The organism is Pseudoalteromonas maricaloris, assembly GCF_024746855.1.
GTDB classification, from domain to species: domain Bacteria; phylum Pseudomonadota; class Gammaproteobacteria; order Enterobacterales; family Alteromonadaceae; genus Pseudoalteromonas; species Pseudoalteromonas maricaloris.
The window spans coordinates 3,211,174-3,268,844 of sequence record NZ_CP024625.1 but is presented as its reverse complement, the minus strand read 5'-3'; the positions used below and the strand labels follow the sequence as shown (position 1 = coordinate 3,268,844).

Genomic DNA, 57,671 nt, shown 5'->3' with positions numbered 1-57,671 from the left:
AACACCGATGCGGAAGGTCGCTTGGCGATGGGGGATTTACTCAGTGAAGCGAAAGACTTAGCACTGGGTGAGAAAAACCCTGAGATCTTTACGGTTGCAACACTGACAGGTCATGCAGCGCGCGCTATGGGTCCTTACAGTGCCTATGTTGAGAATGGTCCTGCACGAGCAGCACAAGTATCTCGCAAGATTGCAGATATGGGCGACCTATGGGCTGATTGCGCAGAAGTATCGCGTAGCCGACGTGAAGACTATGACTTTGTAAAACCACGCACCCTTGCGGATGATGTGCTATCGAGCAACAACGCACCATCGGCGGTTACCGCTCGTGGTCACCAATTCCCAATGGCATTTTTGGCAATTGTTGGTGGTTTAGACAAGCATGGTTGTAATGCAGAATTGCCAATTCCGTATGTACATATGGATATTGCAGGTAGCGGCGTTGAAGGTGGCGACTGGCAGCATGGCAAACCAACTGCTGCAACCGTTGCAAGCTTGTTTGCTAGGTACTGCATCTAAGCAGATAATCGTTTAAAGGGAAGCAAATTTGCTTCCTTTTTTATGTCAATAACCTAGCTCACATATCGCTATTGCTTTTCTTGACGTTGTCTTGTCGTTAAATTATCAGCCACAAATGCGCCTCGTTGTCCTCTCACTTTCTCAGGACCTACGGTACTATCTTTTAAAGTTTGTAGCTCAGTACTGGCATTTAGTGCGGCACCAAAAATAATGATGTATGCGCTTAAGTATAACCACATCATCATAATGACGACGCCTCCCAATGAGCCATAAGTTTCATTGTAAGAGGCGAACTGCGCGACATAATATGAAAATCCCAATGACGCCAAAATCCATAAACCGGTTGCGGTAAACGAGCCGAGTGTTATCCAGCGCCATTTTGCGGCTCTGCGATGTGGTGCATAACGATAAACAAACGCCAAAGAAAAGTGAAATAGCGCTGCTAAAATAGACCAAGTGATTAGTTGGATAATCGAATCGAGTGCTGTGGTAAATCCTACGAGGTTAAGCACAATCGGTAAAATTCCGATAATAGACAGTGCCACAATCGCGACGAAAATCGCCCCCACAGAAAACAAAAAGCGCACCACTAGGGCTTGCAAAAACTGCCTTTTATTGTGCTCATGATACGTAATGTTGCAGGCTGTAATCAACGCTTGGCAGCCTTTACTGCTACTCCAGATTGTTAAAAAGAGGGTAAAAATAGCACCTAGGCTTAGGCTTGTCTGCGATTTTTGAGTGAGCGCCTTGAGTTGCTGCAACATAATTTCTTGGCTGGATGGTGGTAAGAGCTCAATTAGCGGCAGTAGCTGATCAACCATTTCAGTAGGAGAAGAAAAATAGGCGTAGATAGAAACGACGGCTGCTAATGCGGGAAATATTGCTAGCAGAGCATAAAATGCCACTCCAGCGGCAACCAGGGATAAATTATCTTGGGATAAGCTGTGGTATAGCCGTTTACTAACATCCCACCAACCGAGTGCTGGAATATCGCTTGGCCTGTCTGCATTAAAGCCATGTTTATGAGCTGCCATTGGTCTTTCCTAAATCAATTCTGGGCCTGTTGATCTAAAGTGATATACAGCAAAAGGTCTGCCAATCTCGTCTGGCGTTATATTTGCTACTAGTCAACTCGTGACCTTGTCAATAAAAACCCAAAGAGTGCAATATGGAAATCAATAATCTTATTAAAAATCAAATGACTAATATGATTCAGGCGGCAGCTTCTCGCGAAGTGACTGAGGCCGTGAGCACATCAGATACACTAAGTTTAAGCGCACAGGTTGTGCACTTTTTACAAACCGCATGGCAATTATTACCTGCTCTGGCGTTGGGGATTGTGGTTATTGTACTTTGTTATTATTTAGCACGGCCAATCTCTTATCTTTTGATTAAACCCATAGGTTATGTCAGTAAAAGTCGATTATTGCATCTCGTCACTCGCCGTTTTATCAGTGTGTTAGTCATATTTTTTGGCATTTATATCTTTTTGCGCTTGGCAGGGTTAAGTGAGTTTGCCGTCGCAGTAATGAGTGGCACTGGACTTGTCGGTCTTATTCTTGGATTTGCGTTTCGTGATATCGCCGAGAACTTTATTTCGAGTATGTTACTTAGTGTCCAACGCCCGTTTAGAATTGATGACGTTATTGAAGTGGATAACCGTTTGGGGATCGTTAAAAAGGTCACCGCCCGCGCAACAACCTTAGTTGATTATGATGGCAATCACATTCAAATACCCAATGCTACCGTCTACAAGAATGTAATTAAAAACTTTACTGCCAATCCCAAAACGCGTGGACACTTTAAGATTGGTATTGGTTATGACAACGATATTCGCCTGACGCAGCAAATTGCAATTGACTTACTTAAAGAACAAAGCGCGGTTTTAAACGACCCGCCACCTCAGGTTCTACTTGAAGCATTAGGCTCTGCGACTATCAATCTTACCATTTATTTTTGGGTCAATAGCGAACAACATAGCCCGATAAAAGTAGCGTCTCAGCTCATGCGAGAAACCGTTAATTGCTTTACTGAACACGGTATTAGTATGCCTGACGATGCCAGAGAGCGGATAATCATAGCTGCAAATAGTGAAACTCAAGAAACAATCGAAGAAGCGACTAGTAATTTGAGTAGTAGCAGTGGAGCATTCGTGAAACAAAAGAATAAACCCACAATAACTGCAGTAGATTCGGATATTGACGATGTGAGTAGCGATGCGGATGAGATCAGAGAGCAAGCAGAGCGCGCTCGAAGTCCAGAAGAAGGGGACAATATTATTTAGCGGTAAATTAGGTTAAGTGTTGAAATGTGTCATGGCTGATTTAGTTTATTTTGGACAATCGATTCACATACCCTAATCTAAGCGCTATCGAGCTTTACGTACTCGATAGCAAAATACTAGTTTCACTATTTAAAATGCCATCAATCTCTCGAACTTGCCTCAGTACACCATCGAATTCACTGAGGTTAGCGGCTTGCACTTCAGCGATTAAATCCCATGCCCCGTTCGTGGTATGAATTTTACTGAGTTCGGGGATCCCACGCAGTGTATTGATCACTTGAGTAGTGGATTTACCGATCACTTCTATCATCATGATAGCGCGCACTAGCTCTGACTCGATATGTTCATGAACTCGCACAGTAAAGCCTTGAATTGCACCACTGGAAATAAGTCTATCTAAGCGGTTTTGTACGGTGCCACGAGACACATCGAGCGTCGTGGCTAAGGTTGAAATGGCTGCTCGGCCATCTTTGCGCAATTCAGCAATCAAGGCTTTATCAAGCGCATCATATAGATAAGGAGTCATAGTACGGCTTTGTGGTTTTTTGTTGTATTAGTCTATTTGTATAATTCAACTTAGCAAAGTGATAGAAAATTACACGAATTGTATAAGATTTTGGCATTTAAATTGTCTTATGGTGTGGTTACACTGATATTGAGTATGACAACGCCCAAATGATGAGTGCAGTATGACAACGATATTCCAAGCACCTCGAGCGGTGGTGATGATCCGCCCACACCATTTCACTTCGAATCCACAAACCATGCAAGATAACGCGTTTCAGCAAGCTTGCAGTGAAAACAATCCTAACAACAGAGCCTATGTTGAGGTCAGTAACGCCGTGCAAGCATTAGAGTTGGCTGGCGTGAAAGTGCACTTATTTGAAGATACCTCCACAGACACGCCAGACTCGGTCTTTCCAAATAACTGGTTTTCGACGCATAGCGATGGTCAGTTAACGATTTATCCTATGTACGCCTTGAATCGACGATTGGAGATCCGTCGCGATATTATCGATTTTCTGAGTGCTCACTATAAAGTGACAAACATCAATGATTATAGTCACCTAACTGCTGAAGAAATATTCCTTGAAGGCACCGGCTCTATGGTTATCGATCATAAAGCAAAAGTGGCCTATGCAGTAGAATCCAAGCGCACTAACGCCGTGTTAGTTAATCAAGTTTGCGAGCAGTTGGGACTACAGGCAGAGATATTTAATGCCTATGATAAGAATGAAGTGCCTGTTTATCACACCAATGTCTTAATGTGTGTCGCCACCGATTTCGCCATGATATGCCTAGATATGGTGCCAGAATATCAGCGGGCACAGCTTATTAATCGTTTTACGCAAAGCGGCCACACCCTGATTGCGCTATCTTATCTGCAGATCCAACATTTTTGCGGCAACGCGATTGAGCTACAAGGCAGTATGGGACGCATACTCGCGCTTTCCACAACGGCTTATCAGGCGTTGTTGCCTGAGCAAATTGCTGTCATTGAAAAGTCAGCTAAGCTAGTTGCTATCGATATACCGACAATTGAAGCCGCAGGTGGCTCGGTGCGTTGTATGATTGCTGGAGTCCATTTAAATAACCGTTAAATAATACTAGGGCCTGTTTATCCTTCAAGAAGGTCAACAGGCCCTAGATAAACGGCAAATAATAATAAAACAGGAACCGCCTATGTTTGAAAGTGCAGTTAAGAGTATTAATGGGCTTTTATGGGGAGAAGGCCAGATACTTATATATATCCTGCTATTTGCAGGGTTTTGGTTCACCATTCTTTTGCGAGGGATACAAGTTGTAAAGTTTCGTCACATGTTTAGCCTGTTACGGGGCAGCAGTCAGGGTGATGGCAATACGATCAGCTCTTTTCAAGCGTTATGTACTGGGCTATCAGCTCGAGTTGGAACCGGTAACCTAGCAGGTGTTGCAGTTGCTATCTCTCTTGGTGGCAGTGGTGCGATATTTTGGATGTGGATGATAGCCATTTTGGGGATGGCAACAGGCTTTGCCGAAAGTGTACTTGGGCAAGTCTATAAAGTGCGTGATAGCCAAGGTGAGTTTAGAGGTGGTCCTGCTTATTATATTCACATGGGGTTGGGAAGTCGGGCGTTTGCAGTATGCTTCGCCTTTTGCTTGTTTTTGGGATATGGATTTACTTTTAGCGCGATGCAAACCAATACCATCACCGATGCGCTCAACAATGCGTTTGATATTCCAACCTTATATTCAGGTATTGTGATCACAGTCCTCGCTGGCTCTATTATTCTTGGTGGCTTCAAAGCGATTGCACGATTTGCTGAAAAGGTAGTGCCAGTAATGGGATTAGTCTTTGTCCTTGCGGCCATTACTATTACCGTGATGAATTACTCGCAAGTCCCTGCCATGATCAAAGATATTTTGCTTTCAGCTTTTGGCTTGCAAGAAGCGGGCGCAGGCGCACTTGGCGCAGCTATCAAAAATGGTATTCAGCGCGGGCTCTATTCTAACGAGGCCGGAGCGGGTAGTGTGCCGCACGCATCGGCCAGTGCGTCGCCAATTCCTAATCACCCCGTGACCCAAGGTTATATCCAAATGCTAGGCGTATTCTTTGATACCATAGTGTTGTGTAGTTGTACGGCCGTGATCATTTTATTGGCAGATATAGATATTGGCAGAGAGATGGAAGGCATACGGCTAACGCAATCTGCGATGACCGCGCATTTAGCAACTGGGGGCGTGTACTTTGTCGCGGCGGCGATCACTTTGTTTGCTTTCACCTCTGTTGTGGCTAATTACGCCTATGCTGAAAGTAACTTACACTTATTCCATCTGGATAATAAAGTTGGCCGTTCAATTTATACTGCATGCTACTTATCTATGATGTTGTGGGGCGCTTCGGCAACGCTAAAACAGGTATGGGATCTTGCAGACATCGCATTGGGTTTAATGACGGTGGTGAATGTTATTGCCATCGTGCGTCTTACTCCCACTATCCTGGCGGTTACGGCTGATTATCATCAGCAAAGAGCAAAAGGGAAAGAACCTGTATTCGAGGTCGATAAGGTCAAAGTGCAAGGAGTTACTGAGTCTGGCATTTGGGGTAACATTAATGCGAAGAATTCAGCCTAATACGTTTTAGGTGGAATAAATAGAGGCCGAATTTTTCCGGCCTTTATTTATTCATTAACTTTTTAAGTTAAAAAGTATCGCCAAACTTTCAATCATACACCTTGTTTAAATTTTTTATATTCTGTGTATACTTCCGCCCGCTTTTTACTTCAATATTTCAAACTAAATATTGCTTCCTCTTTAATCTTTAAACACTGATGTGATAATGAAAAAACAATTATTTGGACTGGCAGTACTATCGTTGCCTATGTACGCGAAGGCTGATATTGCCATATTTTCAGAAGTACTTCTTGGTAAAGCCAATAATGAATTTTATGCCGAACAAGATTCTGATTTAGGATATAAGCGTGTGTCATCCGCTAATTCTGATTCATGGGGGCTGAGGCTCGGTGTCGGGCTTACAGACCATTTAGCACTTGAAATCGCGCAGCACTCTCATGGAGAGTCGCTAGCTGAATATTCCGTTTACGTTTCTAATACACTCCCCGGAAGCTACCAACACCCATATGACTACTCATATAAAGTCAGGCTTCCTATTGATATTGACTCTCTGAGGTTGGGGATTAAGGGAGAGATTGAGGTGTCTAACAATATTAATGCAAATATAAGAGTTGGAATGGCACATTGGCAATACAAAGATGTGATCCCTGCGCAATTGGTTCCGACAGACAACATTAGCTCAGGTGATAGCGGTAATGATATTTATACCTCGGTAGGTGTTGAGTATCGGCTAACAGATAATCTTTATGTTGGTTTGGAATACTCTCTTTTGAATATTAAAGAATCAAAAGAATATGACTACACAGGCATAGTTCAATATGAACATAATTTACACGATGTATCCGTATTACTTGGTTGGGCTTTTTAATACGCTGGTATTCGGAGTAGAGAAAGGTTATTTTCAAGACTTTATTTAGAATGGGGCGAATTGAGCAAGTCACCCCATCAATTTTGACAATAGAGTTTAGATGAACCGTCAGTGACGAAGTTATCTAATCTCAATAGGTAGATAACTAATTACCAGCCGTCGTAACGCTTTCTACGAGATAAAAATAGCGTCAGGATCACACCGATAATAATGCCACTGATCCCGATGATGCCACCGTAAGTGAGCAACTGGTGTTGCTCTTTTTGGACTTTTTGTTGCTGTGCTAAACGTTCATCTTGTAGCTGCTTTTCAAGCCCTGAAATAGTGTCTTGAAGTGAAGCATTTTCAGCTAGTAAATTGGTATTGTTTTGCTGCAGCATGGGAAGTTGCTGCTGAGCATCGTTCAGCGCTTCTTGGGTTTCTACCAAGGTTTGGTTAACCGTTTCTAATTGTTGCTTTAAACCTGGCTCCGTGGTGACAAATTTACTTTCTACCCAACCTTCTCTTGCCTTGTCGTCTTTAATTTGGACAAACTCGTCATTAGCGCCACTCAAAATAGTGATTGGCGTACCAGCATCAACAGAACCTAAAATTCGATAATTTTTACTTGGACCTGTGTGCATGAAAATAAAAAGATTGTCACTAATATAGCCGTTTGGTGTTGCCGCGTTTACTGTGCTATTTTCGTCTGGCTCTTCGGCAAAGCTTACAAAGCTGGTGAAGAGCAGGCTCGCAATGATAAATTGCTTAAAGTTGAACATGCGTGGGCCTTTTATTCTTTGGGTCGTAAAGTTTACAAAATAGTAGGGATTTCGCGGCCTAATAGCAAGGCTTTGTTTATTTTGAATGGCGCGAAATAATTGATTACATAATGAAAATTGCAGCATTTAACGCAATGATTCGGTGTTATTGAACCGTAGATGTTCAGCGAAATTAGCCTGACTATCTATTGATTTAGCGCATATTTGGTGCACTTCTCATCGGATAAAAAGATTGCAAACTTAGCCTCCTTTGTATATTTTGATCCTCCCTTAGACAAATAGGTAAAACACTGCCCTAATGGACACTGAAATAGAACTGAAATTTTTGGTTTCAGATAATGAAGTTCCGCTGATCCCTGCACTCATCACACAGTTTGCAAAAACGGTCACTAACAAGCCTGCTAAAAACTTAACTAACGCCTACTTTGACACGCCAAATCGTGAATTGCGTGCGCTAGATATCGGCCTAAGAACGCGTTGTTGCAATGATGAATGCGAGCAAACGATTAAGCTTGCGGGAGAAGTTGTCGGAGGGTTACATCAACGACCTGAGTATAATTTACCTATTCAGTCAGGACGTCCTGACTTGTTAGCGTTTGACGCGAATATTTGGCCTCACGGCATGCAACTTGAGTCTATCGCAGAAAACATATTCCCGATCTTCAGTACGAACTTTATTCGTCGTACTTGGTTAATCGAAACGGATTCAGGAACCAAAATCGAAGTCGTGTTGGATAAAGGGGAAATAGCAGCCCAAGGGAAGATGGAGCCAATCAATGAGCTTGAAATAGAGCTGATTGAGGGAAACAAAGAAGATCTTTTCTTATTAGCCGATCACCTAATTAAACAAGCTGGTATGCGCTTGGGACTATACTCAAAGGCCGCCAGAGGATATCGAATTGCCGATGATAAACCTCTAAAACCAAATAAGTTTATAGGGTTTGTACCGCTCAAATCTCAGGTAACGCAAGAACAAGCGCTAATTGCGACAGTCAGTTATGGTATTCAGTTCGTCCAAAAACATGAGCAGTGCTATTTTAATAAACCAAGTCTCAAGACATTAAAACGAGTTATTGACGGAGTTTCGCTTATCCGTCACGCGTTTTGGTTGTTCGATGACATCGTTGATAAAAGCTCGACTGAAAGTATTCGCAATGAGTTAAAATGGTTGTTGTCAGAACTTGCTTGGGTCGAAAATGCAATTCATTTGAAAACCTATACCTCAAAGCGCCATGCTTATCATAAGAAACTTAATCAGTTTCCTGAATTGGCGCAGGTCATTACTGATCTGCAAGATGTTCAGCCAACACCGACGGACATTGAAGATTTATTTCATTGTACCCGCTATAACCGTTTGATCCTCTCACTTACTCGCTGGCTGGTTGATAGAGCGTGGCGTAAAAACTGGGATCAAAAAGCGCTGAGTGCAGCAGAGCTACCGGTCACAGAAATCGCAAGCCAATTATTTGATAAAGACTGGCAAGAGTTGAAAAACTTGCTTCCACAGGATAAATCGCTTTCTGAAAAAGATTATTTACACGTCAGAATAAAGCTAGAAAATACGCTACTAAGCGGTAACTGTCTGGGCAAGCTTTACGATAAAGAAGCGCGCAAAGCGTTTAGAACGCCTTGGATTGATATCGTTTATGGTATTTATGAGCTAGAAACACTGGCGTATTTATATCAGCTTTGCCAAAGCCAAAACGCAGACGAACTGCAAGAAGTGCAGGTATGGCTTAAGCAAAAATCAGACTTTTTGATAAGTGCTATGGAGCAAAGTCGACAATCTTCCATGCATAGCGAACCATATTGGTTCTAACCAGATTAAGCGGGGTTTTATCCCGCTTTTTTGTACCACTTCATTACAATCAATACTGCAAATATCAGGCGATGAACTAAACTTGGGTGTATCAATTCTGAGGTAGCCCAATGATCGATATAGACGATAAAGTGCTGAATGATTTGCGCGGCGGATTTAACTTACCTGCTAAGCCTGAAATATTACAAGCCTTACAAAATGAACTATCACAACCGGAGCCTGAATTATTTACCGTGGCGGATATTATTGCGGCAGATGTTGGTGCATCAGCTGCGGTATTAAAGGTAATTAATTCACCGGCTTATGGTCTTGCCCGTACAATCACAGATATAAAACAAGCTGTGATGTTTTTGGGCGTTACCTGTATTACGCAGCTAGTGACTGGGTATTTGCTTAAAAATGCGTTTGAGCAGTCAAAGTGCTGTATTTCACTGCAGCAGTTTTGGGATAATGCTGCGGATATCTCAAAAGCAGCAATGGTGGTTGGACATCATTTAAAAGCATCATTACCCCTAGAGAATTTGCAGCTGCTCGGACTCTTTCACGATGCCGGGATCCCAGCAATGGCCGTAAAATATCCAGACTACGCTGAAGTAATAAAACAGTCTATAGAGCGGCCTGAGCAAACATTGATTTACTACGAGCAGCAAAAGTATCCAGTGCCTCACACTGTGATAGGTTACTTTCTTGCGACGTCTTGGCACTTACCCAAAGAAATATGCCAGATGATTTTGCGCCACCATGACGTTAGCTATCTTGAAGAGCAAAAAAATGCACAACATGTGCAAACCTTTGCGGCACTTAAACTGGCTGAAAACCTCTGTTTCGAAGCAAAACATTTTAGAAGCGCAGCGGATTGGTATTTATTTAAAGACAAGGTGATGATTGAGCTTAATCTTCATGATGATGAGTATCAAAACTTAAAAGATGATGTCGACGAGGTATTTATCGGGTAGGGGTTATCTATGGGCATTAAAAAAGGCGCACTTGGCGCCTTTTTTACTTTTTGCAGCAGGGGTTATAGGCCTGCAGCTGCACGTAGTGCGTCAGCTTTATCTGTTGCTTCCCAAGGGAACTCTTCACGACCAAAGTGGCCGTAAGCAGCAGTAGGCTGATAAATTGGACGCTCAAGGTCTAGCATAGTGATTAGACCGTAAGGACGTAAGTCGAAGTGCGCGCGGATAAGTTCGATTAAACGCGACTCATCAAGCTTGGCTGTACCGAAAGTTTCTACACTGATAGAAGTAGGTTCAGCAACACCGATTGCGTAAGACACTTGGATCTCACACTTGTCAGCAAGGCCAGCGGCAACAATGTTCTTTGCAACGTAACGCGCTGCGTAAGCTGCAGAACGGTCAACTTTTGATGGATCTTTACCAGAGAATGCACCACCACCGTGACGAGCCATACCGCCGTATGTATCTACGATGATTTTACGACCAGTTAGACCACAGTCACCCATAGGACCACCGATAACGAAACGGCCAGTTGGGTTGATGAAGAACTTAGTTGCTTCAGTGATAAGCTCTGCAGGTAATGTAGGCTTGATGATAGTTTCCATCACAGCTTCTACAAGGTCAGCTTGTGATACAGAATCACAGTGCTGTGTAGATAATACGACTGCGTCGATACCTACTGCTTTACCGTTTTCGTACGCGAATGTTACCTGAGACTTAGCGTCTGGACGTAACCAAGGTAGCGTGCCGTCTTTACGAACTTGCGCTTGGCGCTGAACTAAACGGTGTGAGTATGTGATAGGCGCAGGCATAAGTACGTCAGTTTCGTTACACGCGTAACCAAACATTAGGCCTTGGTCACCAGCACCCTGCTCTTCTGGACGAGTACGGTCAACACCTTGGTTAATATCAGGTGATTGCTTACCAATGGTGTTAAGGATTGCACATGAATCAGCGTCAAAGCCCATGTCAGAGTGTGTGTAACCAATTTCACGCACGGTCTTACGAGTTAATTCCTCGATATCAACCCAAGCGCTAGTTGTGATTTCACCACCAACCATAACCATACCGGTTTTAACGTAAGTTTCACACGCAACACGTGCTTTTGGATCTTGCTCAAGGATGGCATCTAGAACCGCATCAGAGATCTGATCAGCAATTTTATCTGGATGGCCTTCAGAAACAGATTCAGAAGTAAATAAATGTTTAGCCATTGTATTTATGCTCACAAATATTGCGCTTCACAAACATCAGGGACAGCGCGAAAAATTAAGGAGCGTATTCTAACCAAAAAACCTAGGCATTGACTAGTTATTTTACGCCTAGACGTCCAAAATTGTGCAAACTTTTTTAATGGTCGGAAAAAGTCCGTCTGTACCCGTTTTTTTATGGCCTTTGCCGTTGCAGTTAGCCATATAAATAAGTAAGAATGGGCTCAAACCCCCGCGAAACACATTTAAAGGTAGGAGAATTCATGCCATCTCGCAAAGAACTTGCTAATGCAATTCGCGTTCTTTCCATGGACGCTGTACAAAAGGCCAAGTCTGGCCACCCAGGAGCCCCTATGGGCATGGCGGACATCGCAGAAGTACTTTGGCGCGATTTTTTAAAGCACAACCCAAGTAATCCTGAGTGGTTCGACAGAGATCGCTTCGTATTATCAAACGGTCACGGCTCGATGTTAATTTATTCATTGTTGCATTTGTCGGGTTATGACTTATCAATTGACGACATCAAAAATTTCCGTCAGCTACACTCCAAAACACCAGGCCACCCAGAATATGGTTATGCGCCAGGTATTGAAACGACTACAGGCCCATTAGGTCAGGGTATTACCAATGCGGTAGGTATGGCGATTGCTGAAAAAGCATTGGCTGCACAGTTTAACCGTGAAGATTACGACATCGTTAATCACTATACCTATGCATTTTTAGGTGATGGCTGTTTGATGGAAGGTATCTCACACGAAGCTTGTTCACTTGCGGGTACCCTTGGTCTTGGCAAACTGATTGCATTTTGGGATGACAACGGTATTTCAATCGACGGTGAAGTTGAAGGTTGGTTTAGCGACGATACACCAAAACGCTTTGAGTCTTATGGCTGGCATGTTATTGCCGGTGTTGATGGCCACGATAGCGATGCGATTAAAGCGGCAATCGAAGCGGCGCAAGCAGAGTCTGACAAGCCAACCCTTATTTGTTGTAAAACGGTTATCGGTTATGGTTCACCAAATAAATCTGGTAGCCATGATTGTCACGGTGCACCGCTAGGTGATGATGAAATCAAAGCGGCACGTGAATTCCTTGGTTGGGAGCACGGTGCATTTGAAATACCAGAAGATGTGTACGCGAAATGGGACGCAACAGCACGTGGTCAAAATCAACAAAGTGACTGGTTGATTAAGTTTACTGAATACCAAATGCATTATCCTGAGCTTGCTGCTGAATTTGAGCGTCGCATGAAAGGCGAGCTTCCAGCAGACTGGTCTGAGAAAACAGAAACCTATATCGCAGAGCTTCAAGCGAATCCTGCAAACCCAGCAACTCGTAAAGCATCACAAAATGCATTGAATGCCTATGGCCCAATTCTACCTGAGTTTATGGGTGGCTCTGCTGACCTTGCGGGTTCTAACTTAACACTTTGGGATCAATCTAAAGGCTTAACGGCAGAAGATGCTGCGGGTAACTACATTTTCTACGGTGTGCGTGAATTTGGTATGTCTGCCATCATGAATGGTATTGCACTGCACAGAGGCTTTATCCCTTACGGTGCGACATTCCTGATGTTTATGGAATACGCGCGTAATGCCGTACGTATGGCTGCATTGATGAAGCAAAGAAGTATCTTTGTGTATACTCATGATTCAATCGGTCTTGGTGAAGATGGTCCAACACACCAACCTGTAGAACAAATGGCGAACTTACGCACTACGCCAAACCTTGCGAGCTGGCGTCCATGTGACCAAGTTGAGTCAGCAGTTGCTTGGCAGCAAGCGGTTGAACGCGCTGATGGTCCATCTGCACTTGTATTTACCCGTCAAGGTCTTGCACAGCAGCCACGTACAGCTGAGCAAGTTGCAGCGATTAAGCAAGGTGGTTATGTACTATCTTGTGATGGTGAACCTGAAATCATCCTTATTGCAACCGGTTCTGAAGTGCAACTTGCGGTTGAGTCTGCGGATAAGCTTCGTGCAGAAGGTAAAAAGGTGCGTGTTGTGTCTATGCCTTCAACGGACATTTTTGATGCGCAATCTGCAGCATACAAAGAAAGCGTACTACCAAGCTCAGTAACGCGTCGCGTCGCTATCGAAGCGGGTATTGAGGACTTCTGGTACAAATATGTAGGCCTAAATGGTGCTATCGTTGGTATGACAACGTTTGGTGAGTCAGCACCTGCTGATGAGCTATTCAAGCTATTCGGCTTTACGGTAGAAAATATCGTTGAGAAGGCAAACGCATTGTTTGCATAATCAAAGAAAAGAAACAAAAAACCCATGCCATGCATGGGTTTTTTTATGCTTAGGGGTTTTGCTAAACCCCTTAAAGTTTTGAGACTGTTTCCAGCTCAAAGCTCAGGTTAGATAGCTAAACCTTAAACTGTTCTACCGATAAGCGTAACTCTTCGGCGAGTTTAGCAACCTCAGAACTAGAGATTGAGGTTTGGCTCGCGCCTTCAGCCGTTTGCTCTGCGATTGTTACAATCGATTCCAAACGTTCACTAATTTCCTGTGCTACTTGCTGTTGCTCGTTCGCCGCGTTTGCAATCTCTTCACTCACATCATGAGCCTGAGAAACGGCTGCAGTGATGGAGTTTAGTGCTTCATTAGCAAGGTCGCTCTGAGTTACGCACGACTCCGCCTGCTGTTTGCCTTTCGACATCGCGCCTACCGCTTCTTCGGCACCAGCTTGTAAGGATTCAATCATTGCTTGAATTTCTTGAGTTGACTCTTGAGTCTTACTTGCAAGTGAGCGCACTTCGTCTGCCACTACCGCGAAGCCACGACCCTGTTCACCAGCACGCGCGGCTTCGATTGCAGCGTTTAGCGCAAGGAGGTTAGTTTGCTCGGCAATGCCACGGATAACATCCAAAATACTGCCTATCGAAGCGCTGTCTTGGTGTAGTTTGTTAATCACGCGAGAGGCTTCATCCACTTCTCTTGCGAGTTGCTCAATAGTGTGTTTGTTCTCATGTGAGATACCTTTCACACGCTCCGCTTCTTTATCTGCATTTTTAATTTCTTGTAATGCTTGATGCGCGCTGTTACTAACACCGTGAGACGTGCTACTCATCTCAGTTGTAGCGGTAGCTGCTTGCTCTACTTGTGCCTGCTGATTCTTAATTGCTTGGCTTGATTCTGTAGTGATAGTCGATGTTTCTTCGGAGGCTGCAGCAAGCTGCGTCGAACGAGAAATAATACCAGTGATAAGTTCACGTAAGCTAGATATTAGGGTGTTACAGCTTCTAGATAATTCACCAAACTCATCTTTTGCCGTGTCATCTAAGCGCTGTGTCATATCACCACTGGCGACAATGTTTAAAACTCGGTTTACTTCCGATAATGGTTTTGTGATTCGGCTAACGGTAATGTAAGCCACGCCGACGGCCATTAGCGTTGCTACGATCATCCCAATCCAAGTCCATAGGTTTGCTGTGCCTACATCGGCACGTACGCCTTGTTGTAAGTTAAAGGCGACTTGGCTTGCTTCAGAGAGTAAGTCATCTAGCTGAGATAGAGCGGCTTTTGTGGTTTTCTCGGCGTCGGATAATTCCTTACGCGTTTCGGCTAATGCGTTGATCAAGCGTTTTTGATTTTCCGCGATACTGTTGCTGCCAGTAACTGCATTTTTCAAATTAGTGTAATAACCTTCGAGATCAGCAAACAAACTGCTATCAAGCGCGCTAACGGGGCCACGCATTAAATCAATATTACGACCTAACTCTTCAACGAGATAGCTTTGATCTCTACTTACAATTTCCAGTGTATTGATGTCTTCAACAGTAACAATATCGTTGGCGCTAGTCACAACAGAAGAAAAGTTATTTTCTAAGTTATTTGCAGCTTGAAAAGCGCGTTTGTCAGCATCTTCTAAGCCATCCAAATCGATGATATCAACCGTCACCATAGTCGCATCTTCTGCGGCAACATCGATAGTTGATAATTGCTCTTTTAATTTGTCTCGTAACGAAAGCTCAGTTGTTTTCTCGTTTACCAAGCTGCTCATGGCTTTTACGAACGCATCATAACTTTTGCCAACATCACGACTGCTTGAGGCCAATTTATTATTAGCGGCAACGACCTGCTGCAGCTCTGAATAGGTTTTGTCAAAGATCTTCTGACGCTCTGCAAATTGCTGTTTTAGCGCCGCCAGTTCAGTCTCAGAACGTGCATAAAAACTTCCCTGAGCCATTTTGCTCATTAAAGTGAACTCTACTTGCAGCGCAGAGCTTTTAGAGAGTGCTGGTAAAGACAGGTTATTAACCTGTTGAGTTGAGTTGTCAATGTTCGCAATTCTAAATAAAGAATTGCCCCCGATAAGAAGAAGCAACAAGGTGATGGTAATAAAGCCACCCCAAATACGTTGGCTAACAGTCAAATTCATAGCTGTCCTACAAAATTTACAAAGCAATACGGATACTTATCGGATTTATTGCGGATAAGTTAAGTATTTTATAGCAGATGTGACAAAAAATTTCAGTAAAAAAGGTCGGATTACAAAAAATAGCAGCTCAACGGATAAAAAGTATAAGCTTCTTTTCTTCGAGTGTAGTTTAATAAAAGTTAAAGTAAGTGCTTACCCTAACGTTGATTTAGGGCTGTTATAGAGGTTAGCTATGCTGGTACTTTTCGCCACTGTCGATATTTATCATTGTCATAGGGCCTCCCCACACGCAGCCAGTGTCTAAGGCAATAATATTTTTCTTGTTGGTTTCGCCTTCCAAAGCAGCCCAGTGGCCGAAAAGTAGGGTAGTGTCGGCTGATGTTTGGCTGAGCTCAAACCACGGAGTGAGACCTGCCGCATCTTTTAGGCCAGACTTGTTCTTAAGATCCAGTTCGCCATTTTGTTTTAGAAAGCGCATTCGAGTGAAGACGTTAACAATGGCTTTAAACTTATCTTGTTCACTGAGCTTGTTGAGCTCAAGTCCTGGGTGAGCACCGTACATATTGGCGTAAAACTCAGGGGCTTTTGTTGATTGATAAATGGTTTCGGCAAAGCGTGCATATGCTAGCGCTTGCGTAATATTCCAGCTTGGATGAATACCTGCATGAGAAATAAAAGTTTGCTGTGTTTCAAGCCAAATAGCCAGCGGCTGTGAACGTAATAAGTCAGCATATTTTTGGCATTTAGGGCTGGCAAAAACCGCGTCTAATTTATCTTTTGGGTTCGGAGCGACACCCAAAGCAAGACATGCTAAAAAGTGGAGATCGTGATTGCCGAGTGTAATGCTAATAGAGCCTGAGTGTTGATAGAGGAACTCTAGGCAAGTAAGTGAATCAGGTCCTCTGGCGATGATGTCACCGACAAAGTATAGATGGTCTTGGCTTGGGTTAAAGTCGACTTGATCGAGTAGCCCGATGAGTGGAGTGAAGCAGCCTTGCAAGTCTCCAATTGCGTATTTTGCCATTTATTACCTGTGGTTTTTTATAACTCAATGTTTTTATTCTGATGTCTAGCATGTATGAGGAACGCGGGGGAAGCCCGCTTCCGCAAAATAAAAATGGTATTAATGCAAAATATTTGGACAGGAGAGCCTAAATACATTGATTGGCGCTTTAAACTCGGTGCCAAACTCATTACGCATTAAATAATACCCTTCCATCGTACCAACGGGAGTATCGAGCACCGCGCCGCTGGTGTACTGATAGCTCTCGCCAGGACGAATAGTGGGCTGCTCACCAACGACACCTTCACCTTCAACTTCGGTCTCTTTGCCATTAGCGTCGGTAATGAGCCAGTAGCGGCTATGTAGCTTGGCATTACATAAGCTATGGTTTTTGATGGTAATTGTATAGGCAAACACATATTTATCCTTTTCAGGCTGTGATTGCGCTTCAACGTAAAAGGTCTCCACCGATACTTTGATCGGTGAGCCAATATTAGTTTGAGTTGTCATATATCCAATTTGCAATTTCAATAAACTGGTTAAGCGACAGGTTTTCAGCGCGAAGCGTAGGGTCGATACCTAAGTTTCGCAGCTGCTCTTCGGTTAACAGGTTCGATAAGCTATTTCTTAGTGTCTTACGACGTTGGTTGAACGCTTCTAAACAAACAGTATTCAAAAGCTTAGTGCTCCTAGCTGTACGTTGCGACGGATCTTTTGGGATCAATCGAACAACGGCCGAGTCAACTTTAGGTGCTGGTTTAAAGCAATGTGGTGGCACTTCGATCACAGGAATAGCGTGACAATAGTACTGCGTCATTACGCTTAAGCGACCAAAGGCCTTGCTGCCAGGGCCTGCAACCATACGGTTAACCACTTCTTTTTGCAGCATAAAGTGCATATGCTCGACCTGATCGGCAAATTCAAATAAGTGAAATAGCAAAGGGGTTGATACGTTGTAAGGTAAATTACCAAAGATCTTCAGTTTTTCCCCTTCTTTGATTAAAGAAGAGAAATCAAACTTCATCGCGTCGCCTTGGTGAACCGTTAATTTAGGTCCCAAGAATGGGTGATGGATCAAGCGCTCGGCAAGATCTTTATCGAGTTCTACAACGGTTAGGTGACCACTTAAATCACAAACAGGCTCAGTGATAGCACCTAAACCAGGACCAATTTCAACCAGATTGTCTTCAGGTTTTGGGTCGATAGCGGTTACTATCTTGTCGATAATATTGTTGTCATTTAAGAAGTTTTGACCAAAGCGTTTACGCGCTCTGTGTCCGAGATGTACTTTATCTGTCATGCATTCTGTGCTTTTTTGGTTGCGAGCTTAATTGCTTCGCGGATCGCTAATTCAAAACTACCCACTTCAACATCACCAGAGCCAGCTAAATCAAGCGCTGTACCGTGATCAACCGATGTGCGAACAAAGGGTAATCCTAGGGTAATGTTTACTGAGTTTCCAAAACCTTTATATTTTAACACAGGTAAGCCTTGATCGTGATACATTGCGAGCACAGCATCAGCATTATCTAAATATTTAGCTTGGAAAAGGGTGTCAGCTGGCAGCGGTCCAACCAAGTTCATGCCTTGTTTATTCAGCATTTCCAGTGTTGGTTCAATGGTTTCTATTTCTTCACGACCAAGGTGGCCACTTTCCCCTGCATGCGGATTTAATCCACAAACTAATACTCTGGGTTGGTCAATACCAAACTTGGTTTGTAGGTCGTGATGTAAAATATGAATGACTTTGCTGAGACGCTCAGGCGTAATCGCCTTTGATACATACGCCAGTGGGATATGCGTAGTAACTAGCGCTACACGCAGCCCTTCGGTTGCGAGTAGCATAACGACATCAGCGGTATCAGACTGCTGTGCAAAGTACTCGGTATGGCCGCTAAACGAGATCCCAGCTTGGTTAATAATGCCTTTATGAACAGGACCCGTGACTACCGCTGCAAATGTCCCATCCATATTCTTTTCAGAGGCAATGCGCAAGGTTTCGAGCACATAATGGCCATTGGCTTCATCTAATTGGCCTGCAACCACTTCAGCGCCTTTGTCTACTTGAAGGTAGTAAATAGCACCAGCAGGTGCTGCTTCAGGCGCAGCATCGCTGTCAAACGGCAATAACTTGATTTGCTCACCAAGTTCTTTGGCGCGTTTTTCTAGAATACTTTTATCAGCCACCGCAACTAACTGAGCAGGCCATGCATGCTGAGCCAGTTTGATAACAAGATCTGGGCCAATACCTGCAGGCTCACCCGGTGTAATTGCGATTCTGAGTGTCATAGCCGTTATTCCGCTTCGATAATTTCAATATGCGCTTGGTCACGCATTTCTTTAATCCATTTAAAGCTTTCTTCTTTAAATTTACGGTTAAACAGCAGACGGTGTGCGCGATTTAACTTGGCTTGTTCTGTTTTATCGGCCACGCGTTTATCTAGCAGTTGTACAATGTGCCAGCCAAATGTACTTCTAAATGGCTCACTGATCTGATCTTTTTCGAGCGACAACAGAGTGTCTCTAAACGCTGGTACGTATGTAGTTGGATCTGTCCAATCGTACTCACCGCCTTTAAGTGCAGAGCCCGGATCTTCAGAATATTCTTTAGCCAGCGCAGCAAAGTCAGCGGTACCTGCGCGCAAGTCTTTTACAAAACCTGTTAGCATTGAGCGTGCTTTTTCTTCACTTAGGATAATAGACGGTTTGATTAAGATATGACGTGAACGCACCTCAACAGTTTCAACGACTTCACGACCACGAATATCTTGTACTTTTAGAATGTGGAAACCCGCGCCTGAGCGCAGTGGACCAACTATGTCGTCTTTTTTCGCACCTTTAATGGCCTCAGCGAACAAGGTTGGCATTTCGTTAATGCCCATCCAGCCTAATTGACCACCATCTAGCGCTTTTGAGCCGCTCGAAGAGGCAATTGCTATGCGCTTGAACTCTTTACTTTCGTTCAAAAACTTAATCACGTTATCAGCGCGCTCACGAGCGTCTTCAATTTCTTCTGGAGTTGCTTTGTTTGGGATCTTAATCAAGATATGGCCGATATCATACTCTTCCGAGTTACCCGTTTGCTCACTCAAGATTTTTTGCAGGTTGGTCACCTCTTGAGGGCTAATATAAATACGGCGGTCAACACTGGCACGGCGCACTTGGCTTGTGGTTATTTCTTTACGGATCTCTTCTCGATATGCCTGAAAGCTTTCGCCACTCGCTTCAACTGAGCGACGTAGGTCTGCGATCGTACCGCCTTGATCTTGGGCAATATTTGCAATGGTCTGGTCTAATTGAGCATCGGAAATTTGCATACCCATGCGATCACCCAGTTGCAACATTAAAGATTGCTCAATGAGTTTATCGATGGCTTGTAAGCGTAATGTTTTATCGCTAGGAAGCTCTGTACCTTGCTGCTCAGCCTGTTCTTTAACACGATTTATTATTTGATCGACTTCGCTTTGTAAAATTACACCATCATTAACCGTGGCAACAACAGTATCTAGCTTTACACGCTCAGCATGTGCTTGAGTAAACAGGCCTGCACTTAATGAGGCCACTAATAACAACTTTTTTAAATTCATACGGCTTTCTAAATTCTATTTATTCAAAAAATACGGTCTACGGTAACCAAAAATACCCTGTTGAAGGAGTTTACTCGCATCACCACTGCTTTGGCTTCCAAGCCCTGTAAGGACAAATTTCAGGCTGAAGCCAGAATCAAACACTGCTTCATCATTTGTAAGTGTTTGGTTTAAGTTTGTTTCAATTTGACGATTCGCAGTCACCTGAATAGCCCAACAACAAGACTGGTATTGAACACCAACAAAGGATTCAACACTTCTATTTGCCGTCATATCTCGGTGATAGCTTGCTACAAATTGCCAGTTATCGTCAATTGGTAAACTTGTAAATAGACCGACTTGGTCAATTTCATAGTCTGAGACATCATTAACATAACGATGGTTCAATTGCACTAACTGCTTGTCGTCTCCTTTATAGTCCAAAGTAAAGTGAGACTGCACTAACTCTTTGCTATCCACATCATATTGCACCCCACCTGAGAGGTACCAGCGCTTATGCCAATGTAACATGGATTCAGCGGCAAATAGTGCATTATAGTTGGTATCATCAGTAAATAGCTGTTCAGAAGGCTTTACAGATGACTCAAGATAAATGATCTGACCTGCACTGAAGTTAAAGCGTTCGACATTACTGCTATCGAATACACGCGTGGTTGCACCCACGGTGAATTGATTGGCTTCTGCAATACGGTCATAACCTGAGTAACGGCGTGCTCTAAATAGACCAATAAAGTCATCTTGTAACTTAGCCGTGTCGTACCAGCCAATTTGGCTTTGCTCTCTGTGTGGTGTGTAAAGGTACTGAATTTGTGGCTCAAGTGTTTGTGTACCTTGTTCAAAAAAGAACTCGGTACTGCGTTCAAAATTCAGTTGTCCATGTACCCGTAAACTTGGCAATGTACGCGTGACAGACTCCTCATACTCTGTATCAGGCACATCTATATTCTGTTCATAACGCGTGTGAAGTAGGCGTGCCTCGGAGGTAAATGACCAAGCGTAGTCGCTGCGCGAAAAAGACACGCGAGGTTCTAGATGTAATCGCGATGCCTCTGAGATTGGCAAAGCATCATTTTGAAAATAGGCAAACTCACCTTCAAAGTCCCAATCAAGGCCGACAAGTTCATAACTGTCACGTGTACGGAAGCTAATTTGCGGTAGTGCAGTGTAGGATTCTCTGTGATCGCCCAACACTTCAAAATCTTGCAACTTTAAGTCGACTAACCAGTCTTCACCAAGGTAACTTAGGCTGCCGGTGCGATATAGCTGAGTGTCAGTTTCATTGGCGTATTCGGATGTTAAGTCGGTGAGATAGTTATCGTCACTGACATTTGTGACATCAACAAACGCACGCCATTTATCACTTAAATAACTTTTTTGTTGCCAATGTACTAAATAGCGATCGTCTAGCTGCGGCTCTGAATCATCTTTACTGAGATATTCCACCCCAATTTTACCTTGATGTTGTTCAGTTAGATATCTGAACTCGGTAATCAGCTGAAATCCTTTATTGGCCATGTATCTTGGCGTCAAGGTCGCGTCGTAGTTGGGGGCTAGATTGAGATAATAAGGGGTGATCAGTTCCAAGCCAAACTTATTTGAGCTGGAAATTGTCGGCGTCAGCAGGCCAGATTTTCGTCTATCGTCAATTGGAAACGTAAAATAGGGTAAATAGATAATGGGCGTGTCCATAATTTTGAACACCGTATTATAGGTCTCACCCCAACCGTCTTCTCGAGAAAGTACAATGCTGCTTGCCTCGATACTCCAAAATGGGTCATCAGCAGGACACGTGGTAAAGCTGGAGTTGTCGAGTGAAATTTTGCTGCCAGAGGCATGCAATTTCTCTGCACCACCGCGGCCCTGCTGGTCTGTTAATTCATATTCAGCACCAAGCAAGCTCACGGTGTTAGCATTTAAATCCGCGAATAGCCCATTGCTGTGAACTTTGGTAAATTGGTCACGATAGAGTAGTGGTCCAGAAGCGCTGAGCAGGCCTTCTTTTTTATCGATTAGCGCACGTCTAGCTTCTAAGCTCATGGTTTCAGTGTTAATCACCACATTACCCGAAAACTCAGCGCTATCAGTACCTTGTAGTTCTAAGTCATCGGCAACGATATCAATGGCATGTTTGGGCAGCGAGGCTAACGGCTTCCAGTTTTCTGGCTGCATATAGTCTTTACATTGTGCGGCGACAATGTTCGTATTAGCAAAAGCTGTAGAGTGAATCGCGGATAATACAGCCAAGCCCCAAATTTTGCGCATTTAATAACCTATTAGCTGAGCATTTAATAATAAGCTCATCATGATAAATGAAAACTGTCGGAAATACAGTAGCATTTAAATATTTACAAGTAGAAGGTGTAATAGTTAATCCATGAATAGTCAAAACCAGCGCGTCGAGTTTATACAGCAAGCAATACATAGCGACGATTTTACGTGTGAGGCTATCACCTCGGATGCCAGTTTCCGCCGTTATTATCGCGTCAAGCGACAAACGATGTCGTGGATCTTAATGGAAACACCAGTCGATAAACTCGATAATGCCCCTTTTATCGGTTTAAATACGGTGTTTGCAGAGCAAGGCCTTAATGTGCCACAAATCCTTGCGAGTAATGAAGAACAAGGGCTGTTACTGTTACAAGATTTAGGCTCTAAGCATTTGGCCGATAGGTTAGCATTGCCTTCTCGGCTAGAGGATTATCGTGCGTTGATAGCGCTTATTCCAGAAATAGCCAAAACACCAAAGAGTAAATGGATGAAGCCCTATGATGCTGAGTTCGTTGATATGGAACTTAATATCTTTTACGAGTGGCTTGTAACAAAATGGCTTGGTTTAACACCCACCGAATATCAACAAGTGCAGTGGCATAATGTGAAGTTGAAGCTCGTCGATGCGATGACTCGCCAGCCGCAGGTTACGATGCATCGAGACTTTCATAGTCGCAACCTGATATGTCATCAGTCTCAGTGGTATCTCATTGATTATCAGGATGCGGTACAAGGACCTGTCACTTATGATGCGGTTTCTTTGTTGCGAGATTGTTATACTCGCCTTGATGCACATGAGTTCACCGAGCTTCAGCAACATAGCTTTGATTGCTTAAAAGCGGCAAATTTATTAGGCGATATGGATTTTAGCACCTACCAACATTACTTTGACTTAACGGGGATGCAAAGGCACCTTAAAGCTGCCGGGATTTTTACTCGCCTATTGCAGCGAGACGGCAAAGGCGGGTACTTAGAAAATATTTTGCCAACCTTACGCTACCTTGTTGAAGTGGCGAATAAGTATAAAGAATTTCAGTGGCTTGCAAGCTGGCTGGAGAATGACATAATGCCTCAAGCGCAGGCCAAATTAGGCACTAAATAGAAGTAACAATGAAAGCGATAATTTTATCTGCTGGTCGTGGTAAACGCATGATGCCACTGACCGCGAACCAACCAAAACCTATGCTTAACGTCGCAGGAAAACCACTACTTGAGCATCATATCGAGCGTTTAAAAGCGGCTGGGATCTGCGATATTGTGATAAATCTTGCATGGCAAGGTCAGGTGATAAAAGACTATTTCGGCAATGGCATTCACTTCGGTGTCAATATTGAGTACAGCGATGAGCCTGAAGGTGGATTAGAAACAGCAGGTGGAATCATTCAAGCATTGCCGATGTTATGTGAACAGGATGATAGCTTTATTGTACTCAATGGCGATATTTTTACTGACTATGATGTCAGCAGTCTAATGCAGTTACAGCTCGGTAGCACAGCAGAGGGTCATTGCGAGGCGCACATTGTGTTGGTAGAAAATCCCGAACATAATCCTGAAGGTGATTTTTGCCTTGCCCATCAGCCGCTCAATCAGCAAAAGTATACCTTGTCTGGCATTGGCAAATATCACCAAAGTTTTTTTGCCGAGCTTGGGGCTGGCTTTATAAAACTAGGGCCGTTGCTGCGCAGTGGGCTTGAGCAGCATAAAGTTTCTACTGAACTATATTTGGGCGCGTGGGACGACATTGGCACGCCAGAGCGACTAAAAATGATCAACGAAAAGTTAGGGTATAGCGATGTGGGGTAAATTATTAGGCACAATTTTCGGCTTTTTATTTGGTCGTTGGTTAGGCGCTATTTTAGGTTTTTATCTCGGCCATTTATTTGATAAAAGTTTGCGTCAGGATTTTGATAAAGTCGGTGGCTTTCAAGGTTTCATGAAAGGTGAAGATCTGCATGAGCGCCAAGCCTTGTTCTTTTCCAGCTGTTTTTCTGTGATGGGACATATCGCCAAGTCTAATGGTCGAGTCAGCGAAATCCACATTCAAGCTGCGTCTGCGTTTATGAGCGAAATGGGCTTGCAGGGTGAAGAGCGAAAAGAAGCGCAACATGCGTTTACTGCGGGAAAAAGCAGCGACTTTTCGATAAAAGAAGCGGTTACCGATTTTAAAGAAGCTTTTGCTAGACGCTATGACTTGAGGCAGCTGTTTTTAGAAATTCAAATTCAAATGGCGTTTTGTGATGGTCATGTGTCCGATGCGGAGAAGGCCTTACTTAAACAGGTGAGCAAGTATTTAGGTTTCGCAGAAACCCACTTTTTGTTCCTGCTAAAGCGTTACCAAGCAGAATTTGAGTTTCGTCGCTCTCAGGCGTCGGGGAGATCGCAACATCAACACCAGCAACAAGGTGGCCGTCAATCAACACCACAAGATAACGGTTTAAACCGTGCTAAAGCATTGGCTGTACTGGGATTGAGTGAAGGGGCGAATGAGCGTGAAATCAAAAAAGCTTACCGCAAACTGATGTCGCAGCATCACCCTGACAAATTGGTGTCTCAGGGATTACCTAAGCATATGATGGAAGTGGCAAAGCGCAAAAGCCAAGATATTCAGTCTGCCTATGAATATTTAAAAAAGAGCTAACTTGAAACACTATAAGACGCGTAAAAAACCGAGTAATTCCTTTCTGAGCCTTTGATGTTGGAGTGGATCGGTTTTTTCTCCAAAAAGCTCCCGTTGGCGATAATCAAATTTACTGTTTTTTCTCGCCCAGCGGGCTCTGTCCGACGTATTGTCGACCACAATAGGGTTGTCAAAACTGTAGTAAACATCCAGTAAAGCAGGGCTTATCAGAGAAAGGTTGGATGCTAAGTGCTTTTGCCGCGTTGCATTAGGTAGTTGTGGGCTAACAACGGCAAAGGCATCGATACGTAGATTGGGCAGGGTGGCTAAGTGCTCACCGAATAAGCCTGCGCTATTACCAAATGCGACAACCACCAACTTTTCTGTTTGAGTCATGGACAGGGTGTTATAAAGCACCTCAAAGCGGCTGATCAAGGCCATTTTATATTCGTCGAGATTAGATTCTGAAATGGGTGCAAGCGTTTGCTGAGCCGGTTTTTCAGCATCGGGGAGCGCGATGTCTTGCTCTAGCAGACTCGGTGCATAAGAAAGGTCCGGCGGAGTAAGGGTATACGTGTCGTAGCCATCATCGCTTAAGCGTTTTGCAAGAAAGCTTATGCCGCTGTTATTGAGGGGCGGAGTTTGCATGTCTGGTAATAAGATCACGATGCCTTCACGAGCAGCTGCCATATATTCTTGATGAAATACATAAAAGCTTTCGTTTTCGCTTTCCAGCTTTATCAGTTGCGATGGCTCGTAGAAGCGATTAGCGTCTTGCTGATAAAGAGAACCAAGTGGTGCTGCATCAATATGTTCTGCAGCAAAAGTCGTCGCGGGTAAAGCGGTAACAAGTAATAAAAGCGTTCTGATGATCATGGTACAAGCGCGTAAAATATCATAATTGGTTATCGACCAGTTAAGCGAAAGCTTTAGCTGTCGCTATTTTTTAGCGTTTTAAGTTAAACTGCTCGGCAGTGGAAATGAAAGGAGAAATTTGTGCAGTATAAAGATAGCAAACGAGACTATCTCTTTATGTTTTTAAAAGGGGCCGGAATGGGGGCTGCGGATGTTGTCCCTGGCGTTTCCGGCGGTACTATCGCTTTTATTACCGGTATCTATGCACGTTTTTTAAATGCCATCAAAAGTGTGAACTTACAGGCTTTGAGCACTTTGCGTCGTGACGGCCTAAAAGCAACTTGGCAGTACATTGATGGTAGCTTTTTACTGGCGGTATTTTCTGGTTTGCTCATCAGTGCAGCGTCTTTGGCGAAGGTGATCACTTATTTATTGGAAGCACACCAAACACTGGTATGGTCATTTTTCTTTGGTCTTATCGTCGCTTCTTTTATCTATGTTGCAAAACAGGTCTCTCAGTGGAACGGCCAAAATATTATTGCCTGCGCAGTTGGAGCTATCGTAGCCTTTGCTATTACTTCTCTTTCACCAGCTGAAGCGCAAGCATCTCATTGGATGTTTTTTATCTCCGGTGCTATCGCCATTTGCGCGATGATCTTACCTGGGATCTCAGGGAGCTTTATCCTACTGTTATTGGGTATGTATGGCCATGTGCTCAGTGCGGTGAACCAGCTTGAACTTGGCTTAGTGAGTTTATTCTTACTAGGTTGTGTTGTGGGGTTAATGTCGTTTTCGCGCCTACTCAGCTGGCTATTGGCGCACTATCAACAAGTAACGTTTTCGCTACTAGCTGGTTTTTTACTTGGCTCGCTTAATTTATTGTGGCCTTGGAAACAAGTGCTTACGACTTACGTGAATTCCAGTGGTATCGAAAAGCCATTGAGTCAGGCCAATATTTTGCCAGCGCAATATAGTACGCTATACGGTCAAGATCCAAATACGCTGGCATGTATTGCGCTTGCCATCGCAGGCCTTGCGCTGATCTTAACCATTGAAAAGATAAGCGAAAAATATTAATAAAATAGACACCTAGAACAATAGACACGCGTTGAGCTTACGTGTCTATTGTTCTAAACCACCCCGTTACAGAAAGTCGCGGCGCTTTTGCGAATGGTGCGACGTAAGTCACAGAATGAATTTTACTTACATCAAAAACCACCAATGAATTAAACTTAGGTGCATAACTTTTAGTGGGTGTGCCATCACGTTCAAAAAACTGCAGTAGCCCGCCCCAGTCAGGGTGCCAACTTTTGCTTAGGCTGAGTACATAGGCATAAACCCGGCCCTCAGCTTCAACAATGTCATTATGTCGAGTTAAATACTGACCACCAATAAATCGTGTTGCTTGGGCAGAGGTACGGATTATGTTCTGTCCAGAGATAGCGGAAAAGCAGGACTGTACAGCGCTACTATTGAGGTTATTGTAGAGTTTTTTCAGAGCCTCAGGGCTCGTCGATTCTATGGAGTGGCGGCCATACATAAAACCAACCCCACGTGATGCATAGCTATGTATATCTTCGAGCAAGGCTTGCTGCTCTTGCGGTGTTAAGGCAAGAATATCACTGTCTTTGACTGATTTTGCTGCCCCGTTATGAAACAGTGCGAGCTGGTAGTCTAGGTTACAGAGACACTCATGTAGTTGTTGAGCGTTTGTATCGTCTAGAATATTTTCAATCCGTGCAAAGCCATCGTTGCTCAATTTTTGCTGTAATTCAATTTGTTGTTGCTGCGAAAGTTGAAGCATATATACCTACTGCTGATGTATGGGCCTGTTTGTAATACTGTAAACAGGATGCCTTAGACTTCAGTCCAATGCTGATTACTTTTTATCTATGCTAAAGTGAGTTTGGCTGAAATGCCATCCCTCTGCACTCATCGATAGGCAAAAAAATGAAAATCAATGGACTACTGCTATTCTGTTGCGCATGGGTCATATCCGTGATCCCATCACCAGCCTTGGCGGCTCAAGGCACCTTAGATCTTACCAGCTCGACACTCGGCTTGGTTTGTATTGTTGTCTTCGTTTTAGCATACGCACTTGTAATGCTCGAAGAAAAACTCCATATGCGAAAATCAAAGCCAGTGCTTGTGGCGGCAGGCATCATTTGGCTCATGATTGGCGCGTATTACGTCAATCAGGGGCAACCCGATGTTACCGAGCACGCATTTCGGCATAATTTGTTAGAATTTGCGGAGTTGATGTTGTTCTTGCTCGTTGCGATGACTTATATCAACGCACTAGAGGAGCGCCGCCTTTTTGATGCGCTACGAGCGTGGATGATCCAAAAGGATTTTAGCTATAAGAATCTATTTTGGATCACTGGGTTCTTATCCTTTTTTATCTCTCCAATCGCAGACAACCTAACAACAGCCTTACTAATGTGTGCCGTGGTGATGAAGGTGGCTGATGGTGACAAAGAGTTTATCAATCTAAGCTGTATCAATATCGTGATAGCAGCCAATGCTGGCGGTGCATTCAGTCCCTTTGGTGACATTACCACTTTGATGGTATGGCAAGCCGGTATGGTACATTTCAGTGAATTTTTAGCGCTATTTGTTCCTTCACTGGTCAATTACATCGTACCAGCACTCGTAATGAGTTATTTTGTGGCGGATAGAAAGCCCAGTGCAGTTTACGAAAGAGTAGAGCTTAAACGCGGCGCTTTAAGAATTTTAACTTTGTTCCTACTGACTGTCGCAACCGCTGTGCTCTCACATAGTTTGCTGCATTTACCACCGGTCCTTGGCATGATGATGGGCCTCGGTTACCTACAGTTTTTTGGTTACTTTCTAAGAATGACATTACCGGGGTCATTAGCACGCAAGCGAGCGATGGCGGAAAGAGAAGGGGATCAAGAGCGTCTTGAGAAGTTAGGAAGTGTTGTGCCATTTGATGTCTTTAGCAAAGTTTCACGCGCTGAGTGGGATACCTTATTATTCTTCTACGGTATTGTTATGTGTGTTGGTGGCCTTGGGTTTCTCGGTTATTTAAGTTTAATGTCAGAGATATTATATGGTGAATGGTCTGCAACGTATGCCAACGTATTCTTAGGGATTATTTCCGCGGTCATCGATAATATTCCTGTGATGTTTGCGGTGCTGTCGATGCAACCTGAAATGTCACATGGCCATTGGTTGTTGATCACGCTTACGGCTGGAGTAGGGGGGAGTTTACTTTCTATTGGCTCGGCGGCAGGTGTTGCGCTCATGGGGCAAGCTAGAGGTTATTATACTTTTATGGGGCACTTAAAATGGGCACCCGTGATTTTGCTTGGTTATATCGCAAGTATTTTATGTCACCTGTGGCTTAACGAATCTGCTTTTAGCGTGTTTGGCTAGCGCTTACCCAAAGTGTAGTGAGAGTGAATAATCAATATGCGCTTCACTCTCACTGTCTTTATTGCTCGGCGAGGTAGTACTGATATCGTTGCACCCATTCCTGTGATACTGGTTTATCCATATTCAGCACTTTCTCGACTTCAGTAATTACAATAGCACCATGTATTTTTCCTACCATAACAGGCGTCGCAACTTCAGTGTTTGCTTTGATGCTGCCATTAACCACTTCCACGGCCGCTACCCCTAATTCCGTGGCGAGCATTCTATCTTCAACAGATGGTGCCCCACCTCGTTGAATATGCCCTAACACGCAAAGTGCGCAATTGATATCGGCATTGCTATTTAACTCTGTTTTAAGCGCTTGAGCGCCGCCTGGCCATAAATTCTCGGCCAGTATTATCAAAAAGCTACCGTGTTGATGTTGCTGCTCGATGGCATTTTTGACATGAGCTAAGACCTGAGAGGTATGCTCTGCCGTGCAGTTTTCAAATGAAATGATAGCCTCAGCACCTGTCGCAATACCTACATGGTAAGCAATATGTCCGTTATGACGACCCATCACCTCGGTGATAAAAACTCGCTCAAAGGCATTTGCGGTATCGCGGATTTTATCTATTGCGGAGGTGGCAGTATTGATGGCTGTGGAAAAACCAATGGTGTTGTCACACCCTGAAAGGTCGTTATCTATAGTACCGGGAATACCAATTAGCTGACCTTGCCAGTGAGCTGCCAGCGCCTGCATTCCCCTAAACGAGCCGTCACCACCAATCACAATAAGTACGTCAATATGGAGCTTTCTCAGAGCATTTGCTGCTTGCAGCACGCCAGCGGGTTCTAGCATCGCAGGGCAGCGGGCACTTTTTAGAATTGTGCCACCAAGTTGGGTGATATCGGTGACGGAAACCGCACTTAGCTCGGTGTACTCTTGATTAATTAGGCCATTGTAACCATGAAAAAAGCCAAAGCACTGAAATCCAGATCTCAAGGCACTTAACGTGATAGCCCTAATCGCTGAGTTCATACCGGGCGCATCGCCGCCACTTGTCAGTACTGCTATCCTTTTCGTCATGTCGCCACTCTATTATCGCTTGGTTATTCTTTTTGTATACTACCAGAGTGATTTGAAGACAAGTTGATCGACATTAAAGATAGAGATTAAATGCGAGGATATAGAAAGGTAAAACGGCATTTAGGTCTACCTAAATGCCGTTTTAATTAACGTTGCGTGACTTTGCTAGCAAGTTCTTCACGTTGTGCGGTCGGTAGGTTATCTACGACGATTTGATAAGAATCATCGATCATTTTCTTTATTTCGTCTTCTGGAATAGTGCCATCTAAGATGACTGTGTTCCAAAGACGCTTATTCATGTGATAACCAGGCACAACAGACAAATACTTGTCTCTAAGCAATAATGCTTCGTCAGGGTCGCATTTTACATTTAACCACCAAACAGGTTCACCATTTTCATCTACTTGCCCCTCTTTCCCCTCAGTTAGAGTTGCAAACATTTTATGCTGAACTTTGTACACATCTACGTCTTGCGCAAAAGGCTTAGTGATAAAGGTTGCAGGCTTGGCCTGCAAATATTCATGTACGCTTTTCTGATCCATAGCCCGTGTCCTTGAAGTAACAGTTAATACTACATGAGAGTAAGTTTAGCAGCTCTTGTGATAATACTGTAATCGTCTATCAGTAAAAACTATCAGAAAGTCTATACTATGGCGTTATAACGCAGACAATTATTGAATAACTGACCGTTTTATATCGGTTTAACTCACAGTTGACGATTAAAATAAGTACAGTGTGTAAAAGCACTAAAATTTCAGTCGTCTACAATATTAGAAAAGCTAACTTTTAATTTCCAGTTAAGGACTAAGTTGGCTTCACAAATTATGCTAAAAATACACTCATAACCTAAGTGGACTAAGCTAGGAAATCATTGCCAGTTGACCGTAAAAAATTTCCCACTTGTCTCTGTTTCCCAAATTAGGAAAAGTTACGGCATAACATCCCTTGTGCAATGCTATACCTCTAAACAGTCCGCTATTAAATTAAATAATACAAAAATATGCAACAATAATTTCTTCATTGATTAAATATTAAACGTTGTGTAGACTCATCGGCCGCATTAGTAAATAGCATCGAAATGTGATGTTTCTTTCCTAATAAAGAATGTTTTAGTTTTCTTATTGAATTAAAAACCCGAGGAGTATCAGTGGCTTTTGGAATAGTTTCAGCTTTATGTGCGATGGTAATGTATCTTCAAACTCTATGGACTGGAATGCCAAGAAAACGCTGGTTAAGTTTGGCCGTAGTAACAGGCCCCGCGGCGTTAATTCTGTTTCGAGTGCACTATCGTAGAGCGTGGATGCGTCGCTGCGCAAATTTAGTTAGTTGGAAAGCGTAAAGTGGTTAGGTCAAATGAAACTAGGCTATTGCACGAGCTGTAGGTTTGGCTTTTCACTCGGGGTGTGTTGCTTTAAAAATTGTTCAAATTCACTGCTTGAAAGCGGTTTTGAATAGTAATAGCCCTGAACTGTTTGGCAGTTTAGCTGCTCTAAAATATTGAGTTGTTCTTCATTTTCAACCCCTTCCGCAACAACGTGAAGATCTAAGTTATGTGCGATAGTGACAATAGAGTCAACCATGTTTCTACCGCGCTCGTTACCCATATCATCGATAAATGCTTTATCGACCTTGAGTGTATTTAGCGGAAATTGCTTGAGATAAGCCAGTGACGAATAGCCAGTACCAAAGTCATCCATGGCTAAGTGTATTCCTCTAGCACTAAGTGAGCGCATTATCGAAATTGCTTCTTTTGGATCGTCCATCACCGTTCCTTCTGTGATTTCTAACTCAAGAAAATAAGAAGGAAGTTGATTTTTTTGCAAGATAATGTCGATACGAGTGGTTAGATCCGGCAAGCTAAACTGTTTTGCTGATAAATTAACCGCAACTCTGCCATTGAACAGTCCTTTATCAATCCAGCGCTTTACATCACGGCATGCTTTGTCTAAAACGACTTCACCAATTTCGATGATCTGTCCGGTTTCTTCTGCGATAGGGATGAATACACCAGGACTTATCACCCCCTTTTTTGGGGTAATGAAACGGACTAGCGCTTCCATGCCAACCAGTTCACCGGTTTTAATATTCATTTTTGGCTGATAGTAGACAACAAAGTGATCTTCTTTGAGGCCATAGCGCATTAAGTTTTCAATTTGCAGACGCTTAACCGCTTGCTCGTTCATGGAATCATTAAAGAATAAATAATGGTTACCCTTTTGCTTGGCATGATACATAGCCGTATCTGCATTTTTCAGCAGACTTTCAGGAGACTTACCATCTTCAGGGCACAGTACAATTCCAACAGAAGAGGTGATCACTAACTCGTGATTAGCAATTTTAAAAGGAGTCGCAATCGCCGCTAGAAATTGTTTTGCTGTACGTGTAATAGTGTGAATATCATTGGTGCCTGAAATCACCAGCGCAAATTCGTCACCACCTAGTCGGTAGAAGGTATCTTGTTGGCGAGCTAGTTTATTTAGCCGCATTGCCAGTTTCGCAAGTAGCGTATCACCTAACTGGTGGCCTAGCGAATCGTTGATCTTTTTAAAGTTATCTAAGTCAAAGACAAGTAGCGCATGGTGTGTCCCTTGTAATGACAACTTTTGTAAGTTGGTAAAGAACAAGTTGCGATTGGGAAGACCTGTTGTACGATCGCGATTAGATAAATTGTGGAGTTGAGACTCTGCCTTTTTACGCTCAGTTAAATCAGAATAAACAACCACATAGTTACTGATCTGACCGTGGTTATTTTTAATTTCATCAATCGTAATTTCGATTGGTAAGAGTACGTCTGCCGCATTACGAAGTTTGAGTTCTTCTTGCCAATGCTCTGTTTGTTTAAGCTGAGCCTTTACCTGAGCAACAAACTTATTGTCATAACCTGGTAAGCTAAAATGTTTATTTAGATAATGTTCTCGTTGGCCACCAAATAATTTAAGGTAACTCGGATTGAGATCGACCAAATTATAGTGTCGGTCATAAATTGCGATCGCGTCAGTAAGAGATTCAACACATTTTGCAAACAGATTTAGCCTTTCCTCGGTACTCTTGAAGTGACTAATGTCGCGAACCGTACCTGTCATTCTTAGGGGGTTAAGGTTGGCATCTTTCTCGATAATTTTGCCTCGGTCTAACACCCAGTGATACTGGCCTAGTTCATCTTTAATACGATAGCTTGCTTCAAAGAATGGTGTCTTTTCTGCGAAGTGCTGTTTCATCAGCTTTTCAACGATTAATAGGTCTTGTGGATGGATCCTATGCTGGTTGGGGATGACGCTGCCAGGCTTCGCAGAGTTCATGCCGTATTTATCGTTGATCCGAACAATCTCACCTGATTGAATATTCCAGTCCCATAGTGTATCGCCACTGCCTTCAATGGTACTTTTAAATCGTTGTTCTGAATGCTTAAGTTGAAGAGTGGACTTTTTGAGTTGGTGATTTGACCAAACTAAGTAGGGAATGCTGAGCAGAGCAATCACGCATGGTACGAGCCAAGCTAACTGGGCACCTGTTAATACACTTGCGTCACTGGCGTAAATTACATGCGGAGTCAGTGATAAAAGTAGTGCATTGATTGTTATTGTTTTTATTTTTAGGCTCATATAATGCGTAATTCATAACTGCAATCTCTAATCTAAATCAAGCCATTGTAGTAGTCAAAAGGAAAACGTTGATTAAGGGGAAATTCAGGTTAATTGCGGTTTTTCACAACAGCGAAACAAAGTTTCAGATGAAATTCATTGTTCTAACGAGTATGGCTGCGTATTTTTTGAACTTTGATTAGCTCTCAAATTAATGGACTAGGTGAGAAAAGTCTTATTAGTCATTCAAAGGTTTGATAAGCACTCCTTGCTTACACTAAAACACTAATTACACTTTAAAATCAGTCGTGGAGCATTTGGCTCTAACATCTTATCTATATAAGTAAGGATGTCTTCTAATTCCAAGTTGGCCAAAGCTTGGATTAATCTTTGTTGCATATCAAACTGGTGGAAGTCATTGGTAATTGAAATCCACAAACGCTGCGCCCTTAGCCTTAGATTTTTGTCTTGCTCCGATATATGTAGTAACAAGCTTTCTTTCGAACGTTGCCAACTCACTTCATCGAGCTGATGCAATTGTTTGGCAAACTGCTTAAGAAATTGATTGTGCCGTGCAAGTAGGTGTTCACTATCAAAGTTGGGAGATTGAATATAAAAAGCGATACCTGCACGTGTATTGAATGGTGCATACCCTGCGCCAACTAAATAACCAAGTTGTTCCTTTGTTCTTAATTGCTCAAAATAATCTTGATTAATGAGATTATTAATCGCCATCATGGTGACTTTTTCTTTAACGGAATCGGTACGTGATTGAAAATATTCAATGAAGGCATAATCACTGCCTTCGCGTTCGATATGTTGTTCCGTTAGTTTCGTCAACTCGTTTAAGGGACGTTTCAAATCTTCTAAAATTTCGCTACTTGAAAATAGCCCGTGCACTGATGTTTTTAATTTTTCAGCATGTTTTAGTTGCCAGTTGCCATGCATGAAAGCTTTGACATGAATGGCTGAAAAAAACTGCTTTCGAAATAGTTGAAATTCGTTAAAACTGGCACTTTTAAGTGCGCCGGCTAAGTCTTCAGGACTTGGGTTCCAGGGCATCAAATGGGCACCAAGTCGGCTAAACAGTTCGCTAACAGGCTTATTCTTATTGTGATTCTTCCAATGGCGGATAAGTTGCTTTTTATATTCCGCAAAGCGAGCTGCATGGATTGGTTGATTCAGTAGCGCCTCGACTAGCTCTAAAACCAAGGTGATTTGATTACCAGTAAGCCCTGCGGTGTGAAGTGTTAAGCCACCTTGATGGGAATTAATATGATAACTAAGGCCGGCTAATTCTGCGCTATAAAAACGCTCAGCGACCGCATCCATAAAGAGATCGGCAAACAGGCGAGAGAGTGCCATATGCTTGTGACAGGTGACGGACGGGGCGGAATCTATTTCGAGATAAAAATGCCCTTTGGTGACTCTAAAAGTCAAATCCTGCTTAAACCAAAATTCAAATCCAGGCTGATCAGCTAGACGGATCGGCGTATCCTGTTCACTCTCTACATCATGAAGTGGATTCTTCGCGCTAAGATATGGATTAATTAGTGGCAACGACATTTGTGGCAAAGGCATATGCACATTATAGAGCGACTCAATCCAATCTTTGGCTATTGGCGAGACACTGTATGGCGTGTTGTACCACTTGGCCTTTTTATTAACCTCCACATGAGGGTGGATAAGCACAAGGCGCATATTGGTAGGACACAAATGCATCAGTAGTTTTTCGTGCTGCTCTTGAGAAAAGCCATCCATGCGATAATCACCATAGAGAAAATCTTCTTCCTCATAGTGGTGCATATTCACGCTGATTGAATTTACCCAGTCTAACATGCGGCCGACTTCTTGGTTATCGAACGCGATATCTAGTAAAGTGCTTTTATCTTGATAAAGGCGTGGTAGTGCAGCAGTATTTTGCTTAATTAGTGCTATGTACTCGAACAGCATTTCCACGATGTCTTCATAGTATTCAATCCCTTCATCGGTAAGTGCAAAGCTGATATTAAAATCTCTGAAATTACTACCCGTGATCCCACCGCCAGCCGACAGGGCATTGATCCAACCTTGTGACTTGAGGATAGAATACAGAGAGCCTTTACCTTCATACCCTAACAAATGGGCTAAAAAGCTCACACTTTTATGGCGGTATAAATCTGTAGGGTTGGGCATAGCAAAACTGACAATAAGTTTTTGCATATGTTTTCTAGGCTTTATTTGCAGTTCTAGCTGTAGGTCTTGCTCTCGGTACATAGGCGCTTGGATCGCTGGCTTTTGCGCTTTGCTGCCAACAATTTTTGTAAAAGGTGAGCAAAAGGTCGCAAGTGTAGCCAGCGGTTGTGGTGCAGCTATCACCAAAGTCATCCATTGGGCCTGATAGTATTGATTGAAAAACGCTCGTAATTCACTGGCAATATTACCATTACGATCTGCGAGAGTGTCTCGGGTACCAACAGAGAACTTGGCAAAAGGATGCTGAGGATTGATAGTTTCTTTATGAACTTGATAGATGCGACGGCCATCATCTTTGATTTTCATCTTAAACTCGGCATCGATGGCTTCACGCTCTTTTTCAGTATCGCTCTCGCTCAGCAGTGGAGACACAAAAAATTGGCTAAAGCGTTCTAACGCTTCGTCTAGTTGTTCGGCGTCGCAATCAAAGTAATAGCTCGAGTGCTCGGTACCGGTCCACGCATTGCTCTGGCCACCATACTGACTAATAAATTGCGAAAAGCCACCCGAATCAGGGTGCTCTGCAGTACCAAGGAATAGCATATGCTCCAGAAAGTGCGCCATCCCTTGACGCGTTTCGGGGTCGTCAAAGTGGCCGACATTAACTGTTAATGATACGGCGCACTTAGCAGTTGAATCGTCATTGATCAACAAGACTCTAAGACCATTGTCCAGTGTTAGTAATTGGTACTGCCGACTATCATTATTACTCAGTTTCAATATGCTGCTGCCGATAAATTAGTTAAAAGATAACTGAAGGTAATTAGAATTTCATTTCATGTTAATCCTTCATTTGTTTTAATATAGCGAACAAACCAGTGAGATAGCTACCGGTTTAGAAGAAAATAATACCAAGCTGCATATGTGAGTAGTCAGCAAGTATAAGATCCCGAGTGTGAGTGGCGCAGAAGGGAAAGGCCATTAGCGACAGTAGGTTAAACGTGGATCTCATCACGCATAAGTCTGCATATATGTAGGGTGATATAAACAGAAGGTGCTGAACAGTATGAAGACTATCTTGATAATGCGTCATGGTGAAGCTGAACCCATGCAAGCCGACGATGCAAGCAGAAATTTAACCGAACAAGGATTACAACAAGCCAAGGATGTAGGTGAATGGTTGAAACAATATTTTGAGATAGACGCAGCACTTGTGAGTCCCTTCATCAGAGCACAACAAACCGCGGAGCAAGTGCTTGCACTTCAAACTCCTAAATTTGTTGAAACCTGTTCAGACATAGTACCGAGTGGATCAGCACACACAGCTATTGATTATTTAGAAACACTTATCTCTATGTATCCAACACACCAAACCTGGATTTTAGTCGCACATATGCCAATAGTTAGTTACTTGGTAGACCGTTTGTGCCCGGATACAATGCCTATCTTCTCGACTGCCGCGGTAGCTATAATTGAATACAATGAACAGACTGGCCGCGCCGAATTCACATCGATGCAGTTACCTTAAGCCTTTTATTCATAATTGGCATAGAAAGGCTAAAACTTCCCTTTAATCGGTCTAATGTCCTCTTTTTAATTTTGTTTGAACTTTATCATTACACCAGTGTCATATCATTGGCATTGCAATCATGGTTTCCGATATGGCCAATACGTTTGTTTGGGCGCAAATTTGTATTGTTTAGGTAACCTGCACAGTTTCGACCACTGTGTTATGGTTCTGTTATCGGTAAATATGGTTTTATGGAACTTATATACCATTAAGTTTAAAGGACAATTGTCCGCTTTTTTGTGTTTTTTGTTGCTAAATGTTGTGAACTGTCAGCTAACGTCGCTGAAAGTTGCAAAAAAATTGATTTTTTAGTTCGGTTTATAAAGCAAAGTAGAAATTACCTGCTATAATTATCGCCGTCTCGTTCAGCCTTACAAAGTTGTATCGCACTCTCGACTGTAAGGTCCGCGTTATTATATTCAAATCGCGAAAAATTGAACGTTCACGCCAAGTGAAACGGCGCCCAAATTTTAAACCGTTGAACAAAGAGTGCACTAAAAGGTCGAAAACCAACATGAAAGCAATGAAAAGATCTACGTTAGCTACCCTTATTAATGCTACGTTGTTCTCTGCTGTGGCAGGTACTTCATTTTCTGCACTTGCTGAAGAAGAGCAAGCCAAAAAAAATCAACTAGAAGTTATTCAAATCACCGCACGTAAACGTGTTGAAAACGCGCAGGAAGTACCTGTGTCTGTTTCAGCGCTTCAAGGTGATAACTTGAATGCTTACAGCTCAGCGGGTATGGACATTCGCTTTATGAATGCGAAGATCCCAAGTTTATCGGTAGAATCTTCGTTTGGTCGTACTTTCCCACGTTTTTACGTACGTGGATTAGGTAACACAGACTTCGATCTAAATGCTTCTCAACCTGTATCTTTGGTTGTTGATGAAGTGGTTCAAGAAAACCCTATTCTAAAAGGCTTCCCTGTATTCGATATTGCACGTATTGAAGTATTACGTGGTCCTCAGGGCACGCTATTCGGTCGTAACACGCCAGCAGGTCTTGTTAAATTTGACACAGTTAGACCAAGCCAAGAGTTTGATGGCTATGCTGCTGTTTCTTATGGTAGCCGCGGCGCGGTAGACTTTGAAGGCGCAGTAGGCGGCTCAGTAACTGAGCGTGTATCAACACGTATTTCTGCATTGTGGCAGGAACAAGAAGACTATATCGATGTAAAAGCGCCAGGCTTCGAGAAAGAAGACTCTCTAGGTGGTTACAGCGAGCAAGCCGTTCGTGTTCAATTCCTATATGAAGGCGATGATTTTAACGGCCTACTTAACTACCACTACCGTGATTTAGATGGTCGCCCAATTGCATTTCGCGCAAATTTAATTGAAGCTGGCACAAATAACATTAACCCATTGTATGACAACGATGTGGTATACCACGATGCGGCCTCTCGTTCGACGCAACAGGTTGAAACTCAAGGTTTGAGTCTAAAGCTTGAATGGGACTTACCTGAGCATACTGTAACGTCAATTACTGCTTGGGAAAGTGCTGAAATCTATTCTCGTGCAGACGTTGACGGTGGTTACGGTGCTGACTTCCTTGGTTTCCAAGGCCCAGGTATCATTCCATTTGCTTCTGAAACAGCTGACGTTATTCCTGAGCATAATCAGTACACGCAAGAGCTTCGTTTATCTAGCAACTTCTCTGGCGATTACAACTATCAGGTAGGTATCTTCTTATTTGAAGAAGATCTCATGATTGAAAGCTACAGCTTTGATACATTTGCATTTGATGCTGGCCTTGGTCAGTACGGTGCACAAAATGGTTATGCTTACCAAGATCAAGATACATCAGCATGGGCGGTATTCGGCTCTTTTGATTACACCGTATCTGATGATTTAAAAGTAACAGCAGGTTTGCGTTATTCTGACGATGAGAAAGAGTTTTACGCCAAGCGTACTAAAAACCCAACACCTTGGAACGGCTCTCCAGACGTACTTGATGGTACCGCTAACCCAAGCGATAGCCACGTCAGCTGGGACTTAAGTGCTACTTATAAGCTAACTGATGACGTAAACTTGTTTGGTCGCGTAGCTAACGGTTTCCGTGCTCCAAGTGTTCAAGGCCGTATTTTGTTCGGTGATGAAGTGACTGTTGCTAAGTCAGAAACTACCAACTCAATTGAAGCAGGTATTAAGTCAGACGTACTTGATGGTCAAGGTCGTGTAAACGCGACAGTATTCTACTATCAGATGGATGACCAACAGCTAACGGCTGTAGGTGGCGGCTCAAACTTCAACCGCTTAGTGAATGCTGATAAAACAACCGGTTATGGTTTCGAACTTGATACCGAATGGGTGTTAACGGATGAGCTAAATGCAACCTTTAACCTAAGCTATAACAAAACTGAGTTGGAAGATAAAAACTTAGCAGTAGCGGTTTGCGCGCAGTGTACCGTGACGGATCCGACCTATATGGTTGAGGGGGCGAACGGTCCAGAAGCTCGAGCAATTTTGGACGGTAACAGCTTGCCTCACGCTCCTGAGTGGATCGCAAACGCAACACTTCGCTACACGAAAGAGTTAGAAGGCGGCGAGTTCTTTGTATATGGTGATATGTCTTACCGTAGTGAAGTAGACTTCTTCTTATACAAATCAGTAGAATTTGAAGGTGAAGCGTTGTTTGAAACAGGTCTTCGTGCTGGTTATATGTGGTCTGAAGGCGATAACGAATATGAAGTGTCAGCTTTTGTTCGTAACCTATTTGACGAGCAAGTGGTTATCGGTGGTGTAGATTTCAATAACAACACCGGTATGCTAAATGAAGCGCGCTTCATTGGTGCTGAATTCAAAGTGAAATTCTTCTAATTCACGCTACAGTGATTATAATAGAGTAACTAAAGCCCGCATTAAGCGGGCTTTTTAATGAAATTTTTATGTTAGGAGTGGATATGTCAGGTTTTTGGAATTATCGAGTGATATATTGTGAAGCAACAAAAGACGAAGCGGCTTTATATCAAATCCATGAAGTGGAATATAACTTAAATGGTAAGGTAACGAATTGGTCTGAAACGGGTGCTGCACCTTTTGGTCGTTCGATGGAAGAGTTGCAAGCGGATGCAGATAGACTGAAGTCAGCTTTCGATAAGCCAATTCTAAAAGTGATTAGACAGCCACGAGGCTATACATTAGTTGAAGTTGATAGCGGTGAAGAAGCCACTGCTGAGCCACCAGCAGGGATCAACGGTTAATTAATACAACCAAATTAAGGAGTGTAAATGCGTTTTCAGGCAGTTTTATTTGATTTTGACGGCACATTAGTTGATTCAGAAGCACTCCATTACCAAAGTTGGATGAAGGTGTTAGCCCCGTATCAGGTTACTTATACGGAGCATGACTTTTGTGATGAGTTTTCGGGTGTACCAACGCTTAAGGCCGCGCATATACTCAAAGAAAGACACCAACTTGCGCCTTCTGCCCGCGATTTATGTGATGAAAAAAATGTCGTCTTTGTCGCAACTGCTGCGGAAGTACTCCCTAAGTTAATGCATTTTGCAAAGCAAGTCGTTGAATTAACCTCAACGCGTTGTCCAATCGCACTCGTGACAGGAAGTAGCAAAGCAGAAGCGCTTCCTGTTTTACAACACTACCGGTTATTAGAGTTATTTTCTGTCATTGTGTGCAAAGACGATGTAGAACAGCCGAAGCCTCATCCAGAACCTTATCGCAAGGCGCTTGCTGCGCTAAATATTGCGCCACACGAAGCCGTGGCAATAGAAGACACCTGCACAGGATTAACTTCAGCCAAGGAAGCTGGGTTAACTGCGGTTGTCGTGCCAAATATGCACTCTAATAAACAAGATTTAAGTCTTGCCGATCATTCATTTACCGATCTCGAAGCGGTTTTTGACTGGCTTTGCCCTGAAAGGTAATAGCAATTGGTATAAACAGGGGACTGTTAGTCAAAGCTGTTCGATTTTACAAACGTCGATTCTTGTGTAATCTTTAAGTGTGAAATTTGTTAATTTTTAATATCGGCGAACGCAAACAATGCACCAATTCGCTGGTATTAACTATCCACTGCAAAGGATTATGCTATGCGATACGTACCATTCTTATTCTGTCTATTATTAGGTTTTTCCAATCTCCTTTATGGAAATGAAACTCACACAAAAATCCAACTTGCTTCGGTATATCAAGGCGACGAAGATATTTCTAATTATCTTGTTAGTGAAAAATTCGATGGTGTTAGGGCCATTTGGGATGGCTCGCAACTGCGTACGCGTGGTGGTCACTTAATTAAGGCGCCAGACTGGTTTACGCAAGGGCTACCTGATACATGGTTAGACGGTGAGTTGTGGGCTGGGTACAATAACTTTGCTTTTGTGAGCGCGATTGCAAGACGCCACTCGCCTAATAATGAGCACTGGCGTCAAGTGACTTATTATGTATTTGATGCGCCAAATTCTACAGAAATATTCTCCCAGCGTCATGAGCGTTACTTAAGCCTACTAAGCCATATTGAGTTATCACACATCAAACCCGTCAAGCAGCTATCATTTGGCTCCGTTGATGAGCTAAACGACTATTATCATGGTGTCTTAACGCGAGGCGGTGAAGGGGTTATTTTGCATGCTAAAAATGCCAAACACGAAGATGGAAGAACAACCAACGTATTAAAATACAAGCCGTACCTTGATGACGAAGCCATCGTGATTAAGCATTTACCCGGTAAGGGAAAGTACCAAGGGATGATGGGATCGCTATTGGTGAGAGATGAACAAGGTATGGAGTTTAAAGTTGGGTCGGGGTTTAGCGACGAAGAGCGCGCATCACCACCACCGATTGGTAGTCAAATTACCTATCGATATCAAGGATATACTAAGTTTGGTAAACCGCGTTTCGCGCGATTTTTAAGAGTAAGGCCAAAGTTATAGAATGGCACTACTGCTGCAAAGAAAACTTGGGGGTTTTTAGACGGTAGCGAGCACTACGGCTCGCTATCAAAGTGCAATGGACTTATTCTGCACGGCCCATGAACTTAGATTCAGCAGTGTTGATCTTAATTTTGTCACCGCTTGAAATATGCTCAGGAACTTGAACAACAAGGCCTGTCGTTAATGTCGCAGGCTTTGTTCTAGCACTAGCTGATGCACCCTTGATTGAAGGAGAAGTATCTTCAATCACAAGCTCTACGCTTGAAGGCAAGTCGATAGAAACAGGCATGCCCTGAACCACGACGATAGATAAACCTTTCGTTGATTCATCGATAAATAACAATTGCTCAGCAATAGACTCTTTATTTAGGTGGTATGGCGTGTAATCTTCATCATCCATAAACACATATTCATCACCATCTACATATGAAAGCATTGCAGGGCGGCGGTTAAGATCTGCAAGTGTCAGCATTTCTTCCGCTTTAAAAGTTTCATCTACTTTAGAGTTATCTACTACATCGTACATACGCATACGGTATAGGCTACCACCAGCGCGACCTTGTGGTACCGAGCGCTCAATGTCACGAACAATCATTACGCGGCCGTTATACTCGATCGCGGCATGTTTTTTTATTTCACTTGCCTTTGGCATAGCTTAATTCCTAATACAAATAAAGTTGGCACAATATAATCATTTTTCGGCTTTTTGGCGAGTTTCAAAACTCACTCTGAGCCTCAAATACCGTATAAAGTCGTCATTTCTGAGTACTTGATCCCAAAGTGCTGGTCAAACCAACGGTTGATATAGTCATGCTCGGGCTCAAGCTTGGCACAGCGTAGAATATTTTCACCTTTATTGGTGCCAAGTGCCTGCCCACAGTAATTTTGCTTCCAAGTTAGCGTAAGATCTTGAGAGAATTTTTTTAGTAATTCGTCAAAGGTCTTTTCTGTTATCTGAGAAAGATTAAGAAAGTCTGGAGACAGCGGGGTGATATCAAGTTGCTCAAAATCAGCCTGATGCGCACGGGTTTTATTATGCTTACTATCGCTTGCACTGCCTTTGATATAACGATGGGCTAAACTCGCCTCATAATTAACGTTGATATCAAATTTCTCATCGTAGATGGTCACCGGGTAAGTGAACTCTCTTGTGACTTCTACGGTGTGCGTCTTATCTGAATTATTTGGATCTGGTCGTTCAACTTCCTGTTGATAATGCTTACGCTGGATATATTGATTGCTAGTGCGGTAATAATCTGCATCTGCATATAACTCTAATGAAAGCTGTTGACTGCCATCACTATCAAACCACAGGCTATTATTAAATACCGTATTTAGGCTTGAGATAAATGCGCCATATTGTCCTCTGATTGAGTTGCCAAAGCGCAAGCCAATATCGACACGATCTCGTATGTTCATCGCAAAATAACGACTTTTATCTTGGTTATCTACACGTAAACGTTTTGGAGTTTGCCACGCTAAACAGTATTTTTCCGTGAAACTTTTTAAATAGAAACGCTGCCCACTGACCTGTCCTGCAAGTTCATCACACTTTTTCTGCGCTTGCGTTCTTAGCGTGTCATAGTGGGTGCTCATGGCGCTTGCTAATTGCGCATTACTGATCAGATGGCGATAGTTATGTTCAAACAGCTTAAACTTATCGGGGTAGGGCGTATTTGAGAGTGAACGGGCTTCGTCGAGTAGCCATTGCCTCGCATAATCTAGTTCTTCTCTTTGGGTATTTGCCATCGCGCCGGTCGGCTTCATTTGCCATTGTGCTTGGTTCTCTACGATTTCTTCTAGCCTAGTTGCAGCAGCGGTGTAGTTATTTGCTAAGCGCAGCATACGTACATCGATAAGACCTTTATCTATAAGCTTATCTCGCGCCAGTGTTAAGCCTTGTTTCGCTTCAAGATCTTCTGGGTCTTCCGCGAGTGCTTGTGAATAATACTCAGCAGCTTGGCGGTACATTCCCGCTTCGTAAAGTTTATTACCTTTATAAACTAGCGATTTACAGCCGCTAATAGCAGCCAATATTGCAATGATGATGGCGGTTTTCTTGATCATAATATCATTCCATTCGCGCAAAAAGTTCCATAAGCACAGTTATTGATTTTAGTATCCATTCGCTTAGCGTACAGGTGCACCCGTTCCTAAGCTTTTAACAGGCTTATAATACAGGGTTCTGGCGAAATCTACATCACTGAATTGTTAAGATTTTGTTTTGGGTAATATTGAATCATTATGCTCAACGTAGCCTAAAAGTTCAGCTGCTTAAGTAAGAGCCGAGCTCACACACTACAGCATTTTCCTCTTCATCACACCCGAAAAACATAACAGCTCGGCGGGTGAACCACCTCCCACAAAGCTGTCTGCAATGCTAATTAGGAGGCTATGCTGATAGTTTTTGTAACCCTTGCAAACAGCTTCACCATAAAAATCGTAGACGATCTCACAAGCAACTTATTCCCCCCTCCATCACACCCGAAAAGCATAAGCCGATATGCAATGTGCCGACAGGATGTCGGCCAAGTCTTGTCTGGCACACGGACGTGCCTTACAAGGCGGTTGCGATACCAATTGTATTAGGTAAATGAGCTATTTGAAGCGGAGAAATAGCTTTAGTAGCTCCGCTCTCGCGTCCTGCTACCGCCAAGGTACCTATATCCATATAGGCAAGGCAAAATTTTTGCTATTTAGTGTTCTAAATGAGAAATTTTTAACGACGCTAATATGGTATTTCACCCTTCAAATTGATTGGAGACTTAGTGCAATTGGTATTATATATCGGCTTAGGGTTTGAGGATTGAGTGTGATGCTGGGGCGACGTTTTCTTGGTTCGTTCTTTTTCGTCGTTTCAAAAGAATGAACGAGGAGCGCATGGATGCGCTTTGATACGTACCATGGAAGGTGATTTTTCCAAAAGACTCGACATGATGAGTTAAGTCGCCCGTCCTCCTGACTAGTTTCGACGCCCATCCATGGGCTACGACATACTTTTCTTTGATGCCCAAAGAACAAGTATGCAAAAGAAAGGGCACTCCCAACATCACACTGACTCCTCAAGTAAATCGCCAATATGAACGTCACCGCGGTGTAAGGGACATCCCTGTCCCTGTCACCGCTTTTCACGCATCCATGCGTGAAATGACTCATTGGCACTTTACTTTCGGGTGTGATGAGGGAGGAAAACGGTGCTGAGAGCTTTTTTGGTGCTTGTAAGTGACTTAGCTGCTTCAGGAGATAAAACCAGAAACAACAGTCAATACCACGCCCGAAAAGCGTAACTTCTCGGCGGGTGAACCGCCTCCCACAAAACGATTCAGACTGTGAGTTAGGAGGCTACGCTGATAGTTTTTGTAACCCTTGCAAACAGCTTCACCGTAAAAATTGTAGACGATCTCACAAGCAAACTTATTCCCCCCCTCCATCACACCCGAAAAGCATAAGCCGATATGCAATGTGCCGACAGGATGTCGGCCAAGTCTTGTCAGGCACAAGGGCGTGCCTTACAAGACGGTTGCACTATATCGGCTTAGGGTTTGAGGATTAAGTGTGATGCTGGGGGCGACGTTTTCTTGGTTCGCTCGATCGCGTCGTTTCAAAAGAATGAACGAGAAGCGCATGGATGCGCTTTGATATTAAACATGGAGGTTTATGTTGCTAACGGCTGGTAGCTCGAAATTTACAGTAAAGTCAACCCATCCTCCTGACAGGTTTCGACGCCCATCCATGGGCTACGACTATCTTTTCTTTGCTTGCCCAAAGAAAAGATAGCAAAAGAAAGGGCACTCCCAACATCACACTGACTCCTCAAGTAAATTGCCAATATGAGCGTCACCGCTGTGTAAGGGACATCCCTGTCCCTGTCACCGCTTTTCACGCATCCATGCGTTGAAATGACTCATTGGCACTTTACTTTCGGGTGTGATGAGGGAGACACAAGGCGCTGATAAATTATTGTGGTGCTTGCAAGCAACTATGTTTCTGATGGCTTTGTGGACAGCTAACAGACAACTTATTTCCCCCTCCATCACACCCGAAAAGCATAAGTCGATATGCAATGTGCCGACAGGATGTCGGCCAAGTCTTGTCAGGCACAGGGAGGTGCCTTACAAGGCAGTTGCATTCTATCGGCTTAGGGTTTGAGGATTGAGTGTGATGCTGGGGCGACGTTTTCTTGGTTCGTTCTTTTGCGTCGTTTCAAAAGAATGAACGAGGAGCGCATGGATGCGCTTTGATATAAGCCAAGGAGGGTAAGGCTAATATGTCCTCCTGACAGGTTTCGACGCCCATCCATGGGCTACGACTTACTTTTCTTTGATGCCCAAAGAACAAGTATGCAAAAGAAAGGGCACTCCCAACATCACACTAACTCCTCAAGCAAATTGCCAATATGAACGTCACCGCTTTTCACGCATCCATGCGTTGAAATGACTCATTGGCACTTTACTTTCGGGTGTGGTGAGGGAGGAAAACGGTGCTGAGAGATTTTTTGGTGCTTGTAAGCTACTTAGCTGCTTCAGGAGATAAAACCAGAATTAACAAGCAGAGCTATTTCCCCCATATTCAAGAAAATGCGCAAGTTGCGCATTTTTATCTTTCTCAAAAAATCGTAACTTGAACTTTTAATAATGTTGGCAATGAGTTATCAATTTTGTTAAAACTAAATCAATCATAAAAGTGCGCGATTGCAAATCAGAAATATGCGCGATTTGCGCACTATTAAATTGTTAGGTGCTTCAAGTGAAATCATTCACCTTTGCTATTTTTTTATCGTCGGCAACATCATTTAGCACACATGCAATATCTACTTGTCCAGAGCTAGTAATGCCGGTAAATGCAGTGGAACTAGTATGGCCAAGCCTCCCCGCTGGGGGCATTGATGAAAACGGATTGTTAGAAATTATTGAGATTGAGTTTATTGTTGAATTAGACGGAAAAACGTCTGATATAGCTATTTTAGACTCAAAACCAAAATGGTTTTCACGTGCTGCGCATCATACAATCAGTAGCACCGTGTTTAGTCCACCACCATTTAGGTGTAGTAAACAAATGAAATTGAGATATGAATTGCCACGCACCTAACAAACCGCTGTAGACGCACGCGGGGCGTGCTGGGACAAAAACACGTGGGCCGTCCTCGCTTCGCTCGTCATTATAGCCCACGTATTTTTGCCCCTAAGCGGGGCGTTAGGCATAAGGAAGTTTAGACATGGCATTGACCGTTAAAGATGTAAATCTACTTTCTGAGTATATTTCAGGGGTGATGTCTCGTGCAGATCATCATGCGGGGAATGTTGAAGAAATATCGTTAGCTTTGGCAGGTGCCATACTATGGCGAAAAGATGATGCCAATATAAAAGTAATGGCTCACGGAAACGCCACAAAAAACGTTCTCTGGGTAACTATCAGTGGTACAAAGTACGCGTTTTCATACAATCATGATTCTGAAAAAATTGAAATGCGTGAGGGTAGCACCCAAGGGAATACCATACATGAATTTGATAATTCAACCCCATTAAGTTCATTAGTAAGTATATTTAAGTCGCTATAAAAATGCCTAACAAGCCGCTCAAATTCGTTGCGGCTACAAAAAAATGTGGCCTCCACCGGACTCGCTAACGCTCGCCGTTAAGCGGGGCGTTATATGTAACTCAATAAGTTGATTATCGCCGTCAGAACAAAATCATTTAAAAGTCATTAGGACGTCAAGTATTTAAAAGTCAGTTTGGTTAATTTGACAGCTAATTTTATCAAATTTAATCGATGTGAAATAATTTGCTGATTATAAAATAAGGACAAAAATCATGAAATCTAATTACCGTTTCGTATTTCTGCTACTTCCTGTGTTGATAATGAGTAGTGGAAGTCATGCTCAGGATGACTTTTCAGTGTTAGAGGGCCCTTATCTTGGGCAACATCCTCCTGGCTTAATGCCTGAAGTTTTCGCCCCTGGTATTGTATCGAAAGAGCATCGTGATTGGACCGGGCGCTTCTCACCCGACATGAAAGAGTATTATTTTACTAGGAACAATAAAAAAAGTAGAAAAAGTACGACGCTTGTTTTTAAATTCGAGAATAATCAATGGCACGAGACAGTATTGGGCCCCCGGATGGGTGGATCTATCTCGCCTGATGGTAAAACGATGCACTCTGGAAATAAGTATAGGGAGCGCACCGATAAAGGTTGGTCAGAGTTAAAAAGTCTTGGTCCCCCGTTTGAGGGCATCCCTATCATGGTCCTTACAGCTTCCGCTAATGGCACCTACGTTTTTGATGAACGAACAGAGATTGGCACCATTCGGTATTCCAGATTGATAGATGGAAATAGGGAAGCACCAAAAGCATTTGGCAAAGAAATCAACGCAGGAAAATGGACAGCTCACCCCTTCATTGCCCCAGATGAAAGTTATTTAATTTGGGACAGCGAACGAGAAGGCGGGTACGGCGATTCGGATTTGTATATAAGTTTTCAACAGCGAGATGGTTCATGGGGGGCCGCCATTAACTTAGGGGATAAGATAAACACAGAAGGCCCGGACACTGGAGGAGTTGTATCGCCAGACGGAAAATATTTTTTCTTTAATAGAAAGATTAGCTCAGAAGATTCCGATGTATATTGGGTGGATGCGCAGTTTTTTGAGACACTTAGACCTGAATAATAAACCATATAACAATCGCAGCAAGAGCGACGCCAAAATACGGCGCGTCTTCTGCGGGCGTTAATTCAAAGAGAATTTAAGTGCAATTTCCAGAATTAGAAACATCTCGGTTAATTCTTAATAAGCTATCAAGAGATAACAGTCTTGCTTTGTTAGCTATTTTTCCGACGAAAACGTGGTTAAGTTTTACGATATTGAAGCATATAAAACTGAACATCAATCATTAGCGCTGATAGACTATTTTCAATAGTCGTTTTGCCGAAAGTAGGTAATCAATGAAACGCATGCTGATAATCTATCTACTTGCCTCATGGGGCTGTACCGGGTTAGCTTGGATCAACGGCGCTATTCTTTTATGGGATGGTTTTGATAATCCAGAGTATCGGGTTATTACTTTCGCGGTCGCACTGCTTTTTGGCTTGATCGGCGGCACCGTTTTTGGGGTGGAAAGAAGTTTGCGTAGAATCTACCGATGTTCCGACAATACTTCAGAGGGGCAGGGGGGAGCAAAATCTTCCAGTGCTTGGACATTACTCTATGTATGTCTTATTTTCGGAACGCTTCTTATAGGTGTGATAATGGGAAGCGGTTTAGTCGCGATCGTCGGAAGATTACAAAGTGGATTTCATATCTTTGGGTAAACACTAATGTAGATGTGTTCGATGCTCTAATAAGAAAATGCTGACTAAAGTGCTACAAATCCGTTGAAGAATACCAGCGAAAGCGTTTTACGCTTCTAGCAAGGTGCTAACACTATTCTTTTCTGATACACAGACAATCGGGTTTGATTAAATCTGATTAATCAAACCCGAAAGATTAAGCTAACCCTTGTTAAACCAAGAGTTAAACCAAGGTAAGGTTATGGTTCTAGTTTGTCTTGGGTGTTGGTATCAAAGTCGCTGGCGTCGTGTCTTTCATGAAGTTGCTCATGAGGTTCTCCCCATGTTTTATTTACCATTTTTCCGCGTTTGACCGCTTCTCTTGAAGCGATGAGTCCAGCCCAGCGGATCACGTGTTCATAGCCATTGACGTCTAAAAACTCTGCCGCATCGTATAGGTGTCCCTGAGCTAGCACGCCATACCACGGCCAGATTGCCATATCAGCGATAGTGTATTCATCGCTACAAATATATTCTCTTGTGGCTAGGTGTTGATTTAGTAAGTCCAGTTGGCGCTTCACTTCCATCGTGTAGCGGTTGATTGGATACTCGTAGTGCTCGGGTGCGTAGGCATAGAAGTGACCAAATCCACCACCAAGTAGTGGTGCAGCCCCCATTTGCCAAAATAACCAGTTGAGGCACTCGGTGCGTTTTGTGGGATCTTGAGGAATGAACTTTTGGAATTTTTCAGCTAAATAAAGCAAAATGGAGCCAGATTCAAAGATTTTGGTAGGTTCCTTGGTGCTGGTATCTAATAACGCGGGGATCTTAGAATTTGGATTAAGTGCAACAAACCCTGAGCTAAATTGCTCACCTTCCATGATATTAATTAAAAAGGCATCGTATTCTGCTTCTTTCACCCCGGCTGCTAAAAGCTCTTCTAGCAAGATAGTCACTTTCACGCCGTTTGGGGTCGCGAGGGAGTAGAGTTGTAACGGGTGTTTGCCTTGCGGTAGGGACTTTTCGAATCTTGCACCTGCAGTAGGGCGGTTGATATTTGCAAACTTACTACCATCGCCACTTTGCCATGGCCACTGCCAAACTTTAGGTGGGGTATAACCCGATGTACTCATTTCATGAACTCCTTCTGTGACTGTCCAAATCCATTATAGAGTGTAGAAGTGAAATGGAAATGAACAAATCTTTGTGGATACAGGCTTACTCGTTGTGTCCAGATCTTAAGAGAGGGATATGAACAAGCTATCAACAAAAGGTGGGGAGAGTAGTAGAATAAAAAAATGCCGATCAAAAGACCGGCATTCTTGAATTGGTTGGTTGGGAGTTAAAACACAACAGTTTGTGTTGCTGAACAGGCCGCAGTGCTACCTTGTTCGCACACTTGGTAGCCGTATGTACCGCCGCCTTTAACACTGATGCTGTCTGTATGACTATTATCATTGCTAGTTGTGACAATTTTACTACCGTTACGATAAATATCGACTTGTGACGTGCTTGCACCGCTCCAGCTTAAGTCAACATAACTGTTACCTTTTTGCTTATAACCCGAAGCTGAAAGCTCAACGCTTGTCGTGTTATCACCGTCACCTGAACCTGTACCACCACCAGCACAACCGTTAGCGGTTAAGTAAGCGCTCGCATCTGCTGCTTTAACGATACCGTAACCAAAGTACACGTCTTTACCTGCAGCGCCAGCATCTGCTGCGGTTGCTTTTAATGCACTACGGATTTCTTCACCAGTACACTCTGGGTGGTTAGACCATACCAGTGCTGCAAGACCTGCAACAGCAGGAGTTGCCATTGACGTGCCGCTCATTAAGCCATAATCACTCGTACCAATGCTGATGTTCGCGTTTGTAGCTGCCATCAACGCAGTGCGATCTTCAAATGCAGCGCCAACCGCTGGGATTGATGTGCTGTTAGTATCACCTAAAGTGCCGTATAGCATGCCAGCTTCATTATTTACGATAATCGCACCGATACCACCAGATGCTTCACAGTTTGCTACTTTATCGTGGAATGAAATATTACCACGGTCAATTAGGCACACCTTACCGTTTGCAGCGCCATCAGTTGCTTCAGCGGTGCCCATAAAGTAAAGCGAGCCTGACGCGTTACCACTGTTTTCCATTGCTGAACTTGCAAACGCCGCACCGTCAGCTGTCATGCTTGAAGAAGTCGCCATGTCTGCTGGGTAAGTTGAAAGTGTATCAACACCGCCTGCAGTTACCTCTACACAAATATGCTCGTCGTTAGTCGCGCGTTTTCCACGGCCAGAAGTACAGCTTGGATACTGAGAAAAGTCTGCAATTTGATTATCTGCATCGTTTGCACCGATCATCATTACTGAAGGATAGCCTGCAGGATATGAACGAACATTGTTGCCATCGTTACCAGCTGCCGCAACCACTAAGCCACCAGCATTACGGAAGTTTTCAAATGCGTTTGACTCTGTATTGTTTGAGCCACCACCGCCCAAACTCATATTGATGATGTTTGCACCTGCTTGTGAGCATAGGTTTGCCGCGTGAGCAAGGTCAGAAGAGTAGCCCCAGCCTTCTGCGTTAAATACTTTAATAATGTGCATTGGCACGCCAGGTGCCATGCCGATAACACCAATATTATTGTCAGCAGCACCGATAGTACCGGCTACGTGTGTGCCGTGTGGACCACCATTTTCATACCAATTACCTGTGCCGCTGTCATTATCACCGGTGATATTACCCCAAATGAAATCAGGGTTTGATTGGTCAAGACCTGAGTCAATCACACATACTTTCATGCCAGCGTTCGCATCGAAAGTAAGTTGATTTGCTTGTGATTGGTACACAGCATAAGGCGTAACCTGTTGCTGCATTGGGTTACCTGCGTCGTCGTTATAAATCCCCAGTGGGTAACGCTTTTGGTCTGCTTCAACGAGTTTGATGTGTGGGTTGTTTAATAAGCCTTTTACTTGACTAAGATCTTTGCCAGTAAAAGTTGCAGCAAAGAAGCCATCGCCATCAACGTGCAGCTCAGCGCCAAGCTTTTTAGCAAGTGCTTTTACGACGCCTTTTTTCGAATTGTCGACCTGAATGATGTATCGATCGTCAGATGCCTGTGCTTGTGCCATAGCGCAAGCGCCAGCGATGAGTAGTGCCCCAGTTAACTTGTTTAATTTCATTGTTATTTTCTCAGTTACATTGCGTGAATATTGTTGTTAATAAAAACTAACAACTTCTTAACGGTGGTTAGCATATAACCAATAACAAGAACTCGTAAAGAGTAAATTATACAGTTTTGTGGAATTAATAAGAATATTTAATTACTTTGATATAATGTATGGTTATGACAGGACGTCTAACCATACATCGTAGTTATTAATACAGGAACTGTACTGATAATTGCTATTATATCAATTCTAATTAAGCTGCACTGTGAAGCTGGTGACGATGCTTCGTAGTCAGCAATAGCAGGAAAGGTAGTGCGAGTAGCAAATGCAACGCAAGTTGAATTGGGGCATCCAATGCCAGTGGTTGCGTCATGGTTGCAAGCACCCCTGCGCCACTCATCTGTAGTACCCCAATCAGCGCTGAGGCCGTTCCAGCTTGTTTAGCAAACCCAGATAACGCTTTACCTGCCGCGGCTCCAATCGTAAACGCAAAGCCGACTGACGCCATATACATCGGCAGTACAAAATGCGCGATTTCAGTTTGTGGCAAAGCCAGTAACAACAGGCCGCTAAAGCTAAAAACGGCGAGGCCAAAGGTGAGCGATTTCTGGCTATTGCGCTTGATGAAGTGGGGAGCAATAAAACTTGCGACAATACTCAACGCTGCATTGCCAGTAAACCAAAACGTGAAGTCGGAAACACTGCCACCCATTTTTGCCATGATCCACCCCGGAGCCGAAATCACAAATACCAGCATTGCAGCCATACCAAGCATTGCTAAGGCGGCATTGTAAATGAAAGTCGTGCTACTGAGCATCGGCTTAAAACGTCTCAAATCTAGAATATGACCGCTGTAATGCGTATCTTCGGGGCGAGTTTCTTTATAGATAAGAGAAACCAAGATGAGGCCAAGAGCGGCAAAGCCAAACAAAAAGCTAAAATTACTCTGCCAGCCAAATTCGACGGTGAGCCATGCACCTAAAATAGGCGCTAACGCTGGGATAAAACATACAATACCATTTAGGTAAGTAATCATTTGGCCACTGCCTTTATGTCCAAAGCTATCACGAACAATAGCAAAAGCGCTGACAAAAGTGGCGCAAGCGCCTAGGCCTTGTAGCACTCGAGCTACCATCATAAGTGGCCAAGTGGAGACTGTGCTTGCCATCACGGCGCCAAGCGCGAACAACACTATTCCAACCAGTGCAACTGGCTTACGACCATATTTATCCGCAAGCGGACCTGCTATCAATTGTCCAAGACCCACAGCTAACATATAAATACTCACAGTTTGCTGAATTTGGCTTTCAGATACTTGAAGGCTGGACTGCATGTCCACAAACGCAGGTAGATAGAGATCGATACCTAAAGGGCAAAAGATAACAAGTAAAGCGAGAATAAAAATCAGTGCTTTTGAATTTGATTGGGTCATGGCGTCTCCTTTTGGCCGTTATTGTATTGTGGAGAATGAGAAAAGACAGGACAAAGCGCCGATTTAGCAAATTTTTAAGATATTTTATTCGCTGATAATTGTAGACGGTTGATTAACTGGTCAGATGTGTTAATTTTAAGCAAAATCATTTTAGAAAAATCTTATGTCTGCACCACTTTTAAAAATTTATAAAAGGATGAGTTGGTTGCCATTTGGTAAATGGATGTTCAGTAAGGCGGTATGTCGTAAGGCTCCTTACTTTGGCACCATTAAGCCTAAAATCACACAATTGAAGCCTGGCGTTTGTAGAGCCACAATTCGTAACCGTAAAGCCATTCATAACCACATAGGTACGGTTCACGCTATTGCTCAGTGTAATCTTGCGGAGTTGTGTGCAGGAGTCATGACAGACGCAACCATCAACCATAAAACCCATCGCTGGATCCCAAAGGGGATGTCAGTGCAATATTTAGCGAAAGCTGAGACCGATCTGCATGCTGTGGCGCAAATAGAATATCCGCGAACATGGCAAGATAAAGAAGAGCTAGTTGTACCGGTGGAAGTTTTTAATACTGCGGGAGAGAAAGTATTTCACGCCGACATTAACATGTATATCAGCGCGAAAAGATCTTAATTGTTTATGGTTTGATCGTCAGCAGAGTCAATTGCCGTGACGTTATTGGCTCGCTCGTTACGATGTGTCAATTTACCATCGACATGCGCACCAGCTTCAATCGTTAAGGTTTCGTGTTCGATATTGCCAAATACTTGAGCGCTAGGAAGCAGCGTGACTTGTTTGGCCTGAATATCACCTTCCACTTTGCCTAATATCGTCAGTTCATTGGCTTGGATATTACCTTGTACTAAACCTTTATTGCCGATGATTAGTTTTTCGATGTCGAGGTTACCATGGACGGTACCATCTAATTGCAGTTCACCTTCGCAGACAATATCGCCCGTGACTTTAGTGCTTTGGGCAATAATAGCCGGGACGTCGTTTCGTTGGTTTTTAAAAGAGTTAAACACGAATTCCTCGCTACCGCAGCGCAATTGCAATTATATGTTACTTATTGAATGCGCGAGCGATTTTAATTGGGTTTAGGTGTTTTTTACCTTGAATCACTTCATAGTGCAAGTGTGTCGCTGTACTTCTTCCTGTGCTGCCCATTAATGCAATTACATCACCTTTATTGATTTGTTGACCCGCTTTCACTTTGATGGTGTGAAGGTGACCATAGCGTGTGGTGATATCATTAGCGTGTTCAATTTCGATAAAGTTGCCATAGCCGCCATTTTTCCCCGCTCGTTTAACGGTGCCAGAAGCTGGGGCTACTATCTGTGTTTTGTGCCAACCTGCGAGATCGATACCTTTATGATAGGCACGGCGGCCAGTGATCGGGTCTTTACGAAAACCAAAAGCACTGGAGACATAATATTTCTCCTGAGCGACAGGCAGTGTATCTGGCAGTTGGCCAATCATCGTCGCTAACTGCGCATAAACAGCGTATTGGTCAATGGCATTAATAAAGCTGGCTTCTACCAATTCTAAGTCGGCTTGGAAGTAGGGACCACCTTGTGCTTCTGAGAAATCAGATGATAGTTGTAATCCTGCACTGTCGATGGATTCTTGCATCGCTGCAATTTCAGCGCTGAACGATTGCCCAAGTTGTTCGCTGAGCTGTCGTTGCTGGATAAGTAGGTGACTGGCTTGGGGAGCAAATTCGGTTGTGGTACTTGGTTGTGAGCTGTTAAGGTCTGTCGGTGTTTCTTCTAGCTCGCCTTCCACTGCGTTGTCGTCAGTTGTTTGAGTCGAATCAACCAATGATTCAAGCACACTGTGCTGCTGTGACAGTTGGTCAAGCATGCCTTTTTGCTGTGCTAATTGTGCTTGAAGCTGTGATTTTTCTTTTTGCCACTTGGCTTGCAGCTGCGCTAAGTTTTGTTGCTCTTTAGTAAGCTTGTCACCGTTTTCTTGTAATTTGAGTGAGGCATTGGCTATCCAAATGGCGACAGCAAGCAAAATCAAAATCGAGCAAGCTTGAACCCAAGATGGCAGTTTCAGCATCTTGACAGTTGCGTCTTGACGAACAATTAATTGAGTCGGCTTAAACAGCTTTAGATATAGGCGCTTGAGTACTTGCAACGTTCAACCTCGGATTTAAATCAGCGCTACACTCTAACAATTTTTAGTCAAATTTCCAGTTTTTAGAACTAAAAAAAGGCATGAAATCATCATGCCTTTGATTTAAAAGTAAATAAAATTGCGATTAACGCACGAATAATTGCGATTATTTTGCTGGAAGTACAGTGCCTTCAACAGAACCAAAGCCGATACGGTTGTAGCCTTGGGCTTCACACCAACCGCGCATAATTACTTTATCGCCATCTTCTAGGAACTTACGCTCTTCGCCGTTTGCAAGCGTGATAGTTTCTTTACCGCCGCGCGACAGTTCGAGTAATGAACCCGCTTCTACATGCTCAGGACCAGATTGCGTGCCTGAGCCTAGCATATCACCCGGTAAGAAGTTACAGCCGTTCACTGTGTGGTGCGTAACCATTTGCGCAACCGTCCAATAGCTGTGCTTGAAGCTGGATTCAGACAGTTTGCTTGGTTTAGCGCCTTCGCTACGCATTTTTTCAGTCTCTAGTAAGACATCCATGCGAATATCAATAGCACCAGACTCGCGGTTTTGCGTTGACTCTAAGTATTCCAGCGGTTGTGGATCGTTTTCATCACGGTGCCATTGAGTACGGTATGGTGCTAGTGCTTCGGTGGTTACAACCCAAGGAGAAACCGTTGAAGCAAAGTTTTTCGCAAGGAATGGACCTAATGGTTGATATTCCCAAGCTTGCAAGTCACGTGCAGACCAGTCA

At 43.3% G+C, this 57,671-nt stretch carries 48 protein-coding genes (2 of these 48 only partly in view); 23 read left to right on the top strand and 25 right to left on the bottom strand.

All coding sequences use genetic code 11. The features are described 5' to 3' along the window. Positions 1 to 519 carry the 3' portion of a M17 family metallopeptidase gene (locus CTT31_RS14435; protein WP_260491499.1) on the top strand. It extends 1,014 nt beyond the left edge of the window, so only the last 519 of its 1,533 coding nucleotides appear in the window; its start codon lies beyond the left edge, outside the window; the stop codon is at positions 517 to 519. 68 nt (positions 520 to 587) lie between these two features. Here CTT31_RS14435 and CTT31_RS14430 read toward each other — a convergent pair whose 3' ends face one another. After that, entirely contained in the window at positions 588 to 1,553 is a 966-nt protein-coding gene (locus CTT31_RS14430) for a YihY/virulence factor BrkB family protein (RefSeq protein ID WP_260491498.1), read from the bottom strand. 134 nt (positions 1,554 to 1,687) lie between these two features. Here CTT31_RS14430 and CTT31_RS14425 point away from each other — a divergent pair, with 134 nt between their 5' ends. Beyond that, the gene (locus CTT31_RS14425; RefSeq protein ID WP_260491497.1) at positions 1,688 to 2,803 is read left to right on the top strand and encodes a mechanosensitive ion channel family protein; all 1,116 of its coding nucleotides are present in this window, start codon (positions 1,688 to 1,690) and stop codon (positions 2,801 to 2,803) included. Between the two features lie 94 nt (positions 2,804 to 2,897). Here CTT31_RS14425 and CTT31_RS14420 read toward each other — a convergent pair whose 3' ends face one another. Beyond that, the gene (locus CTT31_RS14420) at positions 2,898 to 3,329 is read right to left on the bottom strand and encodes an Lrp/AsnC family transcriptional regulator (RefSeq protein ID WP_260491496.1); all 432 of its coding nucleotides are present in this window, start codon (positions 3,327 to 3,329) and stop codon (positions 2,898 to 2,900) included. Between the two features lie 163 nt (positions 3,330 to 3,492). Between CTT31_RS14420 and ctlX the strand changes: the two genes are divergently transcribed. The 3 genes from ctlX to CTT31_RS14405 all read left to right on the top strand — a co-directional run bounded on the left by ctlX (position 3,493) and on the right by CTT31_RS14405 (position 6,785). Then, complete coding sequence (gene ctlX, locus CTT31_RS14415; RefSeq protein WP_260491495.1) at positions 3,493 to 4,404, top strand: citrulline utilization hydrolase CtlX; 912 nt, start codon at positions 3,493 to 3,495, stop codon at positions 4,402 to 4,404. A gap of 82 nt (positions 4,405 to 4,486) precedes the next feature. Next, the gene (locus CTT31_RS14410; RefSeq protein WP_260491494.1) at positions 4,487 to 5,917 is read left to right on the top strand and encodes an alanine/glycine:cation symporter family protein; all 1,431 of its coding nucleotides are present in this window, start codon (positions 4,487 to 4,489) and stop codon (positions 5,915 to 5,917) included. 205 nt (positions 5,918 to 6,122) lie between these two features. Continuing rightward, complete coding sequence (locus tag CTT31_RS14405; RefSeq protein WP_260491493.1) at positions 6,123 to 6,785, top strand: porin family protein; 663 nt, start codon at positions 6,123 to 6,125, stop codon at positions 6,783 to 6,785. A 149-nt stretch (positions 6,786 to 6,934) separates the two neighbouring features. Here CTT31_RS14405 and CTT31_RS14400 read toward each other — a convergent pair whose 3' ends face one another. Further along, positions 6,935 to 7,672 carry a TIGR04211 family SH3 domain-containing protein gene (locus CTT31_RS14400; protein WP_039493911.1) on the bottom strand — a complete coding sequence of 246 codons (738 nt, stop codon included), beginning with the start codon at positions 7,670 to 7,672 and terminating at the stop codon, positions 6,935 to 6,937. Positions 7,673 to 7,844: 172 nt separating this feature from the next. Here CTT31_RS14400 and CTT31_RS14395 point away from each other — a divergent pair, with 172 nt between their 5' ends. Beyond that, positions 7,845 to 9,365, top strand: a complete 1,521-nt coding sequence (locus CTT31_RS14395; protein ID WP_260491492.1) for a CYTH and CHAD domain-containing protein — start codon at positions 7,845 to 7,847, stop codon at positions 9,363 to 9,365. 110 nt (positions 9,366 to 9,475) lie between these two features. Then, positions 9,476 to 10,321: an HDOD domain-containing protein gene (locus CTT31_RS14390; RefSeq protein WP_039493910.1), complete on the top strand. Its 846-nt coding sequence runs from the start codon at positions 9,476 to 9,478 to the stop codon at positions 10,319 to 10,321. Positions 10,322 to 10,383: 62 nt separating this feature from the next. Here the strand turns inward: CTT31_RS14390 and metK are convergent, their stop codons facing one another. Next, entirely contained in the window at positions 10,384 to 11,535 is a 1,152-nt protein-coding gene (gene metK / locus CTT31_RS14385) for a methionine adenosyltransferase (protein WP_045962687.1), read from the bottom strand. Positions 11,536 to 11,795: 260 nt separating this feature from the next. Here metK and tkt point away from each other — a divergent pair, with 260 nt between their 5' ends. After that, the gene (tkt, locus tag CTT31_RS14380) at positions 11,796 to 13,790 is read left to right on the top strand and encodes a transketolase (RefSeq protein ID WP_039493906.1); all 1,995 of its coding nucleotides are present in this window, start codon (positions 11,796 to 11,798) and stop codon (positions 13,788 to 13,790) included. Positions 13,791 to 13,905: 115 nt separating this feature from the next. Here tkt and CTT31_RS14375 read toward each other — a convergent pair whose 3' ends face one another. From CTT31_RS14375 to lptD, 7 genes are all read right to left on the bottom strand, one after another. Beyond that, the gene (locus CTT31_RS14375) at positions 13,906 to 15,921 is read right to left on the bottom strand and encodes a methyl-accepting chemotaxis protein (RefSeq protein WP_260491491.1); all 2,016 of its coding nucleotides are present in this window, start codon (positions 15,919 to 15,921) and stop codon (positions 13,906 to 13,908) included. Between the two features lie 226 nt (positions 15,922 to 16,147). Next, positions 16,148 to 16,945: a symmetrical bis(5'-nucleosyl)-tetraphosphatase gene (locus tag CTT31_RS14370; protein ID WP_260491490.1), complete on the bottom strand. Its 798-nt coding sequence runs from the start codon at positions 16,943 to 16,945 to the stop codon at positions 16,148 to 16,150. 99 nt (positions 16,946 to 17,044) lie between these two features. Next, positions 17,045 to 17,434 carry a Co2+/Mg2+ efflux protein ApaG gene (gene apaG / locus CTT31_RS14365; RefSeq protein ID WP_260491489.1) on the bottom strand — a complete coding sequence of 130 codons (390 nt, stop codon included), beginning with the start codon at positions 17,432 to 17,434 and terminating at the stop codon, positions 17,045 to 17,047. After that, the gene (gene rsmA / locus CTT31_RS14360; protein ID WP_260491488.1) at positions 17,418 to 18,224 is read right to left on the bottom strand and encodes a 16S rRNA (adenine(1518)-N(6)/adenine(1519)-N(6))-dimethyltransferase RsmA; all 807 of its coding nucleotides are present in this window, start codon (positions 18,222 to 18,224) and stop codon (positions 17,418 to 17,420) included. The genes apaG and rsmA overlap by 17 nt, the downstream gene beginning before the upstream one ends. Next, a complete protein-coding gene (gene pdxA / locus CTT31_RS14355) occupies positions 18,221 to 19,213 on the bottom strand; it encodes a 4-hydroxythreonine-4-phosphate dehydrogenase PdxA (protein ID WP_130163490.1) in 993 nt (330 codons plus the stop codon). The genes rsmA and pdxA overlap by 4 nt, the downstream gene beginning before the upstream one ends. A 5-nt stretch (positions 19,214 to 19,218) precedes the next feature. Further along, a complete protein-coding gene (surA, locus tag CTT31_RS14350; RefSeq protein WP_260491487.1) occupies positions 19,219 to 20,511 on the bottom strand; it encodes a peptidylprolyl isomerase SurA in 1,293 nt (430 codons plus the stop codon). A 15-nt stretch (positions 20,512 to 20,526) separates the two neighbouring features. Continuing rightward, entirely contained in the window at positions 20,527 to 22,773 is a 2,247-nt protein-coding gene (gene lptD / locus CTT31_RS14345; RefSeq protein WP_069023559.1) for an LPS assembly protein LptD, read from the bottom strand. Positions 22,774 to 22,885: 112 nt separating this feature from the next. Between lptD and CTT31_RS14340 the strand changes: the two genes are divergently transcribed. The 3 genes from CTT31_RS14340 to djlA are packed head-to-tail and all read left to right on the top strand — an operon-like array spanning position 22,886 to position 25,417. Beyond that, on the top strand, positions 22,886 to 23,881 hold the full coding sequence (locus CTT31_RS14340; protein ID WP_211858459.1) for an aminoglycoside phosphotransferase family protein: 996 nt from the start codon (positions 22,886 to 22,888) through the stop codon (positions 23,879 to 23,881). Positions 23,882 to 23,889: 8 nt separating this feature from the next. Then, complete coding sequence (murU, locus tag CTT31_RS14335) at positions 23,890 to 24,582, top strand: N-acetylmuramate alpha-1-phosphate uridylyltransferase MurU (protein WP_045987745.1); 693 nt, start codon at positions 23,890 to 23,892, stop codon at positions 24,580 to 24,582. Beyond that, positions 24,572 to 25,417 carry a co-chaperone DjlA gene (gene djlA, locus CTT31_RS14330; protein ID WP_239980957.1) on the top strand — a complete coding sequence of 282 codons (846 nt, stop codon included), beginning with the start codon at positions 24,572 to 24,574 and terminating at the stop codon, positions 25,415 to 25,417. Before murU ends, djlA begins: the two co-directional genes overlap by 11 nt. Positions 25,418 to 25,426: 9 nt before the next feature. Here djlA and CTT31_RS14325 read toward each other — a convergent pair whose 3' ends face one another. Then, positions 25,427 to 26,272 (bottom strand): alpha/beta hydrolase family protein, encoded by an 846-nt coding sequence (locus CTT31_RS14325; protein ID WP_260491486.1) that lies wholly within the window; start codon positions 26,270 to 26,272, stop codon positions 25,427 to 25,429. Positions 26,273 to 26,392: 120 nt separating this feature from the next. Between CTT31_RS14325 and CTT31_RS14320 the strand changes: the two genes are divergently transcribed. Next, positions 26,393 to 27,328, top strand: coding sequence for a polyprenyl-phosphate transporter (locus CTT31_RS14320; RefSeq protein ID WP_260491485.1), 936 nt, complete (start codon positions 26,393 to 26,395; stop codon positions 27,326 to 27,328). Positions 27,329 to 27,365: 37 nt separating this feature from the next. On the opposite strand, the gene CTT31_RS14315 is transcribed toward CTT31_RS14320, so the two are convergent. Further along, the gene (locus tag CTT31_RS14315; protein ID WP_039493880.1) at positions 27,366 to 28,055 is read right to left on the bottom strand and encodes a 2OG-Fe(II) oxygenase family protein; all 690 of its coding nucleotides are present in this window, start codon (positions 28,053 to 28,055) and stop codon (positions 27,366 to 27,368) included. Between the two features lie 146 nt (positions 28,056 to 28,201). Between CTT31_RS14315 and nhaD the strand changes: the two genes are divergently transcribed. Beyond that, positions 28,202 to 29,650: a sodium:proton antiporter NhaD gene (gene nhaD, locus CTT31_RS14310; RefSeq protein ID WP_260491484.1), complete on the top strand. Its 1,449-nt coding sequence runs from the start codon at positions 28,202 to 28,204 to the stop codon at positions 29,648 to 29,650. Positions 29,651 to 29,708: 58 nt separating this feature from the next. On the opposite strand, the gene CTT31_RS14305 is transcribed toward nhaD, so the two are convergent. The 4 genes from CTT31_RS14305 to CTT31_RS14290 all read right to left on the bottom strand — a co-directional run bounded on the left by CTT31_RS14305 (position 29,709) and on the right by CTT31_RS14290 (position 37,255). Further along, on the bottom strand, positions 29,709 to 30,719 hold the full coding sequence (locus CTT31_RS14305; RefSeq protein WP_260491483.1) for an ATP-dependent 6-phosphofructokinase: 1,011 nt from the start codon (positions 30,717 to 30,719) through the stop codon (positions 29,709 to 29,711). Between the two features lie 146 nt (positions 30,720 to 30,865). Further along, complete coding sequence (locus CTT31_RS14300; protein WP_260491482.1) at positions 30,866 to 31,261, bottom strand: MmcQ/YjbR family DNA-binding protein; 396 nt, start codon at positions 31,259 to 31,261, stop codon at positions 30,866 to 30,868. 822 nt (positions 31,262 to 32,083) lie between these two features. Next, positions 32,084 to 34,321, bottom strand: a complete 2,238-nt coding sequence (locus CTT31_RS14295; RefSeq protein WP_039493874.1) for a putative bifunctional diguanylate cyclase/phosphodiesterase — start codon at positions 34,319 to 34,321, stop codon at positions 32,084 to 32,086. 264 nt (positions 34,322 to 34,585) lie between these two features. Further along, entirely contained in the window at positions 34,586 to 37,255 is a 2,670-nt protein-coding gene (locus CTT31_RS14290; RefSeq protein ID WP_260491481.1) for an insulinase family protein, read from the bottom strand. Between the two features lie 286 nt (positions 37,256 to 37,541). Between CTT31_RS14290 and sixA the strand changes: the two genes are divergently transcribed. The 5 genes from sixA (at position 37,542) to CTT31_RS14265 (ending at position 42,932) form a co-directional block, all read left to right on the top strand. Then, positions 37,542 to 38,003, top strand: a complete 462-nt coding sequence (sixA, locus tag CTT31_RS14285; RefSeq protein WP_211858453.1) for a phosphohistidine phosphatase SixA — start codon at positions 37,542 to 37,544, stop codon at positions 38,001 to 38,003. Between the two features lie 556 nt (positions 38,004 to 38,559). Beyond that, on the top strand, positions 38,560 to 40,863 hold the full coding sequence (locus tag CTT31_RS14280) for a TonB-dependent receptor (RefSeq protein WP_260491480.1): 2,304 nt from the start codon (positions 38,560 to 38,562) through the stop codon (positions 40,861 to 40,863). Positions 40,864 to 40,946: 83 nt separating this feature from the next. Beyond that, positions 40,947 to 41,246: a hypothetical protein gene (locus tag CTT31_RS14275; RefSeq protein ID WP_010374748.1), complete on the top strand. Its 300-nt coding sequence runs from the start codon at positions 40,947 to 40,949 to the stop codon at positions 41,244 to 41,246. A gap of 27 nt (positions 41,247 to 41,273) precedes the next feature. Further along, positions 41,274 to 41,927, top strand: coding sequence for an HAD family hydrolase (locus CTT31_RS14270; protein WP_222241362.1), 654 nt, complete (start codon positions 41,274 to 41,276; stop codon positions 41,925 to 41,927). A 165-nt stretch (positions 41,928 to 42,092) separates the two neighbouring features. Then, positions 42,093 to 42,932 carry a DNA ligase gene (locus tag CTT31_RS14265; protein ID WP_260491479.1) on the top strand — a complete coding sequence of 280 codons (840 nt, stop codon included), beginning with the start codon at positions 42,093 to 42,095 and terminating at the stop codon, positions 42,930 to 42,932. Between the two features lie 82 nt (positions 42,933 to 43,014). Here the strand turns inward: CTT31_RS14265 and efpL are convergent, their stop codons facing one another. Together efpL and CTT31_RS14255 are read right to left on the bottom strand one after the other, a co-directional pair. Beyond that, the gene (efpL, locus tag CTT31_RS14260; protein ID WP_010606026.1) at positions 43,015 to 43,584 is read right to left on the bottom strand and encodes an elongation factor P-like protein EfpL; all 570 of its coding nucleotides are present in this window, start codon (positions 43,582 to 43,584) and stop codon (positions 43,015 to 43,017) included. A gap of 83 nt (positions 43,585 to 43,667) precedes the next feature. Next, the gene (locus CTT31_RS14255) at positions 43,668 to 44,999 is read right to left on the bottom strand and encodes a tetratricopeptide repeat protein (protein ID WP_130125825.1); all 1,332 of its coding nucleotides are present in this window, start codon (positions 44,997 to 44,999) and stop codon (positions 43,668 to 43,670) included. A gap of 2,679 nt (positions 45,000 to 47,678) precedes the next feature. On the opposite strand from CTT31_RS14255, the gene CTT31_RS14250 reads away from it, so the two are divergent. The 4 genes from CTT31_RS14250 to CTT31_RS14235 all read left to right on the top strand — a co-directional run bounded on the left by CTT31_RS14250 (position 47,679) and on the right by CTT31_RS14235 (position 50,238). Next, positions 47,679 to 48,020 (top strand): hypothetical protein, encoded by a 342-nt coding sequence (locus tag CTT31_RS14250; RefSeq protein ID WP_211858442.1) that lies wholly within the window; start codon positions 47,679 to 47,681, stop codon positions 48,018 to 48,020. Between the two features lie 127 nt (positions 48,021 to 48,147). Further along, on the top strand, positions 48,148 to 48,489 hold the full coding sequence (locus CTT31_RS14245; RefSeq protein ID WP_260491478.1) for a hypothetical protein: 342 nt from the start codon (positions 48,148 to 48,150) through the stop codon (positions 48,487 to 48,489). A gap of 253 nt (positions 48,490 to 48,742) precedes the next feature. Then, the gene (locus tag CTT31_RS14240; RefSeq protein ID WP_260491477.1) at positions 48,743 to 49,597 is read left to right on the top strand and encodes a TolB-like translocation protein; all 855 of its coding nucleotides are present in this window, start codon (positions 48,743 to 48,745) and stop codon (positions 49,595 to 49,597) included. Positions 49,598 to 49,872: 275 nt separating this feature from the next. After that, entirely contained in the window at positions 49,873 to 50,238 is a 366-nt protein-coding gene (locus CTT31_RS14235) for a hypothetical protein (protein ID WP_260491476.1), read from the top strand. A 218-nt stretch (positions 50,239 to 50,456) separates the two neighbouring features. Here the strand turns inward: CTT31_RS14235 and yghU are convergent, their stop codons facing one another. From yghU to CTT31_RS14220, 3 genes are all read right to left on the bottom strand, one after another. Beyond that, on the bottom strand, positions 50,457 to 51,329 hold the full coding sequence (gene yghU / locus CTT31_RS14230; RefSeq protein ID WP_211858440.1) for a glutathione-dependent disulfide-bond oxidoreductase: 873 nt from the start codon (positions 51,327 to 51,329) through the stop codon (positions 50,457 to 50,459). A 209-nt stretch (positions 51,330 to 51,538) separates the two neighbouring features. Further along, positions 51,539 to 53,377 (bottom strand): S8 family serine peptidase, encoded by a 1,839-nt coding sequence (locus tag CTT31_RS14225; RefSeq protein WP_260491475.1) that lies wholly within the window; start codon positions 53,375 to 53,377, stop codon positions 51,539 to 51,541. A gap of 241 nt (positions 53,378 to 53,618) precedes the next feature. Next, the gene (locus CTT31_RS14220; protein ID WP_211858439.1) at positions 53,619 to 54,797 is read right to left on the bottom strand and encodes a multidrug effflux MFS transporter; all 1,179 of its coding nucleotides are present in this window, start codon (positions 54,795 to 54,797) and stop codon (positions 53,619 to 53,621) included. A gap of 163 nt (positions 54,798 to 54,960) precedes the next feature. Between CTT31_RS14220 and CTT31_RS14215 the strand changes: the two genes are divergently transcribed. Next, positions 54,961 to 55,431: a hotdog fold domain-containing protein gene (locus CTT31_RS14215; protein WP_130163508.1), complete on the top strand. Its 471-nt coding sequence runs from the start codon at positions 54,961 to 54,963 to the stop codon at positions 55,429 to 55,431. Here the strand turns inward: CTT31_RS14215 and CTT31_RS14210 are convergent. The 3 genes from CTT31_RS14210 to fahA all read right to left on the bottom strand — a co-directional run. Beyond that, the gene (locus CTT31_RS14210; RefSeq protein WP_039493977.1) at positions 55,428 to 55,823 is read right to left on the bottom strand and encodes a bactofilin family protein; all 396 of its coding nucleotides are present in this window, start codon (positions 55,821 to 55,823) and stop codon (positions 55,428 to 55,430) included. The two genes, CTT31_RS14215 and CTT31_RS14210, sit on opposite strands and share 4 nt — an antisense overlap. Positions 55,824 to 55,860: 37 nt before the next feature. Continuing rightward, positions 55,861 to 56,940 (bottom strand): M23 family metallopeptidase, encoded by a 1,080-nt coding sequence (locus CTT31_RS14205; protein ID WP_211858437.1) that lies wholly within the window; start codon positions 56,938 to 56,940, stop codon positions 55,861 to 55,863. Positions 56,941 to 57,085: 145 nt separating this feature from the next. After that, positions 57,086 to 57,671, bottom strand: the final stretch of a protein-coding gene (gene fahA, locus CTT31_RS14200) for a fumarylacetoacetase (RefSeq protein ID WP_260491474.1). It continues 728 nt past the right edge of the window; 586 of the gene's 1,314 nt are visible here — the last part of the coding sequence; its start codon lies beyond the right edge, outside the window — the gene reads right to left on this strand; its stop codon occupies positions 57,086 to 57,088.

Excerpts from the sequence above, each read along its gene's own strand:
- CTT31_RS14430 (WP_260491498.1), bottom strand. The coding sequence starts at position 1,553 with ATGGCAGCTCATAAACATGGCTTTAATGCAGACAGGCCAAGCGATATT.
- CTT31_RS14425 (WP_260491497.1), top strand. The coding sequence starts at position 1,688 with ATGGAAATCAATAATCTTATTAAAAATCAAATGACTAATATGATTCAG.
- CTT31_RS14420 (WP_260491496.1), bottom strand. The coding sequence starts at position 3,329 with ATGACTCCTTATCTATATGATGCGCTTGATAAAGCCTTGATTGCTGAA.
- ctlX (WP_260491495.1), top strand. The coding sequence starts at position 3,493 with ATGACAACGATATTCCAAGCACCTCGAGCGGTGGTGATGATCCGCCCA.
- CTT31_RS14410 (WP_260491494.1), top strand. The coding sequence starts at position 4,487 with ATGTTTGAAAGTGCAGTTAAGAGTATTAATGGGCTTTTATGGGGAGAA.
- CTT31_RS14405 (WP_260491493.1), top strand. The coding sequence starts at position 6,123 with ATGAAAAAACAATTATTTGGACTGGCAGTACTATCGTTGCCTATGTAC.
- CTT31_RS14400 (WP_039493911.1), bottom strand. The coding sequence starts at position 7,672 with ATGCTGCAATTTTCATTATGTAATCAATTATTTCGCGCCATTCAAAAT.
- CTT31_RS14395 (WP_260491492.1), top strand. The coding sequence starts at position 7,845 with ATGGACACTGAAATAGAACTGAAATTTTTGGTTTCAGATAATGAAGTT.
- CTT31_RS14390 (WP_039493910.1), top strand. The coding sequence starts at position 9,476 with ATGATCGATATAGACGATAAAGTGCTGAATGATTTGCGCGGCGGATTT.
- metK (WP_045962687.1), bottom strand. The coding sequence starts at position 11,535 with ATGGCTAAACATTTATTTACTTCTGAATCTGTTTCTGAAGGCCATCCA.
- tkt (WP_039493906.1), top strand. The coding sequence starts at position 11,796 with ATGCCATCTCGCAAAGAACTTGCTAATGCAATTCGCGTTCTTTCCATG.
- CTT31_RS14375 (WP_260491491.1), bottom strand. The coding sequence starts at position 15,921 with ATGAATTTGACTGTTAGCCAACGTATTTGGGGTGGCTTTATTACCATC.
- CTT31_RS14370 (WP_260491490.1), bottom strand. The coding sequence starts at position 16,945 with ATGGCAAAATACGCAATTGGAGACTTGCAAGGCTGCTTCACTCCACTC.
- apaG (WP_260491489.1), bottom strand. The coding sequence starts at position 17,434 with ATGACAACTCAAACTAATATTGGCTCACCGATCAAAGTATCGGTGGAG.
- rsmA (WP_260491488.1), bottom strand. The coding sequence starts at position 18,224 with ATGACAGATAAAGTACATCTCGGACACAGAGCGCGTAAACGCTTTGGT.
- pdxA (WP_130163490.1), bottom strand. The coding sequence starts at position 19,213 with ATGACACTCAGAATCGCAATTACACCGGGTGAGCCTGCAGGTATTGGC.
- surA (WP_260491487.1), bottom strand. The coding sequence starts at position 20,511 with ATGAATTTAAAAAAGTTGTTATTAGTGGCCTCATTAAGTGCAGGCCTG.
- lptD (WP_069023559.1), bottom strand. The coding sequence starts at position 22,773 with ATGCGCAAAATTTGGGGCTTGGCTGTATTATCCGCGATTCACTCTACA.
- CTT31_RS14340 (WP_211858459.1), top strand. The coding sequence starts at position 22,886 with ATGAATAGTCAAAACCAGCGCGTCGAGTTTATACAGCAAGCAATACAT.
- murU (WP_045987745.1), top strand. The coding sequence starts at position 23,890 with ATGAAAGCGATAATTTTATCTGCTGGTCGTGGTAAACGCATGATGCCA.
- djlA (WP_239980957.1), top strand. The coding sequence starts at position 24,572 with ATGTGGGGTAAATTATTAGGCACAATTTTCGGCTTTTTATTTGGTCGT.
- CTT31_RS14325 (WP_260491486.1), bottom strand. The coding sequence starts at position 26,272 with ATGATCATCAGAACGCTTTTATTACTTGTTACCGCTTTACCCGCGACG.
- CTT31_RS14315 (WP_039493880.1), bottom strand. The coding sequence starts at position 28,055 with ATGCTTCAACTTTCGCAGCAACAACAAATTGAATTACAGCAAAAATTG.
- nhaD (WP_260491484.1), top strand. The coding sequence starts at position 28,202 with ATGAAAATCAATGGACTACTGCTATTCTGTTGCGCATGGGTCATATCC.
- CTT31_RS14305 (WP_260491483.1), bottom strand. The coding sequence starts at position 30,719 with ATGACGAAAAGGATAGCAGTACTGACAAGTGGCGGCGATGCGCCCGGT.
- CTT31_RS14300 (WP_260491482.1), bottom strand. The coding sequence starts at position 31,261 with ATGGATCAGAAAAGCGTACATGAATATTTGCAGGCCAAGCCTGCAACC.
- CTT31_RS14295 (WP_039493874.1), bottom strand. The coding sequence starts at position 34,321 with ATGAGCCTAAAAATAAAAACAATAACAATCAATGCACTACTTTTATCA.
- sixA (WP_211858453.1), top strand. The coding sequence starts at position 37,542 with ATGAAGACTATCTTGATAATGCGTCATGGTGAAGCTGAACCCATGCAA.
- CTT31_RS14280 (WP_260491480.1), top strand. The coding sequence starts at position 38,560 with ATGAAAGCAATGAAAAGATCTACGTTAGCTACCCTTATTAATGCTACG.
- CTT31_RS14275 (WP_010374748.1), top strand. The coding sequence starts at position 40,947 with ATGTCAGGTTTTTGGAATTATCGAGTGATATATTGTGAAGCAACAAAA.
- CTT31_RS14270 (WP_222241362.1), top strand. The coding sequence starts at position 41,274 with ATGCGTTTTCAGGCAGTTTTATTTGATTTTGACGGCACATTAGTTGAT.
- CTT31_RS14265 (WP_260491479.1), top strand. The coding sequence starts at position 42,093 with ATGCGATACGTACCATTCTTATTCTGTCTATTATTAGGTTTTTCCAAT.
- efpL (WP_010606026.1), bottom strand. The coding sequence starts at position 43,584 with ATGCCAAAGGCAAGTGAAATAAAAAAACATGCCGCGATCGAGTATAAC.
- CTT31_RS14255 (WP_130125825.1), bottom strand. The coding sequence starts at position 44,999 with ATGATCAAGAAAACCGCCATCATCATTGCAATATTGGCTGCTATTAGC.
- CTT31_RS14245 (WP_260491478.1), top strand. The coding sequence starts at position 48,148 with ATGGCATTGACCGTTAAAGATGTAAATCTACTTTCTGAGTATATTTCA.
- CTT31_RS14240 (WP_260491477.1), top strand. The coding sequence starts at position 48,743 with ATGAAATCTAATTACCGTTTCGTATTTCTGCTACTTCCTGTGTTGATA.
- CTT31_RS14235 (WP_260491476.1), top strand. The coding sequence starts at position 49,873 with ATGAAACGCATGCTGATAATCTATCTACTTGCCTCATGGGGCTGTACC.
- yghU (WP_211858440.1), bottom strand. The coding sequence starts at position 51,329 with ATGAGTACATCGGGTTATACCCCACCTAAAGTTTGGCAGTGGCCATGG.
- CTT31_RS14225 (WP_260491475.1), bottom strand. The coding sequence starts at position 53,377 with ATGAAATTAAACAAGTTAACTGGGGCACTACTCATCGCTGGCGCTTGC.
- CTT31_RS14220 (WP_211858439.1), bottom strand. The coding sequence starts at position 54,797 with ATGACCCAATCAAATTCAAAAGCACTGATTTTTATTCTCGCTTTACTT.
- CTT31_RS14215 (WP_130163508.1), top strand. The coding sequence starts at position 54,961 with ATGTCTGCACCACTTTTAAAAATTTATAAAAGGATGAGTTGGTTGCCA.